50 protein-coding genes and 1 tRNA gene (2 of these 51 cut by a window edge) are annotated in these 56,775 nt (G+C 63.7%); 24 read left to right on the top strand and 27 right to left on the bottom strand.

The window, feature by feature from the left end:
• The 3 genes from cobT to CK222_RS07485 form a co-directional block, all read right to left on the bottom strand.
• A protein-coding gene (gene cobT, locus CK222_RS07495) for a cobaltochelatase subunit CobT (protein WP_095799880.1) crosses the window boundary here: on the bottom strand, positions 1–1,230 show its 5' portion. The gene continues 669 nt to the left of window position 1, outside the view; only the first 1,230 of its 1,899 coding nucleotides appear in the window; it begins with the start codon at positions 1,228–1,230; its stop codon lies off the left edge, out of view.
• 53 nt (positions 1,231–1,283) lie between these two features.
• Positions 1,284–2,270: a cobaltochelatase subunit CobS gene (gene cobS / locus CK222_RS07490; RefSeq protein WP_066990333.1), complete on the bottom strand. Its 987-nt coding sequence runs from the start codon at positions 2,268–2,270 to the stop codon at positions 1,284–1,286.
• Between the two features lie 123 nt (positions 2,271–2,393).
• On the bottom strand, positions 2,394–3,008 hold the full coding sequence (locus CK222_RS07485; RefSeq protein ID WP_066990335.1) for a J domain-containing protein: 615 nt from the start codon (positions 3,006–3,008) through the stop codon (positions 2,394–2,396).
• A gap of 145 nt (positions 3,009–3,153) precedes the next feature.
• Between CK222_RS07485 and CK222_RS07480 the strand changes: the two genes are divergently transcribed.
• Complete coding sequence (locus CK222_RS07480; protein WP_067319180.1) at positions 3,154–3,456, top strand: BolA family protein; 303 nt, start codon at positions 3,154–3,156, stop codon at positions 3,454–3,456.
• Between the two features lie 21 nt (positions 3,457–3,477).
• Here the strand turns inward: CK222_RS07480 and CK222_RS07475 are convergent, their stop codons facing one another.
• Positions 3,478–5,031 (bottom strand): acetolactate synthase large subunit, encoded by a 1,554-nt coding sequence (locus tag CK222_RS07475; protein WP_095799879.1) that lies wholly within the window; start codon positions 5,029–5,031, stop codon positions 3,478–3,480.
• Positions 5,032–6,055: 1,024 nt separating this feature from the next.
• Here CK222_RS07475 and CK222_RS07465 point away from each other — a divergent pair.
• Genes CK222_RS07465 through CK222_RS07455 form a run of 3 tightly spaced genes read left to right on the top strand, consistent with a single transcriptional unit; the run spans position 6,056 to position 10,908 of the window.
• Positions 6,056–8,005, top strand: a complete 1,950-nt coding sequence (locus CK222_RS07465) for a PrkA family serine protein kinase (protein WP_066990342.1) — start codon at positions 6,056–6,058, stop codon at positions 8,003–8,005.
• A gap of 20 nt (positions 8,006–8,025) precedes the next feature.
• Entirely contained in the window at positions 8,026–9,336 is a 1,311-nt protein-coding gene (locus tag CK222_RS07460; protein ID WP_095799878.1) for a YeaH/YhbH family protein, read from the top strand.
• Between the two features lie 27 nt (positions 9,337–9,363).
• The gene (locus CK222_RS07455) at positions 9,364–10,908 is read left to right on the top strand and encodes a SpoVR family protein (RefSeq protein WP_095799877.1); all 1,545 of its coding nucleotides are present in this window, start codon (positions 9,364–9,366) and stop codon (positions 10,906–10,908) included.
• Between the two features lie 60 nt (positions 10,909–10,968).
• Here CK222_RS07455 and CK222_RS07450 read toward each other — a convergent pair whose 3' ends face one another.
• From CK222_RS07450 to CK222_RS07440, 3 genes are read right to left on the bottom strand one after another with little or no spacing between them, the layout of a single operon-like run.
• A complete protein-coding gene (locus CK222_RS07450) occupies positions 10,969–11,859 on the bottom strand; it encodes a transporter associated domain-containing protein (protein WP_067319184.1) in 891 nt (296 codons plus the stop codon).
• Positions 11,856–12,977, bottom strand: coding sequence for a 3-dehydroquinate synthase (gene aroB, locus CK222_RS07445; RefSeq protein WP_095799876.1), 1,122 nt, complete (start codon positions 12,975–12,977; stop codon positions 11,856–11,858). Before aroB ends, CK222_RS07450 begins: the two co-directional genes overlap by 4 nt.
• Positions 12,974–13,588, bottom strand: a complete 615-nt coding sequence (locus tag CK222_RS07440) for a shikimate kinase (RefSeq protein WP_095799875.1) — start codon at positions 13,586–13,588, stop codon at positions 12,974–12,976. Before CK222_RS07440 ends, aroB begins: the two co-directional genes overlap by 4 nt.
• A 206-nt stretch (positions 13,589–13,794) precedes the next feature.
• Here CK222_RS07440 and CK222_RS07435 point away from each other — a divergent pair, with 206 nt between their 5' ends.
• The 5 genes from CK222_RS07435 to CK222_RS07415 all read left to right on the top strand — a co-directional run bounded on the left by CK222_RS07435 (position 13,795) and on the right by CK222_RS07415 (position 17,793).
• Entirely contained in the window at positions 13,795–13,947 is a 153-nt protein-coding gene (locus CK222_RS07435; protein ID WP_066990358.1) for a histidine kinase, read from the top strand.
• Between the two features lie 9 nt (positions 13,948–13,956).
• The gene (locus CK222_RS07430) at positions 13,957–14,871 is read left to right on the top strand and encodes a site-specific tyrosine recombinase XerD (protein ID WP_095799874.1); all 915 of its coding nucleotides are present in this window, start codon (positions 13,957–13,959) and stop codon (positions 14,869–14,871) included.
• 99 nt (positions 14,872–14,970) lie between these two features.
• Positions 14,971–15,921 (top strand): acetyl-CoA carboxylase carboxyltransferase subunit alpha, encoded by a 951-nt coding sequence (locus tag CK222_RS07425; protein ID WP_067319192.1) that lies wholly within the window; start codon positions 14,971–14,973, stop codon positions 15,919–15,921.
• Between the two features lie 300 nt (positions 15,922–16,221).
• Positions 16,222–17,541, top strand: coding sequence for a murein L,D-transpeptidase family protein (locus tag CK222_RS07420; protein ID WP_095799873.1), 1,320 nt, complete (start codon positions 16,222–16,224; stop codon positions 17,539–17,541).
• A 12-nt stretch (positions 17,542–17,553) separates the two neighbouring features.
• Positions 17,554–17,793 carry a sulfurtransferase TusA family protein gene (locus tag CK222_RS07415; protein ID WP_066990371.1) on the top strand — a complete coding sequence of 80 codons (240 nt, stop codon included), beginning with the start codon at positions 17,554–17,556 and terminating at the stop codon, positions 17,791–17,793.
• Positions 17,794–17,812: 19 nt separating this feature from the next.
• Here the strand turns inward: CK222_RS07415 and CK222_RS07410 are convergent, their stop codons facing one another.
• A complete protein-coding gene (locus tag CK222_RS07410; protein ID WP_095799872.1) occupies positions 17,813–18,925 on the bottom strand; it encodes a GTP-binding protein in 1,113 nt (370 codons plus the stop codon).
• Positions 18,922–20,094, bottom strand: a complete 1,173-nt coding sequence (locus CK222_RS07405; RefSeq protein ID WP_095799982.1) for a D-alanyl-D-alanine carboxypeptidase family protein — start codon at positions 20,092–20,094, stop codon at positions 18,922–18,924. Before CK222_RS07405 ends, CK222_RS07410 begins: the two co-directional genes overlap by 4 nt.
• A 215-nt stretch (positions 20,095–20,309) precedes the next feature.
• On the opposite strand from CK222_RS07405, the gene CK222_RS07400 reads away from it, so the two are divergent.
• A complete protein-coding gene (locus CK222_RS07400) occupies positions 20,310–21,473 on the top strand; it encodes a M20 aminoacylase family protein (RefSeq protein WP_095799871.1) in 1,164 nt (387 codons plus the stop codon).
• Positions 21,474–21,571: 98 nt separating this feature from the next.
• Positions 21,572–21,648, top strand: a tRNA-Arg gene (locus tag CK222_RS07395).
• A 134-nt stretch (positions 21,649–21,782) separates the two neighbouring features.
• Here the strand turns inward: CK222_RS07395 and ugpC are convergent.
• From ugpC to CK222_RS07345, 10 genes are all read right to left on the bottom strand, one after another.
• The gene (gene ugpC / locus CK222_RS07390) at positions 21,783–22,841 is read right to left on the bottom strand and encodes a sn-glycerol-3-phosphate ABC transporter ATP-binding protein UgpC (RefSeq protein WP_095799870.1); all 1,059 of its coding nucleotides are present in this window, start codon (positions 22,839–22,841) and stop codon (positions 21,783–21,785) included.
• 36 nt (positions 22,842–22,877) lie between these two features.
• Positions 22,878–23,699 carry a carbohydrate ABC transporter permease gene (locus tag CK222_RS07385; RefSeq protein WP_095799869.1) on the bottom strand — a complete coding sequence of 274 codons (822 nt, stop codon included), beginning with the start codon at positions 23,697–23,699 and terminating at the stop codon, positions 22,878–22,880.
• A complete protein-coding gene (locus CK222_RS07380; protein ID WP_095799868.1) occupies positions 23,700–24,638 on the bottom strand; it encodes a sugar ABC transporter permease in 939 nt (312 codons plus the stop codon).
• Positions 24,638–25,975: a sugar ABC transporter substrate-binding protein gene (locus tag CK222_RS07375; protein ID WP_095799981.1), complete on the bottom strand. Its 1,338-nt coding sequence runs from the start codon at positions 25,973–25,975 to the stop codon at positions 24,638–24,640. The genes CK222_RS07380 and CK222_RS07375 overlap by 1 nt, the downstream gene beginning before the upstream one ends.
• 61 nt (positions 25,976–26,036) lie before the next feature.
• Positions 26,037–26,696, bottom strand: a complete 660-nt coding sequence (locus tag CK222_RS07370; RefSeq protein ID WP_095799867.1) for a GntR family transcriptional regulator — start codon at positions 26,694–26,696, stop codon at positions 26,037–26,039.
• 22 nt (positions 26,697–26,718) lie between these two features.
• Positions 26,719–27,603 carry a dihydrodipicolinate synthase family protein gene (locus tag CK222_RS07365; RefSeq protein ID WP_095799866.1) on the bottom strand — a complete coding sequence of 295 codons (885 nt, stop codon included), beginning with the start codon at positions 27,601–27,603 and terminating at the stop codon, positions 26,719–26,721.
• A gap of 100 nt (positions 27,604–27,703) precedes the next feature.
• The gene (chrA, locus tag CK222_RS07360) at positions 27,704–29,092 is read right to left on the bottom strand and encodes a chromate efflux transporter (RefSeq protein ID WP_095799865.1); all 1,389 of its coding nucleotides are present in this window, start codon (positions 29,090–29,092) and stop codon (positions 27,704–27,706) included.
• Entirely contained in the window at positions 29,089–29,907 is an 819-nt protein-coding gene (locus CK222_RS07355; protein ID WP_095799864.1) for a sulfurtransferase/chromate resistance protein, read from the bottom strand. Before CK222_RS07355 ends, chrA begins: the two co-directional genes overlap by 4 nt.
• Before the next feature lie 165 nt (positions 29,908–30,072).
• The gene (locus tag CK222_RS07350; protein ID WP_095799863.1) at positions 30,073–30,861 is read right to left on the bottom strand and encodes a 3-hydroxybutyrate dehydrogenase; all 789 of its coding nucleotides are present in this window, start codon (positions 30,859–30,861) and stop codon (positions 30,073–30,075) included.
• A gap of 171 nt (positions 30,862–31,032) precedes the next feature.
• Positions 31,033–31,566 (bottom strand): TetR/AcrR family transcriptional regulator, encoded by a 534-nt coding sequence (locus tag CK222_RS07345; protein ID WP_066990416.1) that lies wholly within the window; start codon positions 31,564–31,566, stop codon positions 31,033–31,035.
• A 147-nt stretch (positions 31,567–31,713) separates the two neighbouring features.
• On the opposite strand from CK222_RS07345, the gene CK222_RS07340 reads away from it, so the two are divergent.
• Together CK222_RS07340 and CK222_RS07335 are read left to right on the top strand one after the other, a co-directional pair.
• Positions 31,714–33,015 (top strand): efflux RND transporter periplasmic adaptor subunit, encoded by a 1,302-nt coding sequence (locus CK222_RS07340; RefSeq protein ID WP_095799862.1) that lies wholly within the window; start codon positions 31,714–31,716, stop codon positions 33,013–33,015.
• Complete coding sequence (locus CK222_RS07335) at positions 33,012–36,095, top strand: efflux RND transporter permease subunit (protein ID WP_095799861.1); 3,084 nt, start codon at positions 33,012–33,014, stop codon at positions 36,093–36,095. Before CK222_RS07340 ends, CK222_RS07335 begins: the two co-directional genes overlap by 4 nt.
• A gap of 199 nt (positions 36,096–36,294) precedes the next feature.
• Here CK222_RS07335 and CK222_RS07330 read toward each other — a convergent pair whose 3' ends face one another.
• Positions 36,295–36,747 carry a L,D-transpeptidase gene (locus tag CK222_RS07330; RefSeq protein ID WP_066990426.1) on the bottom strand — a complete coding sequence of 151 codons (453 nt, stop codon included), beginning with the start codon at positions 36,745–36,747 and terminating at the stop codon, positions 36,295–36,297.
• Positions 36,748–37,091: 344 nt separating this feature from the next.
• Between CK222_RS07330 and CK222_RS07325 the strand changes: the two genes are divergently transcribed.
• Both CK222_RS07325 and CK222_RS07320 read left to right on the top strand, forming a co-directional pair.
• The gene (locus CK222_RS07325) at positions 37,092–37,424 is read left to right on the top strand and encodes a hypothetical protein (protein ID WP_095799860.1); all 333 of its coding nucleotides are present in this window, start codon (positions 37,092–37,094) and stop codon (positions 37,422–37,424) included.
• A gap of 33 nt (positions 37,425–37,457) precedes the next feature.
• The gene (locus tag CK222_RS07320) at positions 37,458–37,622 is read left to right on the top strand and encodes a hypothetical protein (protein ID WP_082953640.1); all 165 of its coding nucleotides are present in this window, start codon (positions 37,458–37,460) and stop codon (positions 37,620–37,622) included.
• 81 nt (positions 37,623–37,703) lie between these two features.
• On the opposite strand, the gene CK222_RS07315 is transcribed toward CK222_RS07320, so the two are convergent.
• Positions 37,704–38,405 carry a response regulator transcription factor gene (locus CK222_RS07315; protein ID WP_066990432.1) on the bottom strand — a complete coding sequence of 234 codons (702 nt, stop codon included), beginning with the start codon at positions 38,403–38,405 and terminating at the stop codon, positions 37,704–37,706.
• A gap of 93 nt (positions 38,406–38,498) precedes the next feature.
• On the opposite strand from CK222_RS07315, the gene CK222_RS07310 reads away from it, so the two are divergent.
• A complete protein-coding gene (locus CK222_RS07310) occupies positions 38,499–39,227 on the top strand; it encodes a response regulator transcription factor (RefSeq protein WP_067319230.1) in 729 nt (242 codons plus the stop codon).
• Between the two features lie 147 nt (positions 39,228–39,374).
• The gene (locus tag CK222_RS07305; RefSeq protein ID WP_176477581.1) at positions 39,375–41,474 is read left to right on the top strand and encodes a sensor histidine kinase; all 2,100 of its coding nucleotides are present in this window, start codon (positions 39,375–39,377) and stop codon (positions 41,472–41,474) included.
• Between the two features lie 112 nt (positions 41,475–41,586).
• Here the strand turns inward: CK222_RS07305 and CK222_RS07300 are convergent, their stop codons facing one another.
• Positions 41,587–41,997 carry a hypothetical protein gene (locus tag CK222_RS07300; RefSeq protein ID WP_095799859.1) on the bottom strand — a complete coding sequence of 137 codons (411 nt, stop codon included), beginning with the start codon at positions 41,995–41,997 and terminating at the stop codon, positions 41,587–41,589.
• Positions 41,998–42,418: 421 nt separating this feature from the next.
• On the opposite strand from CK222_RS07300, the gene CK222_RS07295 reads away from it, so the two are divergent.
• Positions 42,419–43,621 (top strand): aromatic ring-hydroxylating dioxygenase subunit alpha, encoded by a 1,203-nt coding sequence (locus CK222_RS07295; protein ID WP_066990508.1) that lies wholly within the window; start codon positions 42,419–42,421, stop codon positions 43,619–43,621.
• Positions 43,622–43,801: 180 nt separating this feature from the next.
• Here CK222_RS07295 and CK222_RS07290 read toward each other — a convergent pair whose 3' ends face one another.
• Entirely contained in the window at positions 43,802–45,220 is a 1,419-nt protein-coding gene (locus tag CK222_RS07290) for an aminotransferase (protein WP_095799858.1), read from the bottom strand.
• A 290-nt stretch (positions 45,221–45,510) separates the two neighbouring features.
• Here CK222_RS07290 and CK222_RS07285 point away from each other — a divergent pair, with 290 nt between their 5' ends.
• The 3 genes from CK222_RS07285 to CK222_RS07275 are packed head-to-tail and all read left to right on the top strand — an operon-like array spanning position 45,511 to position 48,357.
• Positions 45,511–46,428, top strand: coding sequence for an ABC transporter permease (locus CK222_RS07285; protein WP_067319241.1), 918 nt, complete (start codon positions 45,511–45,513; stop codon positions 46,426–46,428).
• Positions 46,425–47,246, top strand: coding sequence for an ABC transporter permease (locus CK222_RS07280; RefSeq protein ID WP_095799857.1), 822 nt, complete (start codon positions 46,425–46,427; stop codon positions 47,244–47,246). Before CK222_RS07285 ends, CK222_RS07280 begins: the two co-directional genes overlap by 4 nt.
• A 37-nt stretch (positions 47,247–47,283) precedes the next feature.
• The gene (locus CK222_RS07275; protein ID WP_095799979.1) at positions 47,284–48,357 is read left to right on the top strand and encodes an ABC transporter ATP-binding protein; all 1,074 of its coding nucleotides are present in this window, start codon (positions 47,284–47,286) and stop codon (positions 48,355–48,357) included.
• Here CK222_RS07275 and CK222_RS07270 read toward each other — a convergent pair.
• From CK222_RS07270 to CK222_RS07255, 4 genes are all read right to left on the bottom strand, one after another.
• Positions 48,321–49,631: a flavin monoamine oxidase family protein gene (locus CK222_RS07270; protein WP_067319245.1), complete on the bottom strand. Its 1,311-nt coding sequence runs from the start codon at positions 49,629–49,631 to the stop codon at positions 48,321–48,323. The two genes, CK222_RS07275 and CK222_RS07270, sit on opposite strands and share 37 nt — an antisense overlap.
• Positions 49,628–50,710 (bottom strand): ABC transporter substrate-binding protein, encoded by a 1,083-nt coding sequence (locus tag CK222_RS07265; protein WP_095799856.1) that lies wholly within the window; start codon positions 50,708–50,710, stop codon positions 49,628–49,630. Before CK222_RS07265 ends, CK222_RS07270 begins: the two co-directional genes overlap by 4 nt.
• A gap of 64 nt (positions 50,711–50,774) precedes the next feature.
• Complete coding sequence (gene betI, locus CK222_RS07260) at positions 50,775–51,461, bottom strand: transcriptional regulator BetI (RefSeq protein ID WP_095799855.1); 687 nt, start codon at positions 51,459–51,461, stop codon at positions 50,775–50,777.
• 6 nt (positions 51,462–51,467) lie between these two features.
• A complete protein-coding gene (locus tag CK222_RS07255; RefSeq protein ID WP_067319251.1) occupies positions 51,468–52,262 on the bottom strand; it encodes a class I SAM-dependent methyltransferase in 795 nt (264 codons plus the stop codon).
• Between the two features lie 212 nt (positions 52,263–52,474).
• On the opposite strand from CK222_RS07255, the gene CK222_RS07250 reads away from it, so the two are divergent.
• The 3 genes in view from CK222_RS07250 to CK222_RS07240 are tightly spaced (at most 43 nt apart) and all read left to right on the top strand, a layout consistent with a single transcriptional unit that may run on beyond the window.
• A complete protein-coding gene (locus CK222_RS07250) occupies positions 52,475–54,094 on the top strand; it encodes an NAD(P)/FAD-dependent oxidoreductase (RefSeq protein WP_095799854.1) in 1,620 nt (539 codons plus the stop codon).
• Positions 54,081–55,655 (top strand): NAD(P)/FAD-dependent oxidoreductase, encoded by a 1,575-nt coding sequence (locus CK222_RS07245; RefSeq protein WP_095799853.1) that lies wholly within the window; start codon positions 54,081–54,083, stop codon positions 55,653–55,655. The genes CK222_RS07250 and CK222_RS07245 overlap by 14 nt, the downstream gene beginning before the upstream one ends.
• A 43-nt stretch (positions 55,656–55,698) precedes the next feature.
• A protein-coding gene (locus CK222_RS07240) for an aminomethyltransferase family protein (RefSeq protein WP_095799978.1) crosses the window boundary here: on the top strand, positions 55,699–56,775 show its 5' portion. The gene runs 153 nt beyond the window's last position; the window shows 1,077 of its 1,230 coding nt (coding positions 1–1,077); its start codon is at positions 55,699–55,701; its stop codon lies off the right edge, out of view.

Here is a 56,775-nt window from a genome sequence, read left to right as displayed (position 1 = left end):
GTCGCGGAACTTGGTGTCGCGCTCCTGCTTGAAAGACAGCGGCTGCATCGGATCGATAACGACGCGCACCAGCCTGGATGGATCGAGATAACCCTCCTCCAGATCGAAATCCCAGGAGCGGTTCTGCTGCGCCATCAGCCGCCGCTGCAGCCGGTTTGCCAGGCGGCCGACGACGCCGGAGAGATTGGCGAGCTGCTTGTCGAGGAAGGCGCGCAGCCGGTCGAGCTCCTCTTCCTCGCAAAGGTCCTCGGCCCCGACCGTCTCGTCGAAGGCGGTGGTGAAGACCTTGTAGTCGATTTCCTTAGGCAGGTTGAGGAAGGGATTGTCGTTGCGGCGCGCCTCGCCTGGCGTCTCGGCGTCGGAATCATCCTCGTCCGAAAGGTCGTCCGATGTGGCGTCGGTCGCCTCCGTTTCGGCCGACTCTTCCTCGTCGGCGGAAGCCTCCGCGTCCTCGGACTGCGACTGTTCGGAGCCGGAATCGTCCTCGCCGCCTTCCTCGCTCTGCTCCTCGCCCTGCTGCTCGTTTTCCTCGTTGTCCTCCGAGTCTTCCGTCTCCTGGTCGTCGCCGAGTTCCTCGGCCATCTCCATGGAGACGAGCATGTCGCGCACGATGCGGGCGAAGGCTTGCTGGTCATCGAGCCTGGACGACAGGCCGTCGAGGTCGCTGCTGGCCTTTTCCTCGACCCAGGGCCGCCACAGATCGACCAGTCGCTCGCCGCTCTTCGGCACGGTGCGGCCGGTAAGCTTTTCGCGCACCATCAGCGCCACCGCCTCCTCGAGCGGGGCGTCGGCCTTGTCCTTGACGTCGACGAGGTTTGCCCTGGCGTATTTGTCCTCGAGCATCGAGCCGATATTGTCGGCCACGCCCTGCATGGCGCGGCTGCCGATCGCCTCGACGCGGGCCTGCTCGACGGCATCGAAAATGGCCCGCGCGAGCTTGCCTTCCGGCGCCAGCTTGCTGTGGATACGCTGATCGTGGCAGGCGCGCTTCAGCGCCATGGAATCGCCGATGCCGCGGGTTATCGCGATGTCGGTGCGGGAAGGCTTCTTCGGCAGCTCGGGCAGCCTGGCGCGGTTGCCGGCCAGCGCCGGCCGGTCCTTGGCGAAGCCGACCTCGAGATCCTTGTCGCCGGCGACGGCGCGCATGCAGACGGTGACGGCGCGCTTGAAGCTGTCCGCTTCAGACCCGTTCTTCGGCTTGTTGCGCGTGTTGTCGCCCGGACCCGCCATCGATCATTCCCTGCGCGTTGTGGTCCGAAAGGCCAAGCCTTCCGGCACGCGCCTTACCCCAGCACCACGTTGGCGGCGCTCTCCGGCAGATCCTCGCCGAAGGCGCGCTGGTAGAATTCGGCGACCACCGAACGCTCCAGCTCGTCGCATTTGTTGAGGAAGGTGAGCCGGAACGCCATGCCGATGTCGCCGAAGATCTCGGCGTTCTCGGCCCAGGTGATGACCGTGCGCGGGCTCATCACCGTCGACAGGTCGCCATTGATGAAGGCCGAGCGCGTCATGTCGGCGACGCGCACCATCTTGTTGACAATCTCTTTGCCCTTGCTGTCGCGATAGTGCTTGGCCTTGGCCAGCACGATCGACACCTCGTTGTCGTGCGGCAGGTAGTTGAGCGTGGTGACGATCGACCAGCGGTCCATCTGCGCCTGGTTGATCTGCTGCGTGCCGTGATAGAGGCCGGTGGTGTCGCCGAGACCCACCGTGTTGGCGGTGGCGAACAGCCGGAAGGCCGGATGCGGGCGTATGACGCGGCTCTGGTCGAGCAGCGTCAGCCGGCCCGACGATTCCAGCACGCGCTGGATGACGAACATCACGTCCGGGCGTCCGGCATCGTACTCGTCGAAGCAGAGCGCGACGTTGTGCTGATAGGCCCAGGGCAGGATGCCGTCGCGAAATTCCGTGACCTGCAGGCCTTCCTTGACGACGATGGCGTCCTTGCCGACGAGATCGATGCGGCTGACATGGCTGTCGAGATTGACGCGCACGCAGGGCCAGTTCAGGCGCGCGGCGACCTGCTCGATATGGGTGGACTTGCCGGTGCCGTGATAGCCCGACACCATGACGCGGCGGTTGTAGGCGAAGCCGGCGAGGATCGCCAAGGTCGTTGCCTTGTCGAACAGATAGTCCGGGTCGATGTCGGGCACGTGCTCGGTCGCCGCCGAATAGGCCGGAACCACCATCTTGGAGTCGAAGCCGAATTTCTCCTTCACCGGCACCGTCGTATCGGGCAGGTTGGCGATGTCGCGATCGACCTTGTTCATCTCTATCAACGTCTCCACGGGCGAAACGCCGCGTTTCGCCGGCAATCGATTTTGTTCGGGGGCGGTCTTAGAGCCTTTTCCAACCTTATGAAAGTTGGAAAACGACATGGACCGTAGGGTCGCTCAGCACAATCCTGCTTGCTTGAGCACGCGATAGGCCTGCAGCACATCGCGGAACCGGTCTTCCGAACCTCTGTCGCCGCCATTCGCATCCGGATGGTGGCGCTTCACGAGTTCCTTATAGCGCGCCTTGATATCCTTGCCAGTCGCCTTTGTATCAAGGCCAAGCGTTTCCAGCGCCTTGGCCTCAAGCGGCTTTGCCTTGCGCTCGCGCACTTCGCGCGTTCCGCCGCCGAACAGATTGAAGGGATCGCGCATGCGGTTGTAGTAGCCTGCACGCCCGGAGCGCTGCTGCGCGAAGTCGGGTGCCGAACGCATGCCGCCGCCATTGGCGCCCATGCGCCAGGTCGGCCGGTGTCCGGTCAGCGCCTCTTTCTGGAAGCGGGCGATCTCGCTGTCCGACACGCCCGAGAAGTAGTTGAAGCTCTTGTTGTATTCGCGCACATGCTCAAAGCAGAAGCGGAAATACTCGCCCTCCTTCAGGCGCCCGACCGGCGCGCGATGCGTACCGGCCTCGCTGCAACCGTCCCACTGGCAGATCGGCGCGCGCGACTTCAGCTCCGCGTCCTTTTCCGGCCGGATGCGAATCTTCTCGAAATATTTGGGATACGGTTTCATCCTCACCCATTTATGGGCTGTTCGCTACCGCGAAACAAGAATTGACATTTCGCCGATGATCGCCCTAACCGCTGAATCGCGGCCTAAAGCGGTCGAAAGCACAGATTTTGCGGCGGTACCGCAGATGTGGTGAAGGGAAGCCCCGATGTCCATACAGTCGACGATGGAAAACAAGCTGAAGGCGGCATTTTCGCCGGAAAGGCTCACCGTCATCAACGAAAGCCATCTTCACGCCGGCCATCACCACGTCGAGCACGGCCACGAGGCCGTCTTCGACGGCACCGGCGAGACCCATTTCCGCGTCCGTATCGTCTCGCAGAATTTTGCCGGGATGAACCGCATCGAGCGCCACCGCGCCGTCAATCGCCTCCTTGCCGACGAATTGAAGGCCGGCGTGCACGCGCTGGCGATTGAGCCTGCAGCACCTGGTGAGAAGACACGCTGGTAAGCTCGGCGGGCCGGGGGCCGCTCAGATCACCGCTTCGATGAGGAACGGCCCCGGACGCGACAGCGCGCTGTCGAGCAGCGCGTCGAAGCGCTCGCATGTGTCAGCGCGGGCTGCTTCCACCCCCATGCCGGCTGCCAGCGAAACCCAGTCCAGAGCCGGCTGATCAAGGTCGAGCATTCGCCTGGCATTCTCGCCGATCGCGTTCACCCCGACATTGCGCATCTCGCCGTGCAGGATGGCGTAGGTCCGGTTGGAAAAGACGATCGTCACCACGTCGAGCTTTTCCCGCGACTGGGTCCATAATCCCTGCACCGTGTACATGCCGCTGCCGTCCGCCTCCAGATTCAGCACCTTGCGGCCAGGACAGGCGATGGCCGCGCCAGTCGCCATTGGAATGCCGCCGCCGATCGATCCGCCTGTGCCCATCATGTAATCGTGCGGGGCGGCAAAGGCCGAGAGCGCAAAATAGCGCCGCGCCGAGGTGACGGCCTCGTCGCAGACGATCGCATTCTCCGGCAGCTTCCGGGCTACCGAAAGTGCAACCGCGTCGTCCGTCAGCTTGCCGCGCGGGGCCGGCTCATTGGGAAAGGCCGTGGCGACGGGCACCGGCTGCGACGGTTTGATGCCCAGTTCGTCGCGAAGCGCAGCGAGTGCCGCCTTCAAATTCTCGCCATGCTCGGCCAACGACATCACTTCACAGCCTTCGCTCACAAGCCGGCCCGGCTTTCCGGGATAGGCAAAGAACGCCACCGGTTCACTGGCTCCGACGAGGATCAGGAGATCGATGTCGGCAAGGAGGGTGCGCGCGGAGTCGATCGGATATGGAACGCGGGTAGGCGCAACGCGGCCCCGGCCGCGCTGCATCCGGGCGATCAGAACGTCGCTGAACAGCCGGACATCCGAAACCGCCGATATCTGTCCGGCGATTTCCAAGGCATCCTCACGCGCGGCCGGCCCACGCAGGATCATGCCGACGCGACCGGGCGCGACGCGAATGGCTCCGGCAATCTTGCGCACGATAGCTGCATCGACCGAAGGCGGCGCCGCAAGCTCTACCTTGGCCGACAGGAGCGGACTGGCCTCTCCCCACGCCGCATCCGCCGGCAGGATCAGCGTAGCGATGCCGGGAGGCGTCAGCGAAGCGCGAAAAGCCGCCTGCGCGGCCGGCGCGACGTCGGCCGGACCGGCGATGCGGCGGACCCAGTTCGACATCGGCGCGGCGAGACCTTCAATGTCGCTGGTGAGCGGCGCGTCGCGCGGCAGGTGATAGGAGGCATGGTCGCCGACGATGTTGATCATCGGCACGCGGGCGCGCCGGGCATTGTGGATGTTGGCCAGGCCATTGGCCAATCCGGGGCCGGTGTGGAGCAGCGTCGCGGCCGGGCGGTCGGTCATCCTGGCGTAGCCGTCGGCGGCACCCGTCACCACACCCTCGGCAAGACCGAGCACGCAGCGCATCTCCGGCTTGCGGTCGAGCGCGGCGACGAAGTGCATTTCCGAGGTACCGGGATTGGCAAAGCAGACATTCACGCCATTCGCCAGCAGCACATCGCAAAGCACATCGGCGCCATTCATCGCGTTCCCTCTCGTCCGATTGTCCCCGGACAATTGAGCCGACAAGTGTTCATGCCGCAATGTCCGGTCAACGACTTTGAAGTGATCCAGTTTCAGGAGTGCCGGCGCGTTCAGGCGACCCTCGCCTTCAGGAAAGCCATGACGGCGGCAGTCAGCGCATCGCCGTCCCCCCGAAAGCGGTGGTTGATCGCCATATGCCAATAGGCGCCGCCGTCGAATGGAGTTACCTCGGATTCCCTGGTCGCGGCCGGTTCGCGAGATCGTGGGCCGCGGCTGCATGGGCCGGCGCGCTCCGCCGCCCCGGGGGGGGGGGCACCATGGAACATTTGCCTGATCTGGCGGTTTGATGCAGGCCCGGCCCTTGCCTCGTCCATGCTGGGCGGATTGATAGTCGGACCGGAGAACCGATGCCCTCGGCCGGCGCTTCCGAACGGTGACCATCAATGAGGAAGACGTATCGACCTCCATCCGCGCCGCCCAATCGGCGCACAAGCCGTTCGGAACCTCTGCGCCTGTTTCCGGCAATTGCGCTGGCGCTATTCCTTTCGGCTCCGGCGGCTGCTCATCAGGCGCCCACGGGCTGGCAGTATGACAGCTCATGCTGCTCGGGAATGGACTGCTACCAAGCACCCGCGGCCGACGTGAAGGAAACGAAATATGGGTACCAGCTCTCCACCGGAGAGCTCATTCCCTACTCCGATCGTCGGATCAGGCGTTCGCGTGACGAGTTCTTTCACGAGTGTAAGCCCGGAGGCGACGCGAATTCTCAGCATTCCTTCTGCCTCTACGTTCCCGACCACGACATGTGAGTGGAAAACCTAAGATTTTCCTTGAAGCTCTCCCGGCCATCACCACCTAATCATCATGGGTGAGCATTCCGTCCGCATCGGGTGCTGTGAGTCGTCAATGCCCGATTGCAGGCGCTCTCTCTCATATGAGGGAACCACAATGCTTTCCGGCAGTTGAATACGAGACGAGCCGACTGGCCGACTGGCAACCAGAGCGGCTCTGAGGGCAGAATATCATGCGAGAGAACCAATCCGACGTCTTCGATCTGTTTTCGGAGATATATTCCAACGCGGCCCAGGAAGAGATGAGCCTCCAGCAGTATCTGCTTGGCTGCCGCGAAGACAAATCCATGTATGCCTCGGCGCCCGAACGAATGGTCGAGGCCATCGGCGAGCCCAATCTGGTCGACACCAGCAAGGATGAGCGGCTCGGGCGCATCTTCTCGAACCGGACCATCAAGGTGTACCCCTCCTTCTCCGATTTCTACGGAATGGAGGATACGATCGAGCGCATCGCCGGATATTTCCGTTATGCCTCGCAGGGTCTCGAGGAGCGCAAGCAGATCCTTTACCTGCTCGGGCCGGTCGGCGGCGGCAAGTCCTCGCTTGCCGAACGGCTGAAGAAGCTTATGGAACAGCGCCCGATCTACACGCTGAAGGTCGGCAACCAGATCAGCCCTATATTCGAATCGCCGCTTGGCCTTTTCCATCCCGATCGGATGGGCGATCTGCTGGAAGACAAATACGGGATAGCCCGCCGCCGCCTGAATGGGCTCATCTCGCCTTGGGCGGCCAAACGGCTCGACGAACTGTCCGGCGACATTTCCAAATTCAGCGTGGTCAAGCTGTCGCCATCGCGTCTGCGTCAGATCGCCATCGCCAAGACTGAGCCCGGCGACGAGAACAACCAGGATGTCTCGGCTCTGGTCGGCAAGGTCGACATCAGGCAGTTGGAACATTTCAGCCAATCCGATCCGGATGCCTACTCCTACAGCGGCGGCTTGAACCGGACGACGCAGGGCCTGCTCGAGTTCGTCGAGATGTTCAAGGCGCCCATCAAGGTCCTGCACCCGTTGCTGACGGCAACCCAGGAAGGCAGCTACAACGGCACCGAGAATTTCGGCTCCTTCCCCTATCAGGGCATCGTCGTTGCCCATTCCAACGAATCGGAATGGCAGCAATTCAAGAACAACAAGAACAATGAGGCCTTCCTCGACCGCATCCTTGTGGTCAAGGTTCCGTATTGCCTTCGCATCACCGAAGAGAGACAGATTTACGAGAAACTTTTGCGCGAGAGCGATCTGGCGAACAGTCCCTGCGCGCCCGAAGTGCTGGACATCCTCAGCCGTTTCACCGTCTCGACCCGGCTTGCCGAGCACGAGAACTCGCCGCTCTACACCAAGATGCGCGCCTATGACGGCGAGAACCTCAAGGAGATCGACCCGAAGGCGAAGTCGGTCCAGGAATATCGCGATGCCGCCGGCGTCGACGAAGGCATGACCGGGGTCAGCACGCGCTTCGCCTTCAAGATTCTGTCGCAGACTTTCAACTACGACACCAAGGAGGTCGCAGCCGATCCCGTGCACTTGATGTACATCCTCGAGGAGGCGATCAAACGCGAGCAATTCCCGAAGGAAACCGAAGCCGCGTACCTTGAGTTCATCAAATCGGAACTTGCAGCGCGCTACGCCGAGTTCATCGGCCACGAGATCCAGAAGGCTTACCTGGAATCGTATAGCGAGTACGGCCAGAACCTTTTCGATCGCTACATCGCCTATGCCGATGCCTGGATCGAGGATCAGGACTACAAGGATCCCGATACCGGCCAGATCCTCAATCGCGAGGTCCTGGACAAGGAATTGTCGCAGGTCGAAAAGCCGGCCGGCATCGCCAATCCCAAGGACTTCCGCAACGAGGTGGTCAAGTTCACCTTGCGCGCCCGGGCGCGCAACCATGGCCGCAATCCGTCCTGGACGAGCTATGAAAAGCTTCGCGAAGTGATCGAGAAGCGCATGTTCGGTCAGGTCGAGGATTTGTTGCCGGTGATCAGCTTCGGCTCCAAGCAGGACAGCGTCACCGAGAAGCGGCACAACGAATTCGTGCAGCGGATGGTGGAGCGCGGCTACACTCAGCGGCAGGTGCGCCGGCTGGTCGACTGGTACATGCGCGTGAACAAGGCTGGCTGACCAAAGCCCGAAGGGTTCGCATGCCGATCTTCATCGACCGCCGCCTGAATCCGAAGGACAAGAGCCTGAGCAATCGCCAGCGCTTCCTCAAGCGCGCTCGGGAAGAGCTCAAGCGCAGCATCCGCGACCATGTCCGGACAGGCCGTATCGCCGAGGTCGACCGCGAGCATGCCGTGCCGATGCCCCGCAAAGGCACCAGCGAACCGACCTTCAGCGACGCCAGGGACAGTGGGCAGCGCCAGCACATACTGCCCGGCAACAAATCGTTCAGTCCCGGTGATCTGATACCCAAGCCTGGCGGCGGCGGCACCGGCTCTTCGGCGCCGGGAACCAAGCAATCCGAGGATGACTTTCGCTTCGTGCTGTCGCGCGAGGAAGTGCTCGACCTCTTCTTCGAAGATCTCGAACTGCCCGATCTGGTCAAGCTCAATCTCAAGCAGATACTGAGCTTCAAGCCAAGACGGGCGGGCTTCACGGCAAGCGGGGCGCCGACCAACGTCAATGTCGGACGCACCATGCGAAACAGCCACGGCCGCCGCATCGCGCTCAGGCGTCCCAAGCAGGCGGAGCTGGACGCCATCTCAAGGCAGATCGCCGAGTTGGAAGCGAAGCCGCCAACCGAGGCAACGCGCGAACGCATCGCTGCTCTGCGCGAGGAAGTTGATCGGCTTGAACGCCGGCGCAGGCGGATCGCCTATGTCGATCCGGTCGACATTCGGTTCAACCGCTTCGACCCCCAGCCGGTGCCGAATGCCAGCGCCGTCATGTTTTGCCTGATGGACGTGTCGGGATCGATGGGAGAGCGCGAGAAGGATCTGGCCAAACGGTTTTTCGTGCTGCTGCATCTGTTCCTGACGCGGCGCTACGAAAGGACGGACATCGTTTTCATCCGCCACACCCATGAGGCCAAGGAGGTGGATGAGCACACCTTCTTCTACCACACCGAGAGCGGCGGTACCGTCGTCTCGACGGCGCTCGAGGAAATGCATCGCATCATAGAGCAGCGCTATCCGGTCGCGGAATGGAATATCTATGCCGCTCAGGCTTCCGACGGTGACAACTTCGCCACCGATTCCGAGCGCTGCATAGAACTCCTCGACCGCAAGCTCATGCGCCTCTGCCAGTATTTCGCCTATGTGGAAATCATCGACGAACGCGAAAGCCACATTTTCGGCTCCACCGAGAACGGAACGTCGCTCTGGCGCGCCTACAACGCGGTCGACGGAAAGTGGCCGAATTTCCAGATGAGGCGCATCGCGGCTCCCGCCGATATCTATCCGGTCTTTCGCGAGCTCTTCGCAAGGCAGCCTAGTCTGCGCAAGAGTGCGTGAGAACGCGAGCGGATGGGACATAGGCCGATGGTCAATCAGGCGCGCAAATCCGAACTGTTATTTTCCGGGTCGGACTGGGATTTTGCGAAACTGTCTCGGGTCTACGACGAGATCGAGGCGATCGGGATCGAAGAGCTTCACCTGGACATCTATCCGGTGCAGATGGAAGTCATTTCCTCCGAGCAGATGCTCGACGCTTATTCCTCGGTCGGCATGCCGCTGATGTATCGGCATTGGTCGTTCGGCAAGCATTTCCTTTACAACGAGCTTCTCTACCGCAAGGGCGCGCGCGGTCTGGCCTATGAACTGGTCATCAACTCCAACCCTTGCATCGTCTACCTCATGGAAGAAAACACCATGGCCTTGCAGGCCCTGGTGACCGCCCATGCCGCGCTTGGCCACAACCATTTCTTCAAAAACAATCATCTCTTCCGGCAATGGACGGACGCCGGAGGCATCCTTAGCTATCTGGACTTCGCCAAGGGCTACATCGCCCGATGCGAGGAACGGCACGGACTGCAGGCCGTGGAGGCGGTGCTCGATGCCGCCCACGCGCTGATGGAGCAAGGGGTGTTCCGATATCACCGGCCGCCGAAGCTGTCGTCGGAACAGCAGCGCGAAGGCCTTCGCGAGCGCCTCGAATATGAGGAGCGTTCCTACAATGATCTGTGGCGCACACTGCCGACCGCGCAGGACAAGAACAAGCCGGTGGCAGGGGATGAAAGCTTGGCCGAGCGGAAGAAATCGCTCAATCTGCCCGAGGAGAACCTGCTCTACTTCCTCGAGAAGAACAGCCTGGTGCTTGAGCCCTGGCAGCGCGAGATCATCAGGATCGTACGGGTGATTGCGCAATATTTTTACCCGCAGCGGCAAACCCAGGTGATGAACGAAGGCTGCGCCACCTTTGTGCACTACACGCTGATGAACATGCTTTTCGATCGCGGCCGCATCAGCGAAGGCGCCATGCTCGAGATCTTGCGAAACCATTCGAACGTGGTTTTTCAGCCGGCCTATGACGACCCGCGTTATTCCGGCATCAATCCCTATGCGCTGGGCCTCGGCATGATGCAGGACATCCAGCGCATCTCGACCGAGCCGACCGCAGAGGACCGCGATTGGTTTCCGGACATCGCCGGCCGTGGCGACTGGCGCGACACCTTGCTCGATGCCTGGGCCAACCACCGTGACGAATCCTTCATCCGCCAGTATCTGAGCCCCGCTCTGATCCGGAAATGGCGGCTCTTCGTGCTGGCCGACGGCGCCGACGAGCCGCATTACGAGGTCGCCTCGATCCATAATGAGCGCGGCTACAGCAAGATACGGTCCGCGCTAGCCCGAAGCTACGATGTGGGGGCGAGCCGGCCCGACATCCAGGTGGTCGACGTGGATCTTCTGGGAGACCGGCATTTGCGGCTGCAGCACAAGGTCAAGGACGGCATCCAGCTAGAGGACGAAGGCCGCGACGCGACCTTGCGCCACATCCGGAGCCTTTGGGGTTATGACGTCAGCCTGGCGGCAATGGATGCCGAAACCGGCGCCGTGCTCAGCGAGCGCTCGACCAAGGAACTTTGAGCACCGGAGACGCAGGAAGCCGCCCTTTGCAGGCCGGTCTCACCTGAAGATCGGCACACCCTAACCTTCGCCGGCGGGCCGGATCCTCAACCTTGCTATGCGGTTCTTGTCGCGCTTCATCACCACGAAACGCTTGCCGTGGAAGGTGAAGGCCTGCTTCTCATCTGGGATCGTCTGCGTCTCGTGGATGACTAGGCCGGCGATCGTCGTCGCCTCCTCGTCCGGCAGATCCCAGTCGAGCGCCCGATTGAGGTCGCGAATCGCCACCGTGCCGTCGACGACGACCGAGCCGTCGGCCTCCTGCTTGACGCCTTGCATGTCGACATCGTGCTCGTCCGCGATCTCGCCGACGATCTCCTCGATGATGTCTTCCAGCGTCACCAGCCCTTCCATCTCGCCATACTCGTCGACGACGATGGCGAAATGCGCCTTGCGCCGCAGGAAGGCGTTGAGCTGATCCTGCAAGGTGGTGGTGTCGGGCACGAACCATGGCTTCGACGCGATCTTTGTTACGTCGATCTTGGAAAAGTCGTTGCCGACCTCGTTGAGCGCCCGCAGCAGATCCTTGGCATGCAGCACGCCGACGATGTTGTCGAGCGAGCCTTTCCAGAGCGGCATGCGGGTATGCGGGCTCTGCAGAATCTCGCGCACCACCATTTCCGGCGGATCGTCGGCGTTGACCGAGCGCATGTTGGTGCGGTGGACCATCACGTCCGAAACCTCGAGCTCCTCGAGTTCGAAAAGCGCGCCCAGCCGGTTGCGATCCTCGCGCGCCTGCCCGCTGCGGCGGGTCTCGTCGCCGTTCTCGTCCGGCTCATCCTGCTCGGGCTCCGTCGGTTCGATCGGCCGCAGACTGTAGCCGAGCGCCGCGAAGAGCCGCGTGCGCAAGAGAAACGCCAGCACGATCACGGCGGCAAGGACGGCTGCGGCGATCCAGCCGAAGTCGATCATCCGGGATGGCTCGCCTTGAGGAAGGACAGCACTTCGGAGGGCGGCACGTCCTTGGCGATAAAGGCCTGGCCGACGCCGCGCGTCAGGATGAAGGTAAGCGCGCCGCGAGACACCTTCTTGTCCTGGGTGATGAAGCCAAGCAGCGCCTCGGCATCCGGCAGTTGGCCCGCTATGTCGGCCATCCGCCAGGGCAGGCCGACGGCGCGAAGGTGCGCCTCGACGCGCTCCGCGTCGTCCGGGCTCGCTAGATTGAGGCGCGCCGAGAAGCGGTGCGCCAGCGCCATGCCGATGGCGACCCCCTCCCCATGGACGAGACGGGCACCGTCATAATTCGTGGCGGCTTCGAGCGCATGGCCGAATGTGTGGCCGAGATTGAGCAGCGCGCGGTCGCCGGTCTCGAACTCGTCGCGGGCGACCACATCGGCCTTGGCGCGGCAAGCCTCGGCGATGGCTTCGGTCCGCTCCGGGCCGCCGGCGAACACCTTTTGCCAGTTCTCCTCCAGCCAGGCGAAGAAGCCGGGACGGTCGATCAGCCCGTATTTGGCGAGCTCGGCATAGCCGGCGCGGAATTCGCGGATCGGCAAAGTGTCGAGCACACCGGTGTCGGCAAGCACCAGTTTTGGCTGGTTGAAGACCCCGACCAGGTTCTTGCCGCGCGCGCTGTTGATGCCGGTCTTGCCGCCGACGGAAGAATCGACCTGCGCCAGCAGCGATGTCGGCACCTGTACGAAGTTCATCCCGCGCCGCACGATGCCGGCGGCGAAGCCGGCAAGATCGCCGATGACGCCGCCGCCAAGTGCCACGACGACATCGCGCCGTTCGAGCTTGGCGGCGAGCACGCCGTCGACGACCTCCTCGAGGTGGGCGAAGCTCTTGGTCTTTTCACCGGCCGGCAGGGTGATGACGGCGGCCTCGATGCCGCCTTTTTCAAGGCCGGCCTGCAGCGTTTCGAGATGCGCTGCGGCGACGTTCTCGTCGGTGACGATGGCCGCGCGCGTGCCGGGAAGGCGGCCTGCGATTTCGGTTCCTGAGCCGGAAAGCAGGCCGGGCCCGATAAGTATGTCATAGGCACGGTCGCCGAGCCCGACCTCGACCTTCACCGGTTCGGTATGGCTCACGGCTCCACCTCGTCGTCGCTGGTGGCGATTGGCGCGATCCCAAGGTAAGCGCAAAGCGCGCATACCACCTCGCTGGCGATGACTTCCTTGCGGTCGTCGCGGGTCGAAACCGTGAGGTCGGCGGTGGCATAGACCGGGTAGCGCTCGCCCATCAGCTTCTCCAGAACGCCGCGCGGATCCGGATTCTTCAACAGCGGCCGGTTCTGCTTCTTCGAAACCCGCTCCATCAGGAGATCGAGATCGGCCTTCAGCCAGACCGAGACGCCATGCGCCTCGATCGCCTCGCGCGTCTGCGCGTTCATGAAGGCGCCGCCGCCGGTGGAAAGCACCTGCGGGCCGTTTTCGAGCAGACGCAAGATGACCCGCTGCTCCAGCGCCCGGAACTCGGGTTCGCCATAACGCTCGAACAGCTCCGGCACGGTCATGCGCGATACGCTCTCGATCTCCTGGTCGCTATCGATGAAGGGCAGCGAAAGCATGGTCGCCACCTTGCGGCCGATTGCGGTCTTGCCGGCGCCCATCAGGCCGACGAAGACGATCGAGCGGCTGCCGAGCCGCTCGAGCAGCGCGACACGGCCTTCGTCCGGCGGATTTGCTGGCAGCGCGTTCATGCGGAACCCTCTTTGCGCCGTATCGACATCAAAAGCCTGTTTGCGTCAAGCAGGCCACCGCAGGCAGGCCCGATCGCCCCTCTTCCGTCGAGAAGCTTCCTCGACAAATCTTCTGCCCCAGCCCTTCGTCCTTGAATTGGCCGGAATGGCGTCCCATAAGGGCACAGGGTTTGGAATCGCAGAACAAGAAGACGGGCGAAGACTGAATGCCGACATTGTTTCGCTTTGTCGTGACGCTGGCGGTTCTTGCAGGCGTCGCTTATGGCGCGATGTTCGCGCTGGCGATGTTCGTGGAGCCGAAAAAGGCCGAAATGAGCGTGCGCATTCCCGCGGAAAAGCTCAATCCGAAGAAGAACTGACCCGGCCAAATGAACAGCGCGGCCCGCATCGAAGCATTTCTGGAGATGATGAGCGCCGAGCGGGGTGCGGCCGAGAACACGCTTTCCTCCTACCGACGCGACCTCGAAGACGCCTCCGAAGCTATCGGTGGCGGCCTGGCCGGAGCGGCAGCCGCCGACATCCGCACCTATCTGGACGACATCGCGGCGCGTGGCTTCGCGCCGACCTCGCAGGCGCGCAAATTGTCGGCGATCCGCCAATTCTTCAAATTCCTCTATGCCGAGGGCCTGCGCGGCGACGACCCGACCGGCACGCTGGACAGCCCGAAGAAGGGCCGGCCGCTGCCGAAGACCATGACCGAGGCCGAGACGGGCCGCCTGGTCGACCGCGCGGCCGAGGAGGCGGGCGGGGCCGCGCCCGACGGCGACCGGTTGGCGACGCTGCGCCTGCACGCGCTGGTCGAGGTGCTCTATGCCACGGGCCTGCGCGTTTCCGAGCTTGTCGGTCTGCCGGTGACGGTGGCGCTGCGCGACGACCGTTTCTTCATGGTGCGCGGCAAGGGCGACAAGGAGCGCATGGTGCCGCTGTCGGCCAAGGCGCGCGCCGCGATGCGGGCGTGGCTTGCCGCCAGGGCGGAGGTGCCGGCCTACGCCGACAGCCCGTTCCTGTTCCCAGCCTCTTCCGACAGCGGTCATCTCTCCCGGCAGGTTTTCGCACGCGATCTCAAAGGCTTGGCGGCGCGAGCCGGCATCGCCGCGACCAAGATCTCGCCGCATGTCCTGCGCCACGCCTTCGCCAGCCATCTCCTGCAGAACGGTGCGGATCTCAGGGCCGTGCAGCAACTGCTTGGCCACGCCGATATCTCCACCACGCAGATCTACACTCATGTGCTGGAGGAGCGGCTGGTGCGGCTGGTCAACGATCATCATCCGCTTGCCGACTAGGCTTCATATCGCTATGTGAGGGCGACGTTCCACCGCCCGGAGCCAGTATTTCCAGGGTTCCGCCAGCCATTGCCTTCCGACGGATCGGTCCGCCCCAGCATGTATAATTACCTCGATTTCGAAAAGCCGGTGCAGGATCTGGAGCTCAAGATCCTTGAGCTGAAGAAGCTCGCGGAGAACGGCGAGGCGGTCGATGTCGCCGACGAGATCGGCAGGCTGGAGAAGCGTTCGCGCGATGCGCTGCGCGATCTCTACAAGGCGCTCACCCCTTGGCAGAAGGTCCAGGTGGCCCGCCATCCGGACCGGCCGCACTGCCTAGACTACATCAAGGGCTTGTTCAGCGATTTCACGCCGTTGGCCGGTGACCGCAATTTCGGCGACGACCAGGCGATCGTCGGCGGTTTTGCCCGTTTCCGCGGCGAGCCGGTGGCGGTGATCGGCCAGGAGAAGGGCTCCGACACGGCAAGCCGCATCAAGCACAATTTCGGTTCGGTACGGCCCGAGGGGTACCGCAAGGCGGTTCGGCTGATGGAGCTTGCCGACCGCTTCAAGATCCCGCTTTTGACGCTGGTCGACACCGCCGGCGCCTATCCCGGCGTCGGCGCCGAGGAACGCGGTCAGGCCGAGGCCATTGCGCGCTCGACCTCAGCCTGCCTAGCGCTCAAAGTACCGTCGATCTCGGTGGTCATCGGCGAAGGCGGCTCCGGCGGCGCCATCGCGATCGCCACCGCCAACCGCGTCTACATGCTTGAGCATGCCATCTATTCGGTGATCTCGCCCGAGGGCGCGGCCTCTATTCTTTGGCGCGACACCACCCGTTCCAAGGACGCGGCGACCAACATGAAGATCACCGCCCAGGATCTTCTCGAAATGAAGATCATCGATGCCATCGTTCCCGAGCCGATGGGCGGCGCCCAGCGTGCGCCGGAAACGGTGATTGCCGCCACCGGCGACCTGATCGCCAAGACGATGAAGGACTTTGCCGGCGCCAACACCGATTTCCGCGAGCAGCGCCGCGAGAAATATTTAGCGATGGGCCGCAGCCTTTAATGCATGTCGCGCAAAATTGTGCAGTGGTTTTGCGAAAACGACATGCATGAAAACAAAGCACGTGAGTCTGCCCCAGCGCCACCCTTTTAATTCGGCCGTTCGCCGCAACTATGGCGGCGATTAACAATTTCGCCACAAAAATGCCGCCGCATTCGGCTCAATGAAAATATCCGCGAGGGGTTGGCTATTGCTTGCGGTAAGGAATTTTCAAGGTTAACGGGCTTACGGTCCATTGGTGTTGAGCCTGCGGGCCGGCCATGCCGAGGCCGTTGGCCTGAGAGAAAAGACAAAGCCGTATCGATGTTTGCCAAGCTTGCCCGCACCGGAGTCCTTGTCGCCGCGATAGGCATCGCCGGCTGCAATGATTCGTCGATGAAGGATTTTGCGCCGGAGGCCAACAAGCCCCTGCCGGATAAGATCCTCGCCGACATGAAGGCCAAGGGCATGGTGCGCACCTCCTCGGTGATGGCGCGCATCTTCAAGGAAGAAGGCAAGCTGGAGATCTGGAAGGCCAAGACCAACGGCCGCTACGATCTCGTCGCCAGCTACGACATCTGCAAATGGTCGGGCAAGCTCGGCCCCAAATACACCGAGGGCGACCGCCAGGCGCCGGAAGGCTTCTACACGGTGCGTCCGTCGCAGATGAATCCGCGCTCGAACTACCATCTGTCCTTCAACATCGGCTATCCCAACGCCTATGACAGGGCCAACGGCCGCACCGGCTCCAATTTGATGGTGCACGGCGCCTGCTCCTCGTCCGGCTGCTATTCGATGACCGATGCCCAGATCGAGCAGATCTATGCTTTCGGCCGCGATGCCTTCCAGGGCGGCCAGACCGAGTTCCAGATCCAGGCCTTCCCGTTCCGCATGACCGCCGCCAACATGGCGCGCTACCGCAACGACCCGAACTACGAGTTCTGGAAGATGCTGAAGGTCGGCTACGACAATTTCGAGATCACCAAGGTGCCACCGAAAGTCGACGTCTGCGAGAAGCGCTACGTTTTCAATCAGGCAGCGCCCGAAGGCACCACCTTCGACCCGACAGGCGCCTGCCCGGCAATGACACAGCCTGATTCGTTGAAAACGGCCTACGCCGACTACGAAAAGCGCTACGACGCCGCCTTCAACTCCGCGGTCAAGGGAACCATACTGCCGCCTAAGCCGGCCATCGCCGGCATCAAGGAAGCCAGCATCGTTTCCGACTGGTCCAAGCGCCGCGCCCGCGGCGAGCGCGTGCCGATCGACCCGCCGTCGATGAATGCCGACGGCTCGGTAACCGAGACGACGCGGATGGGCCGCATCGATTCCCCGCTCGGCCGCAAGATGGCCGCGCTCGACGCGGAGAAGGAGGCCAAGCGCAAGGCCGAGGAGCAGCGGCTTGCGGCGATCGAGGCGGCCAAGGCCGCCAAGGCGCAAGCGCAGGCTGAAAAGGCGGCCGCCAAGGCGCAGGCCCTGGCCGAAAAGGAAGCCGCCAAGCAGGCGGCCCAGCAGCCGGTGGTCACCGCGGGCGTCGAGGCGGCTTCCGCGCAACCGGCGCCGGAAACGCAGCAGGCGGCAAGTGCCGACGAAGGCACGGTCTCGAAGCTGAAGAAGAAACTGCTCGGCATGTTCGGCGGCTGAGATTTCCCGATCTTGGCCGGATCCGCCGCTACCTACGATCTGAAGGGGCTGAACTGCCCGCTGCCGGTGCTGAAGGCGCGCAAGCGCCTGGCCGCGATGCGGCCTGGCAGCCGTCTGTGGCTGGAAACCACCGACCCGTTGGCCGTGATCGACATTCCAGCGTTCTGCGCCGATGCCGGCCACCAATTGATCGAGACCGCGGCGGTCGACGGCGGCCATCGCTTCCTGGTCGAGCGCGGCGGCGCGGCATAGGTCAATCGGATCTCTGCAGCTACAGCCCGGCGATCACCAGCGGATTTGCCTCGAGCGCCGCCCGGTCGGGCGTGTCGATCGACGGCTTGTTGGTGAAGGCGGAAAACAGCCGCTGGACATAATCTTCCGGCATGTCGAGCGTGATCAGCACCAGCCGCGTGCCGCGCCGTCCGTCCGGCCACGACGGCAGCCTGGCCGGCGGATGCAGGATCTTCTGCACGCCGTGAATCACCAGCGGGCGTGACGGATCCTCCTGAACTTCGATGACGCCCTTCATGCGCAGCAGTTTCTCGCCATGCGTCGAGCGCAACAAATCGAGGAACATCTCGATCGCCGAGAACGGCACCGGCCCGTCATGGACGAGCGAGTGGGAGCGCACACGGCCGTCGTGGCGGTGATCATGATGATGGGGGGCGTGATCATGACCATCGTCGTGGTGATGATGATCATGCGCCGCCTCCTCTCCGAGCCAGCGCCGCACGTCGGCGCTCTTGGTCTCGGGATTGTAGAGGCCGCAATCGAAAAGCGACGCTGCCCCGGTAGCGGGACCATTGAGGTCGAGCAGGACCGCGCTCGGATTTATCTGATGAAGTCGCGCCCGCAGGGCCTCGACGTCGCTTGCCTCGGCGAGATCGGTCTTGGTCAGCACGATGCGGTCGGCGACGGCCGCCTGCTTCACCGCCTCGACATGGCCATCGAGCGTGGCCGCCCCGTTGACGCCGTCGACCAGCGTGATGACGCCGTCGAGCCGGAAAGCCTGCACCAGCGCCGGATGCGCCATGATCGACTGCAGCACCGGTGCAGGATCGGCAAGGCCGGTGGTTTCGACCACGACGCGCGCCAGCCTGGCGATGCGTCCGGTCTGCAGCCGGTCGACGAGGTCGGCCAGCGTATCGACGAGTTCGCCGCGCACCGTGCAGCAAAGGCAGCCGTCGGAAAGCTGGATGATGCCGTCTGAGGCTTGCTCGACGAGCAGATGGTCGATCGCCACCTCGCCGAACTCGTTGATGATGACGGCTGTGTCGGCAAGCGCCGGATCCTTGAGCAACCGGTTGAGCAGCGTCGTCTTGCCGGCCCCGAGAAAGCCGGTGAGCACCGAGACGGGTATGGGAAAGCCGCTGCGCCCGGTCATGGCGAGTTTGCCGCCTTGGCCGGCTGATCCCCCTGCGCTGCAGCGGCAGCGGTTGCGGCGGGTGTGGCGCCGGCCGGCAGAGGCTTGTCGGGCCGCCAACTGGGCAGCGGCACATCGGCATAGTTCTGATCGGTCTGGTCGACGAAAGCCTTGGGCGCCGGCCCGGTGGCCCCGCCAAGGCCGACCGCGATCAGCGTCGGGTGATCGAGTTTCACCTGATAGGGCGATTTGGCCTTGTCCTTGGCGGCGACGGCAGGCGCTGCCTCCGACTGCTGTTCCTTCGGCTTCTTCTTGCAGATCTCGTCCTGCAGGTCGTTGGGCGACAGCGTGTCGCCATAGGGCTTGAGCGCCGCGAGCGTCGTCGACCCGGCCGCCGGAGCGTCAAAACCCTGGTCGAGCAGCTTCGCCGCCGCTTCGGCGCGGCTGATGGCGGATTTTTCGCCGAGCACCACGGCAACCAGTGTGCGGCCATCGCGCGTCGCCGAGCCGATCATGTTGAAGCCCGAGGAGCAGACGAAGCCGGTTTTCATCCCGTCGGCGCCGGGATAGCGCCCGATCAGCAGATTGTAGTTCGGGATCGCCTTCTTACCGACGGCAAGGCCCTCGATGGAGAACCACGGCGCATATTGCGGGAAGTCGTTGCGAAGCACCGTCACCAGGACGGCAAGGTCGCGCGCGGTCGTGTACTGGTCCGGCGAGAACAGCCCATTCGGGTTGACGAAATGCGTTCCGACCATGCCGAGCCTGGCGGCCTCGGCATTCATGCGGTCGGCGAAGGCGGCCTGCGATCCGCCGATGTTCTCGCCGACGGCCATGGCGATGTCGTTGGCCGACTTGACCAGCATCATCTTCAGCGCATTGTCGAGCCGCATGACCGATCCGGGCTTGAAGCCCATCTTGCTCGGCGGCTCGCCGGCCGAATGTTTCGTCACCTTGATCGGCGAATCGAGCGCCACCTCGCCGGCGGCGATCGCTCGGAACGCCACATAGGCCGTCATCAGCTTGCTCAGCGAGGCCGGATACCAGCGCTTGAAGGCGTCCTGATGCTCCAGCACCTTGCCGCTCTTCAGGTCGAACAGCACCACCGGATTGGCGCGCGCAGTGCCGGAAAGCATCGGCAGCGCCAGCGCCCCCGCAAGCAATAGGTTGAGGAAATGCCTTTGCCGCATGATCAATTCCGAAATCGCCTCTTGCCGTAGTTGCCGCTGGCTCCGTAAGATTTCGCTGCGCGATGGCCAGCATAGTGCGGACCGACCCTCGACTCCGGACCGCATTATGCGGTGCTATTTACCCTATGTGACGTCAAAATGGCAAAGCGCCAGACGATCACACTTGCCGGGCAGCGGCCCTGAATTGCCTGCCCCAACAAAGAAATGGAACGATTATGCCAATTCTCAACCGTGCCGCGGAAATGCAGGAAGAAGTCGCGGGCTGGCGGCGCCATCTGCACCAGACGCCGGAACTGAACTTCGACGTTTTCCAGACCGCCGCCTTCGTCACCGACAAGCTGCAGGCTTTCGGTTGCGACGAGGTTGTGACCGGCCTCGGCAAAACCGGCGTCGTCGGCATCATCCGCGGCCGTAAGGGCGAGGGTCCGGCCATCGGCCTGCGCGCCGACATGGACGCTTTGCCGATCAACGAGATCACCGGCAAGCCTTACGCGTCGAGCGTTCCCGGCAAAATGCATGCCTGCGGCCATGACGGCCACACCGCCATGCTGCTCGGCGCAGCCAAATACCTCGCCGAAACGCGCAATTTCGTCGGCTCCGTGGCGGTGATCTTCCAGCCCGCCGAGGAAGGCGGCGGCGGCGGCAACGAAATGGTCAAGGACGGCATGATGGACCGCTTCGGCATCTCGAAGGTGTTCGGCATGCATAACATGCCCGGCCTGCCCGTCGGCGAGTTCGCCATCAAGCCCGGCCCGATCATGGCGGCGACCGCCGAATTCACCATCACCGTCAAGGGGCATGGCGGCCATGCGGCGATGCCGCATGCCACGATCGACCCGATCGTAATTACCAGCCACTTGGTGAGCGCTTTGCAAACCATTGCTTCACGCAGCACCGATCCGGTCGAGGCCGTCGTCGTGTCGGTGACCAAATTCCATGCCGGCGATGCCTACAACGTCATACCGGAAAAAGCCGAGATCGCCGGCACGGTGCGCACGCTGAAAAAGGAAGTGGCCAGGAAAGCGGAAGAGAAAATCCGCGCCATTTGCGCTGGCCTGGCATCAGCCTTCGGCGCGACGATCGAGGTCGACTACGACCCCAACTATCCCGTCACTTTCAACCATCCGGAAGAGACGGCCTTCGCCAGCGATATTGCCGCCGGCGTCGCCGGCGACGCGAATGTCCACCGCGCCATCCAGCCGGTGATGGGCGGTGAGGATTTTTCCTACATGCTGGAAGCGCGCCCCGGCGCCTTCATCTTCATCGGCAACGGCGACACCGCCGGCCTTCACCATCCGGCCTATGACTTCAACGACGAGGTCATACCGCACGGCATGAGCTATTGGGTGAGGCTGGCGGAGACGGCGCTGGCCGCCTGACCGCTTTGCACTGAGGCGACTTCCCGGCCGATTCCCGCCGATCGGCCGGTAACGCCTCTTGGCGAACCGGCCCGAAGCGTTTATGTGTCGGGCCGCGTGGTCCCGTAGCTCAGTAGGATAGAGCGGCAGATTCCTAATCTGTAGGTCACAGGTTCGATTCCTGTCGGGATCACCAACTAAATCAAAGGGTTGGCTGAGTTTTGCAATGCTCCCATGTTGCATTTTCTTGCAACTGGGCTCCCGTTGCTTTCCGTTCGCTCGAATCTCAAGCACTCCCTGGCCGCCGCGGTGAGAGCGCGGGCAGGGCAATCAGATGCGCCGGCCGGTTTTGGCGTCGAACAGATGCGCCGAGGCGCGGTCGATCTCGATCCGCACGCTCTCGCCTTGCTTCAGCGCTAGCCGCTCGCGGAAAAGGCAGGAGATCACCTCTCCGCCGCAGTCGACCGTGGCGAAGATTTCCGAGCCGGTCGCCTCCATGAGCGTGACTGTGCCGGAGAGACCCTGGCCGGTCGCCCGGATATGCTCGGGACGAATGCCGTAGACCAGTTCCCTTCCCGCGGCTTCGCTCGGCCGGATGCCTTGCGGTAGCGGCAACGTCAGCCCACCGGCACTGCGGAAGATGCCCTCCTCGATGTGGCCGTGGATGAAGTTCATGGCCGGCGAGCCGATGAAGCCGGCAACGAACAGATTGGCCGGCCGGTCGTAGAGATCGAGGGGCGCGCCGATTTGCTCGACCAGACCGTCGTGCAGCACGACGATCTTGTCGGCCATGGTCATCGCCTCGATCTGGTCGTGCGTGACATAGACGGTGGTGGTGCCGAGCCGCTGATGCAGCGCCTTGATCTCGCCGCGCATCTGCACGCGCAATTTGGCGTCGAGATTGGAGAGCGGCTCGTCGAACAGAAACACCTGCGGGTCGCGCACGATGGCGCGGCCCATGGCGACGCGCTGGCGCTGGCCGCCGGAAAGCTGGCGCGGATAGCGGTCGAGCAGCTTTTCCAGGCCGAGAATGCCGGCTGCCCGCTTCACCCGGCTCGCGGTATCGGCCGGATCGGCTTTCTTGATCTTGAGCGCGAAGCCCATATTGTCCGCCACCGTCATGTGCGGGTAGAGCGCGTAGTTCTGGAACACCATCGCGATGTTGCGGTCCCGTGCCCTGAGGTTGTTCACGGTGCGCTCGCCGATTGCGATCTTTCCGGCCGAGATCGTTTCCAGCCCCGCGATCATGCGCAGCAGCGTCGACTTTCCGCAGCCCGACGGTCCGACCAGGATGACGAACTCGCCATCGGCGATATCGACGCTGACATCGTGGATGATCCGAGTGGCTCCGAAAGCCTTCTGCACGTTGTTGATGCTTACCGATGCCATTGCGTATCTCCGAAAGAATGAGGGCGGATCAGGCGCTCAGCCACCCTTGACCGCGCCGGCGGTCAGCCCGGCGACGATCTGCCGTTGCGCGAACATGGTCAGCACCAGCACCGGCAGCGTCACCACCAGCGCGGCGGCGGCGAGCGGCCCCCAGCTCACCTGCTCGTAGGACAACATGTTGTAGACCGCGACCGGCATTGTCCGCGTCTCGCGGCTGGCGAGCACGACGCCGAAGACGAAGTTGTTCCACGAGAAGATGATCGACAGGATGAAGGCGACGACGATGCCGGGCTTGGCGATCGGCAGCGCGACCAGGCGAAACACCTGCCACGAACTGGCACCGTCGATGTTGGCGGCCTCCTCCAATTCCATCGGCGTCGTCTCGAAATAGCCGATCATCACCCAGACCACGATCGGCACCGTCACCACCAGATGGATGATGATCTGCGGCCAGAGCGTGCCGAGGATGCCCAGCCACTGAAACAGGAGGAACAGCGGGATGAGATAGGAAAGCCCGGGCGTCATGCGGGCGATCATGATGACGATCGCCGAGCGTTCCGCCTTGAGCCTGGCGATGCCATAGCCGGCCGGCACGCCGATCAGCAGCGCCAGCAGCGTCGCCGTGCCGGTCACCAGCACCGAGTTCCACAGATAGAGCAGGAAATTGTTCTCCTCGAACACCTTTGCGTAGTTCGACCAGGCGAAGCGCTCCGGGATCAGGATCGGCGGATAGGCGCCGTTGTCGATCTCGAACTTCAGCGACAGCGAGATCATCCAGAGGAAGAACAGGATCGCCGGCGAGACCAGCACCAGCGCCGCGAAGAACAGGCCTATCTTGTTGAGCAGCCGCGAGCTCACCTATTTGCCCTCCGTGTCGACCCATTGCGAGCGCTGGCGCAGCATCAGGAGGATGAAGGACAGGGCCACGATGACGATGAAGAACACCACCGCCATGGCCGAGCCGTAGCCCATGTCGTAATAGGAGAAGGCGGTGTTGTAGAGATAGATGTTGATTGTTTCCGATGCCGTGCCCGGCCCACCTTGGGTCATCGCGTAGATGATATCGAAGCTCTTGAGCGCATCGATCGTGCGGATGATGACCGCGATCATCAGAAACGGCGCGATCATCGGCAAGGTGAGGTAGCGGAACTGCTGCCAGGCATTGGCGCCGTCGATCTCGGCGCTTTCGAACGGCTCGCGCGGCACTGACGCCAGCCCACCCAGCACGATCAGCATCACCAGCGGCGTCCACTGCCAGGTCTCCACCGCGACCAGCGAAGGAATTACGGTGTTGGCGTTGAATATCCACTCCTGCGCCGGAATGCCGACCAGCGACAAGAGATAATTGAGCACGCCGAGCTGCGGATGGAACATCATGGTCCAGACCAATGCGACGGCGACGGGTGTGGCCATCATCGGCATCACGAAGACGCCGCGCAGCAGGCCGCGCAAGGCAAACCTGGCGTCGAAAATGAGCGCGGCGACGGTACCGAAAAACATCGGCGCGACCACCGACAGGAAAGTATAGATCAAGGTATGCCAGAGCGATTCCCAGAACCGCGGATCGCTCGCCAGGCGCAGATAATTTTCCATCCCGGCAAAGCTTCGCGACTGGCCGAGCGTCCAGCTGTTGACGCTCATCCACAACGTGAAGGCCCAGGGAAAGACGATCACGGCGCCGACGACGACGAGCGCAGGAATGACGAAAGGCCAGTAGTTTGGAGCCAGCCGGATCGGCTGGCTCTCTTCGACGGCTTGCGTCGTCACCCCTGCGCGTTCCGGGGCGATGGCGGACATCAGCCTTGCTCGCTCCTGTCGAGAACCGGCTGGAACTGATCGGTGGCCTTCTTCAGTTCGTCGGCGGGATCGGCGCCGGCAATCATGTTGGTCAGCGCCACGCCATAGATGTCCCGGAACTCGGTCACCGGGATGATGACCGGCAGCGCCAGCCGGCTGATGTTGCCTGAGCCGACCACGGCATCCAGCCAGCTCGGCGGCATGGTGACGCCTTCGCGCACCTTGGGATCTTCCAGCACCGACTTGCGGAACGGCACGCCGGCGCCGGCCTGCAGCAGGCGCGCGCCCATGGCCGGAGAGACCGCCCACTGGCAGAACAGATAGGCCGCTTCCTTCTTCGCGCTGGCGGAGGTGACACCGATGCCGTCGCCGAACGTGCCTGCGGCATGCGCCTTGGGTCCCTTCGGCATGACGCCATAGCCGACCTTGCCGACCACCCGCGACTTCTCCGGATTTTCCATCGGCGGTGCGAAGCCCACGCCATCGAACCACATGCCGATCTTGCCCTGCAGGAAGGCGGATTGCGCCTCGGCCCAGTTGAAGCCGGTGACGCCGGGAGGCGCGGCCTTGGTCATCAGCCGCTGGTAGAGGGCGGCAGCCTCGATCGCCTCCGGCGAGGTCGTGCGCAGCTTGCCGTCGCTGCCGAGCGGCGTCATGTCGTAGCCGAGCATCAGAGACGTCCACACCGGCGTGTTGGCGTTCTTGAGACCGCGTGCGACGAAACCGAAGGTGTTGCTTGAGGGATCCGTCAGCGCTTCAGCGGCGGCCACCAGCTGCTCGAAGCTCTCGGGATATTTTATACCTTTGGCGTCGAACAGCTCCTTGTTCCAGTAGAGGATCCAGTAGTCGACCGAGAACGGCAGCGAGCGCAGCACGCCCTGGCCGTCCTTGGCGAACTGGATGCCCGCCTCGGCGAAGTCGCTTTCGGTCAGCCCGGGATCGGTGAGGCCCGGATCGGCAACGAAGCCGGAAATGTCGGCCAGCCAGCCGCCCTTCTCGAACTGGCGCTTCTGCACATGGTAGCTCAGATGCACGACGTCGAAGCTCGGCTTGCCGGAGCTGAGCTCGATCACCGTCTTCTGGCGCTGCTGCTGTTCGGGTGTCGCCTCGGCATTGACCTTGATGCCGGTCAGCTCCTCGAACTCCGCGAGATTCTTCAGGATGGTGTCGCTGCGCGGGCTCTTGACCAGGTTGACGTCGAGCGTCGTGCCGGCAAAGCGCTTCCAGTCGACGCCCGCGGCGAAGCTCGGACGAAGACCGACGAGGCCGGTGGCGGCGAGAGCCGCGGTTCCCTGGAGCAGCTGCCTTCTGGTTGGACTGAATGGATTGGACGACATTTCTTCCTCCCGGTTGTCGTTGTCGATTACGCCACGACGATTGCGGCGCGGTTTTGCTTCCTCAAACCTGCAGCGCCAGCCGGCGCGCATTGTCGATGTGCTGGCTGATCGCCTCGACCGCCATCTGCGGATCGCGTTTCTCCAGGGCCTCGATCACCGCAAGATGCTCGCGCATGACCGGCACGACCCGACCGTCGATGCGGAACCGCTCCTGATGGATGAGCCGGATCTTCACCGAATTTACCAGATAGGCCTTGGCGATGATCTCGTTGCCCAGCGCGCTGATGAAGGTGTCATGCATAGCCCAGTCGATGTTCTGGGCCTTGGCTTCCATTTCGGGGGTCGGGGTCTGCGCCAGCGCTTGGGCGAGCATGTCCTCGTGCTCGCGCCTCAGACCCGCAATCTCGGCGTCGGACGCGTTGACGGCAAACAGCGCGACCGCCTCGCGCTCTATGAACAGGCGGAACTGGAAAGCCTCGCGGATCAGGCTGATGTCGATATGCGCGATCTGCATGCCGCGTTGCGGTATGGTGGTCAGCAGTCCCTCGGCCTCGAGCCGCGGCACGATCTCGCGGATGGCTCCGAGCGGCAGGCCGGTGAAGGCGACCAGCTCGCGCTGCGAAACGAACTGGCCGGGCCTGAGGTCGCGGGCCAGCAGATGCCGCGTGAAGCTGGCATAGGCCTTCTCCCTGAGGGTTGCCGGTTCGCTCGTGTCGTCCATGCCGATCAGCGCCCTCCCCGGTTCAGGCTGCCTGTGTCGCAAACAGCCTGTCGTAAGCGGCGCCAAGCTGTTGCCGTTCCTGCAAGGCTACCGGCACGAGCGGCGGCCGAACCGTCAGCCAGCGTTCGTCGCCGGTCTGGCGCGCCACCATGGCCTTCACCGCCGGGATGACCGGATGCCGGAGCAGTTCGAGGACGAAGCTTTCCACGCGGGAGTCGTCGCGTCCGCTCTCGATCATGGCGCGCAGTTCGCCGGCGGCGAAATTGGCCATGCCGGAAATCGCGCCCTGGCCGCCGATCCGCACCGCCGGAGCCAGATGCCGTTCGTCGCCGATGAGGATGATCAGGTCGCCATGCGCCTTGAGCAGCGCTTCGCTGTAGCCCCAGTCTCCACCGGAATCCTTGACCCCGGCGACCACGCCCGGATACGCCTTGCGAAGCCGGCCGATCAGGTCGAGCGACAGCTGCACCGTCGTGACCGAGGGGATGTTGTAGAGCAGCATGCCGCGGGCCAGCGGACCGAGCGCGGCGAACACGGCGCCGAACCAGCCGAACAGCCCATCGTCACCGACATTCTTGAAATAGCTCGGCGGCGCCAGAAGGATGTTGCGGGCGCCGCGCTGCAACGCCTGGCGGCACTGCTCGGCAGCGTCCTCCGCCGCATCGACCAGCACGCCTGCAACGAGTTGGTCCGCGGGTATTCCCGCCGCAAGCATGGCATCGATGACCGCCTGCCGCTCCGCCGTACCGACGGAAGCGCCTTCGCCGGTGGTGCCGAACAGCGTTACGCTGCTGCAGCCAGCATCGAGACAGGCCTTAGCATGCTCGGTCATCAGCGGAACGGCGATCCGCCCTGCTGCATCAAAGGGCGTTGTGAGCGCAACCGACAGACCAAAGCGCGAACCCACCTGCAATTCTCCATTCATCAATCCGCGAGCAGGCGTAGCATACTGACATGTTAGTTGTAAACATAGCTCTCGGTCACGCTTGGCTGCGGCTGGAAACAATTCACAATGCCTGTAGAGCCAGTCCCGCCAGCGCGGATGCCGCGAGCGTCGGCAGCATGCCGGCCTTCAGCCTGAGCATGGCGACCATCGCCGCCGCCGACAGCAGCGCTGCGCGCCAGTCGAGCGAGGAAACGACCGGAACCTCGACGCCCCAGCCGACGCTCTCGACTTTGCCGAAGACGACATGCAGCGCGAACCACAGCGCAAGGTTCATCACCACGCCGACGACCGCTGCCGTTATCGCACCGAGCGCCGCCGACAACGCCTTGTTCTGCCGCAGCTGCTCGATGTAGGGCGCGCCGAGGAATATCCAGAAGAAGCAGGGCGCAAAGGTAGCCCAGAGCGTCAGCGCCGCCCCCAGCGACCCTGCAAGCAGAGGGCTGAGCGTACCCGCATGGCGATAGGCGGCGGCGTAGCCGACGAATTGCAGCACCAGGATCAGCGGTCCGGGCGTCGTCTCGGCAAGTCCGAGCCCGTCGACCATTTCTCCGGGCGAAAGCCAGCCGAACGAGGTCACCGCGGCTTGCGCGACATAGGCAAGAACCGCATAGGCGCCGCCGAAGGTGACGACCGCCATCAGGCTGAAGAAGCCGCCGATCTGCGCCCATACGCTCCCTGGCCCTGCCAGCACGGCGATCAGCGCCACCGGTCCGAGCCAGATCGGCAGCCAGATGGCGATGGTCCGGGCTGCGTGCCATTTGGTCGGCACGGTGTGGCCGAGCTCGCCGCGCTCGAACATCAGGTCGACCACGCCGCCTCTGTCGGCGGCGGCGTTGCCCTCGCCATGCGCCGAACCCGAAAACAGCCTGGGTGCAAAGCGATTGCCGACCCAGCCAATAAGTACCGCCGCAAGCACGATCAGTGGAAACGGCAGCTTGAGGACATAGATGGCAAGAAAGGCCGCCACCGCGATGCCCACCATGACCCGGTTCTTCAGCGCCCTCTTGCCGATGCGGATCACCGCTTCGACGACGACCGCCAGCACCGCCGCCTTGATGCCGAAGAACAGCGCCTCGATGACCGGCGCGTCGTTGTAGAGCATGTAGAAACTGCTCAGGGCGAGCATGACCAGTGCGCCTGGGAGCACGAACAATGTTCCGGCGACGAGGCCGCCGGCCGTCCTGTGCAGCAGCCAGCCGATATAGACGGCAAGCTGCTGCGCCTCGGGACCCGGAAGAAGCATGCAGTAGTTCAGAGCATGCAGGAATCGCTCCTCGCCGATCCAGCGGCGCTCCTCGACCAGTTCCTTGTGCATCAGGGCGATCTGCCCGGCCGGCCCGCCGAAAGAGAGCAGGCCGATCTTGGCCCACAGCCGCGTCGCATCACTGAAGGTCGGCACAGCCGGGACATCGGCCGGCTGCTCGGCGCTGTCCTTGGCAAGCACGGTCATTGTTGCTTACCCCCGGCCGGCCAGTTATGCGTCTCGTCCGTGGCGTCGCGGCACCAGCGGAAGAAAGCGTCATAGAGCAGCATGCCGGCTTCGAGCTGTTCCAGGTCGTCGCGGAACATGCGCGACAGGCCGAGCGACGCGGCGAGGAACCCGGCAGCCTGCGGCACCAGGTCGAGACGCGCTGTATCCGCGCCGCGCACGATCAGCGCCAGACGATCGAGCGCCTCGGTGCGCAGGCCGAACTCCTCAATCATCGTGTCGAAGGTGCAATGATCGCCGCGATGGCTCCAGAACACGCCTTCGATGTCGAAGGGCACCGCGGCGAAGCGATCCGCCACCAGGGGCACCTCGGCCGGGTCGACGAACAGGAACACGGCGCCAGGATCGACAAATCGTCGGATCAGCCAGGGGCAGGCGATGCGATCGACCTTCGGCCGGGAACGCGTGACCCATACGGTGCGACCCTTCCCATCGCGAGGCGGAATTGCGTCGGCCGCGACTAACGGCGCCTTGACGGCGGCCCAGGCCGCGAAACCGCCTTCCAACGATTCCGCCGGAATGCCCTCGTGGCGCAGCCACGCGGCAACGCCTTGCGAGAGCTTCTCTCCGCGCTGGCAGATGACCACGACCTTGGATCCGGAGAAGTCGGCCGCCCAGGTCGAGACGGTTCTGAAGTCGCGTCGGTAAGAAGCCGGCAGCAGCCGCGGATCGGCTTGAAAGTCGTCGTCGATGCGTACGTCGACGAGACGAGGTGCATCCGGCAGGCCGACCAGTCGGGCAAGCTGTGGCACTGTGATCTGAGTTGTTGACGGCATGGCGTCCACCTCCTGAACGAAGAGAGTTTGGACGCGATCGTTGGGCTGACGCCTCACGGGGTCGTCGCGGGGAACCCCTTAGCCAGGATGCTGGAACGCTCCCCTACGATTGTCAAGAATTCTTGTCGAGGAAGGCGCGGCCCGCACCTTCTTTGGAAGCTGCACTTACTGCGCCGTCCAACCGCCATCCATCGGCAGGGTCGTGCCGGTCATCTGCTTGGCCGCATCCGAGCACAGGAACAGCGCCAGTGCCGCCAATTCCTCAACGCTGACGAACTCTTTGGTCGGCTGCGCGGCAAGCAGCACATCGTGCTTGACCTGTTCCTCGGTCATGCCGCGCGCCTTCATCGTGTCGGGGATCTGCTTCTCGACCAGCGGCGTCCAGACATAACCGGGCGCGATCGCATTGACGGTGATGCCATCCTGCGCGACTTCCAGCGCCACCGTCTTGGTCAGACCTGCAATCCCGTGCTTGGCAGAGACATAGGCCGACTTGAACGGCGAGGCGACCAACGCATGGGCCGAAGCCGTGTTGATGATGCGGCCCCATTTGCGGCTCTTCATGCCCGGCAGCGCCGCCTTGATGGCATAGAAGGCGGCAAGCAGGTTGATGCGGATGATTGCTTCCCACTTGTCGTCGGGGAATTCGTCGATCGGCGCGACATGCTGGATGCCGGCATTGTTGACCAGGATGTCGAGGCTGCCGAACGCCTCCTCGGCCTCGCGGATCATGGCGGTGACCGCCCCGCCGTCCATCATGTTGGCGCCGGAATAGCGGCACTTGACGCCGAAATCCCTCTCGATGCCGGCGCGCTCCTTTTCGATCGCCGCGGCATCGCCCAGGCCGTTGATGGTTACGTTGGCGCCCTCGGCGGCAAAGGCGCGGGCGATTGCAAGGCCGATGCCGCTGGTCGAGCCAGTGACGAGCGCATTCTTGGAAGACAGGGAACCCATGGCAGATCTCGCACGTGGAGGGAGGGACTGTTGAAGCACATAGTTTGTGCGTCGCAACATAACAATGCCATGCCCGTATTTCGGTGCGATACAATGTTGTGATGCAGTTCGAGCGACAGGAAGCTGGCGGTCCTAGGGCGGTCTTTGCCGCCGCTGATGTGAGCCTGCGACCTATCCGGCTATCTTGAGCAGCGAGGAAACCAGGAGCTTGTGCTCCTGCTGCGACAGCACGTCTGAATCGAAAAGATTCATACTGCGCAGCCCCTCGATGGCGAGGAAACAAACCAGCAGCGAGCCGAGGTCGTCCGTTTCCCCCTTCAGCCGTTCGAACAGCTGCCGCTTGAAGGCTTTGATCGGCGTCAGGAATTCCGGATCCTCGGCGATCGCGGAGAACATCCAGGAGGCCGAAGGTTTCGGCTTCTCGCAATCATCGGCCGAGAGCCGTATGTAGGCCGCGAGCGCGCTTTCATCGCTTGCCTCGGCCGTGCGTTCTTCGAGCGCCTGCTCGAAAGCATTGAGGTAATTCTCGACCAGCCCCTGCATCAGCTTGGCCTTGGTCGGGAAATTGTAGAGCAGACCGCCCTTCGACACGCCGGCGCGATTGGCGATGGCGTCGAGTGACAGGCTTCCCGGGCCCGCCTCGCGCGCCACGTCGGCTGCCGCTGCAAGTATCCTGTCGCGCGAGTTTGCCCTGCGAGCTTTCATCACGCCTTCCCTTACATTAGGCCTTGTGGAATTGACAAGACCGTCCAGACGGTACAGTAAGGCGCCCGCAATTTGAAATCGGGATTTATCGTCGATATGTGTCCCGGCAATTGACGTTGCCGGTTGCCGGCTCGAGGGGAACTATCCGTGAAGCGCTTCTTCATCATCACCGGAATTCTACTGCTGCTCGCCGTGGTGTGCGCCGGAATCGTCGGCTTCAACCTGTTTCGTGACAATGCGATCAAGCAGTTTTTCGCCACCATGAAACCGCCGGCGGCGACAGTGTCGACCATCGTGGCGAAGCCTTCGAACTGGACGCCCGGCGTCGAGGCGATCGGCACCGTCAACGCCGTGCGCGGCGTCGACCTGACCGTCGAGACGGCCGGCATCGTCAAGGACATCCTCTTCCACGCCAACCAGAAGGTCGCGGCCGACGCTGTGCTTCTGCAGCTCGACGATGCCGTCGAGAAGGCCGATCTGGTGGCACAGAAGGCTCAGGCAGCATCCGACCAGGCGGCGCTGACCCGCGCGCTGGAATTGCAGCGGCGTGGCGTCGGCACCGACGCTACGCTTGATGCCGCGCGCGCGGCGGCGACCGCATCGGCCGCGCAAGTGAACAAGCTGCAAGCCGTGCTCGACCAAAAGCAACTCGCAGCTCCCTTTACCGGCACGGTCGGCATTCCGAAGATCGACATTGGCCAGTATCTGGCGCCCGGCAACTCAGTCGTCACGATCCAGGATCTGGACACGATGCAGGTCGACTTCACCGTGCCCGAACAGCAGCTGCCGCTGCTGAAGATCGGCCAGACGGTGCGGATCGGCAGCAATGCTGCCGACATGTCCTTTGCCGGCTCGATCCGCGGCATCGATCCCAAGATCGACCCGGCAAGCCGGCTGGTGTCGATCCGCGGCGAGGTCGCCAACCCGGAGGGCAAGCTGACCCCGGGCCAGTTCGTGCAAATCCGCGTCGAGTTGCCGGAGGAAAGCAACGTCATCTCGGTGCCGCAGACGGCGGTGACCTCAAGCCTGTACGGCGACTATGTCTTCGTGGTGGTGCCGCCCAAGCCCCCTGAGGCCGGCGCTGCCGCGCCAGCAAAATCGGAAGACCAGAAGTCCGGCGCGGAGAAGCCTGCCGGCGATGCAGCCAAGCCGCAAGCCGATGCCTCGAAGCCGGCCTCCGATACGGCAAACGCCGCCGACAGCGCCGCGAAGCCGGCTGAGAACGCTCAAAAGCCGGCCGAAACCGGGCAGCAACCGGCGCTCGTTCTATCGCAGGTCTTCGTCAAGCTCGGCCGCCGCAACAACGGCATGGTCGAGATCGTCGAAGGCCTGAAGGCCGGCGACCAGGTCGTGACCGCCGGTCAGAACCGGCTCTTCAACGGCATGTCCGTTGCGGTCGACAACACCGTTGATCTCAGCAAATCGGCAAACAAGCAGGTTCAGCAATGAGCTTTTCCGATATCTTCATTCGCCGCCCCGTCCTCTCGACGGTGCTGGCCTGCATGATCCTGCTCCTGGGTTTCCAGGCCATCTTCAACCTGTCGATCCGGCAGTATCCGAAGGTTGACGAGACGGCGATCACCATCACCACGGCCTATCCCGGAGCCAGCGCCGACCTGATTCAGGGCTTCATCTCTGCGCCGATCGCGCGCGCCGTCGCCTCGACGGAAAACATCGACTACGTCACCTCGTCGAGCCGCCCGTCTTCGAGCACGGTGACCGTGCAGATGAAGCTCGGCTCCAACCCCGATGTTGCGTTGACCGAGGTGCTGTCCAAGGTTCAAGGCGTGCGCGGCACCTTGCCGGATGCCGCCAAGGATCCGGTGATCGTCAAGGGCACCGGCCAGCAGTTCGCGATGATGTATATCTCGATGCAGAATCCGAACATGTCGAAGGAGCAGTTGACCGAGTACATCGAGCGCGTCGTGCGGCCGCGCATCTCGACCGTGGAAGGCGTCGCCGACGTCCAGATCTTCGGCGCCGAGGAATATTCGATGCGGGTCTGGATCGACCCGGTCAGGCTCGCCGCCCGCGGCGCCACGGCCGCCGACGTGCTGACTGCGATCAACAATTCCAATTTCCTGTCCGCGCCCGGCAACACACAGAACGAGTATGTGGTTTCCTCGATCGCGGTTCACTCGACCCTGCAGACGCCGGAAGCCTTCGCGCAGCTCCCCATCCGCTCGACCGACGGCCAGGTGGTGCGGCTGCGCGATGTGGCGCGGGTCGAGCTTGGCGCCGCCAGCACCGACACGAGGGTGAGCTTCAACGGCAAGCCGGGCACCTTCCTGGCCATCTTCCCGACGCCTGCCGCCAATCCGCTGACGACTGCCGAGGCGATCCACAAGATCGTGCCGGTGATCCAGGATACGTTGCCGAAGGGCATGACGATCGAGATCGTCTACGATTCCACCGAGCAGATCAGCGCCTCGATCGAGGAGGTGTTCAAGACCATCGGTGAGGCTGTCGCCATCGTCATTCTCGTCATCCTGCTCTTCCTCGGATCCTTCCGCTCGGTGATGATGCCGATCGTGACCATCCCTCTGTCGCTGATCGGCGTCTGTTTCATTCTGTTTGCGGTAGGCTATTCGATCAACCTTCTGTCGCTGCTTGCCATGGTGCTGGCGATCGGCCTTGTCGTCGACGACGCCATTGTCGTGGTGGAGAACATCCACCGCCATATGGAGGAAGACGGCATGTCGCCGATGCAGGCGGCTTTCAACGGCATGCGCGAGATCTTCTCGGCAATCGTCGCCATGACCATTACGCTGGCCGCCGTGTTTGCGCCGCTTGCCTTCACCGGCGGTCTGACCGGCGCGCTGTTCCGCGAGTTCGCGGTCACGTTGGCCGGCTCCGTGGTGCTGTCCGGCCTGATTGCGGTGACCATCACGCCGATGATGTCGGCTCGCCTCTTGAAGGCCGGCGCGCACGGCCGCTTCCAGCGCATCGTCGACGGCACCTTCAGCCGTGTCGAGCGCGTCTACGAGCGGGCGGTGACCGCTTCGCTCAGAAACAGGCCGGTTACCTTTATCATCGTCGTCGCGCTGGTTGCGCTCACCGGCTTCATGTTCACCAAGACCTCGACCGAACTAGCGCCGGAAGAAGACCAGGGCTTCCTGCTTTCGATCGTAACCGCCCCGCGCTACGCTACCTCGGACTACACCGAGACCTACGTCAACCAGATCCTCGGTCTTGTTAAGGACATTCCGGAAACGCGGGCGCAGTTCTCGGCGGTCGCCTTCGGCGGCGCCACCAACGGCGCTTTTGTCGGCTTTGCCTTCAAGGATTGGGCCGAACGGCAGCGCAGTTCGAAGGAGATCCAGACCGACATCACCGGTCGCTTGGCCAAGGTCGCCGGCGTCGAGGCTTTCGTCTTCGCGCCGCCGACGCTGCCCGGCTCGGGCGGCGGCCTGCCGATCTCGATGGTGGTTCGCTCGACCGGCGATCCCTCGGAAGTCTTCGACCAGGCCGAGAAGATCAAGAACAAGGCGCAGGCTTCCGGCCGCTTCATCGTCGTGCAGAACTCGATGTCCTATGACGCCCCGCAGGTGACCGTCACCATCGACCGCGAGCGCGCGGCGGCACTGAACCTGCCCATCGCCGACATCGGCAACACGCTGACGCTGCTGGTCGGCGGCGCCGAAGTGGCGCAGTTCGATCGCGACTCCAACAGCTATGACATCATCCCACAGGTGCCGCAGGAGTTCCGCGACAATCCGGCGAAGCTCGGCGAGTATTTCGTGCGCAGCGTCGACGGCAAGATGGTGCCGCTGTCGGCGGTGGTGCATATCTCGACCAACGCCTCGCCGGCAGCGATCGAGCAGTTCAACCAGCTGAACTCGGCCACGATCTCCGCCCTGCCCTTGCCCGGCGTGACCACCGGCGACGGATTGAAAGTGCTGGAGGATCTCGCCAGGGAAACGCTGCCCGACACGTTCTTCATCGACTATTCCGGCCAATCGCGGCAGGAAAAGGAGCAGGGCAACACCATCCTGATCGCCTTCGCGGCCGCCGTGATCGTGATCTACTTGGTTCTGGCCGCTCAGTTCGAGAGCTTCCGCGATCCGCTGATCATCATGATGGCGGTGCCGCTTTCGATCTTCGGTGCCATCGTGCCGCTCAATATCGGCCTCGGAACGCTCAACATCTACACGCAGGTCGGACTGATCACCCTGATCGGCCTCATCACCAAGCACGGCATCCTTTTGGTGGAATTCGCCAACCAGCAGCGCGAAATCCATGGCATGCGGCGCCGCGATGCCATCATCGCCTCGGCCAAGGTGCGCCTGCGGCCGATCCTGATGACGACGGCCGCGATGGCGCTCGGCGTCGTGCCGCTGATCATCTCCAGCGGCGCCGGCGCCGCGGCGCGCTACTCGATGGGCCTCGTCATCTTCACCGGCATTCTGGTCGGCACGATGTTCACGCTGTTCGTCGTGCCGATGTTCTACACCTTCATCGCCAGCAAGGATCTGCCGCATCTCGCCGAGAAGCCCGATCCGAAGCTGATGCCGGCGCTGCCCACCTGAAGCAATCCAGGACTGCTCCAAAACAAAAAAGAGGCCGGAAAATCCCGGCCTCTTTTTTAGGCGGTCACCCCACGGCTTCGGCGCCAGAGCAATTCCAAGAAAAGTGTGGAACGGTTGCTCGGCGACTTCGCCGTGGCCTTCCGTCCGGAATTGCGTCGAACCTGGCTTGAAGGCGGCAATCCGCCCGCTACTTGACCCGTTACTTTACGATGAGGATGCTGGTGTTGCCCGGGCCGAAGGCCTCGACGAGCTGATAGAAGTCGGCCGCGGCATCGGGATGCAAACGCACGCAGCCATGCGAAGCTGGCCGGCCAAGATGCTTGATGGCATAGGTCGCATGCACCGCATAGCCGCCGCTGAAGAAGACCGAATGCGGCATCGGCGCATTGTCGTATTTCTTCGAATACCACATCTCATGCATGCGGGTCGGCTTGAATGACCCTGTCGGCGTGATGTGCCCCCTGTCGCCCGTCGACACTTTCCAGGTGAACGTCGGCCGGCCGTCGACCGTGACTTCCATGATCTGCTGCGACAGCGAAACCCGGGCGACGAGCTGGTTGGCATGAGCGGCGTTGCTGCCGAAGAGCAGAGCCGCGCCGGTGAGCGCGGCGGCGGTGACGTGGATGAGCTTGGCTGAAATGGCGGTATGCATGACGATCCCTCTCTCTCTCTTATGCCGGTCGGGCCGGCTGCAATTTCGATGGATCGTCTTATCGGGATCACCTGTTTCAGGTCTATTTCGCTTAATATGCGTTAATGTTTCGAATTCGTTTCTCTAAGTTGACGGCCTAATTCCAGAGAACACGCTCCCCCTAGACCGGCTGCCGGCAATATCAAGCAGGCCGAAACCGGCGGGCAAAGCGTATATGGCTTTGATATGAAAGCCTTTCTCCGAATCTCGAAACCGAATTGCAACAAAGCGCGACTTGCGCGGCATGATGCGGATACAGGCCCGCAGCAATGTCGAGTCACGGGAACAGACATCAGCAAACGAAAATGGGCAGGAAATCGAAAGTTCGCACCTGGTTTCTCAGGATCGGCGTCTCGGCAGTCATCCTCGGTGCTGTCGGCTCTGTCGCCGGCAACCCTGTGACGGCGCTTGGCGCCATGAATTCCGGCGAGGTTTCGACACTGCACACTGCAATGTTCATCGCCACGGTCTGGATCATCTCCAGCCTGCGCGTCAACCGGCTGAGGGCCCTCTGGCGGGTCGGTCTTCGGCTGATAGGGATGCGCGGCCCCTCCGGCTACTTGCTGCCGAGAGGACCGAAGGCCCGCGCCGCAGCGGGGGGCTCCGTAGGCGGCGCGGGCGCTTCGGGAGTTTCCTGAAGCATCGACGACTATCGAATTGGGGATTGAGTTATGAAGACGAAATTTGCCGCTTCGGTGCTGTCCGCACTGCTTTATGCCCAGGGGCTGCTTGGCTTTGCCGCGCTTGCAACGGTGCTGCTCAAGGAGCGCGCCCACGCCGAGATCGCCGCCAGCGCCGAATTGCCGTCCGGCCCCTCGATCCTCGTGGTGCGCTAGGCGCCGGCGTCGGATCCAAAAGTGCGAAGCGGTTTTGGAAATCCGATGCAAGATCGAGGAAAAGACCTGGTGGCCCTCGCCTCAGTCGGTGCGCGGCGTCGGCGGATCGAACCGGTAACCGGCACCCCTGATCGTGGTGATGGTCTCCGTATCGAGCTTACGGCGCAGCCTCACGATGCGCGAATCGATCGAGCGGTCGAAAGCGTCGGCATTCTCGGCGGGCGCGGCGGCAATGATGTCGTCGCGCGTCAGCACCTTTCGCGGGCTCGCCAGAAACAATCTCAACAGCGCCACCTGCCCCGGCGACAGCTGATCCTCGGCGCCGGAACGATGCATGACCATGGCCGACCTCAAGTCGACGGTCGCATTCTCGAGCACGATCAGTTCCTGGGGGTTGCGGCCGCGCCGCGTCAGCAGGCGGCCGATGCGCGCCGCCAGCTCGCGCACATTGAGCGGGCTTTCGATCACGTCGGCAGCGCCGAGCTCCAGCGCCAGCACCTTGTCGACGAGATCGGCGGGCCGGCAGATCAGGATGAAGTCGCAGCCACCCTCGCCGCCCCCGCCTTGGCTACTATAGCGCTTGAGCAGTTCGCGCCCCTCCGCCTGGGTCACGTCGTCACCGACGACCACGACGTCGATGCCGCCTGCCGAAAGCAGCGACTCCGCCTCCCAGGGCTGGCGCGCCTGACGCACGTCGTGCCCCCGACGCTCGAGATGGTCGGCCAGGTCGCCGGCCACCACTTCGGCAACGGACACAAGCGCGACGACGGATCGTGCTGCCATTTTCTCCACTCCGCCACAGACAACTCGAGATGAGCGCTGGACATCATGTTTATACCCAATCTACTTTCCGCTGAAAGCGGGAGCGAGACCATTGTGAAGGCGCGCATCATTGTCGTCGAGGACGAGCCGGATCTGAGGGAAGCGGTTGCCGAGTATCTCGGCGCCAGCGGCTATGACGTTGCCACGGCCGAGAATGCCGCGGCGGCGCGCAGCCTGCTCGAGGCGCAACCCTTCCACCTCGCCATCCTCGACATCGCCATGCCCGGCGAGGACGGCCTGTCGCTCGGCCGCTGGCTGCGTTCCAAGACGCAGATCGGCATCATCTACGCCACCGCCGCCGGCACCGCGCTCGACCGCATCGTCGGCCTGGAGCTCGGCGCCGACGACTACATCGTCAAGCCCTATGAGTTGCGCGAAGTGCTGGCGAGGGTCCGCAGTGTGCTGCGCCGCGTGCCGCAGCCGGTTGCCCCCCAGGCCGCGAAGACCGAGGCCGGCACGCGCCGCTTCATGAATTTCGGCAGCTTCCAGGCCGATTTCGACGGCAGGCTGGTGACCGGCGCCAATGGCGCGGTCATCGAGATGGCCAAGAGCGAGTTCGACGTGCTGGAAGTTTTCCTCACCCGCGCCAACCGGCTTCTGACGCGGGCGGCGATCTCGGAGGCGATCGGCTTCGTGGAAGACCCGGAATCGTCGCGCGCTGTCGACATCCGCATCATGCGTCTGAGAAAGAAGATCGAGGCGGACCCCGCCAATCCGAAATTCCTGCGCACGGTGCGCGGCGAAGGCTACATCTTCTCGCTGCCGGCTGGCGACGGCAACTGACTCCGGCGCCGCGCACCTTCCGGATACGCAATCGACGCTGTAGCATTCCGGTCCGGCGGCATGCCCCCAGAAAACCGTTGTCGATTTTCGGGCTTGTGTGCTGGATTTCATGGTTTACCGATATGGCCCCGGAGATGACGTTCGACGATGACAGCTGAGGCCGCACGGACAGAAATGCACGGCTCCCGCCAGGGCGCCGCGATGGCGGCCGTCCATGTCGTTCGCCGCTTGCGCGAAGCAGGCGACTGGCAGCGCGAGATGGACAGCATACTGGAGGCACTGTGCCGTTCGTTGGACTGCCAGCGCGGCATTCTCTTCCGTTTGCGCGAGTTGCCGGGCGAGGGCTTCGCCCAGTCCGTGGCCTCCTATTGGATCGACCCTGCTTTTGGCGGCGAGCTCGCATCGCCTACCGTGATCATGCAGTCGATCATCAACTCCGATCCGCTCCTGGAGCAGTTGCAGGAGGATGAGCGCCAGGGCAAGGTCTTCGCCGGCCACACGCGCGACCTCGATGGTTTCCTGCGGGCCGACTTCGAGAAGCAGAACATAAAATCCTTCATTTCGGTGTCGGTCTTCGCCCACGGCCATCTCTGGGGCACTCTGGCGGTCAATGACTGCGCGGCCGAACGCGAATGGACGGATGAAGAGGAGGCGACGCTTCACATCATCGCGCTCGCCATCGGCGACGCCATCGAGCGCTCGCCCTCAGAGGCGCATGCCAGCGAGGTTATCCGCCGCACCATGCTGCAGGCTTCGCTCGACGCCATCATCGTCATCGACGAGGCCGGCTCCATCATCGAATTCAATCCGGCCGCCGAGAAGATGTTCGGCTTCAAGCGTAGCGACATCCTCGGCAAGGATCTGATCGACACGATCGTGCCGCATTATTACCGCAAGGGTTATTCGTCGGGCGCCGAGTACATGGCCGGACGGGGCGCGCCGATGGTTGGCCAGCGGCTTGAGACAGTGACCCAGAACGCGGCCGGCGAGATCTTTCCGATCGAGCTGACCGCGACGGAGATGAGGGTTGCCGACCGCCGGCTCATCTTCGGCTCGATCCGCGACCTGCGCGAGAAGCTGCACGCCGAAGAAGAGATCAACCGCCAGCGCGAGAAGCTGCACCAGAATGAAAAGATGGCGGCAATGGGCTCGCTGCTCGCCGGCGTCTCGCATGAGCTCAACAACCCGCTGGCGGTTGTGGTCGCGCAATCGACCCTGCTGCATGAATTCGCGGCCGACCCGCAGACCAAGGTGCGCGCCGAAAAGGTGCGCGCGGCCGCCGAACGCTGCGGGCGCATCGTCAAGAGCTTCCTGTCGATGGTGCGCCTGCATCCGACCGAGCAGGCCGAAACCGACCTCAACCAGGTGATGCGCTCGGCGCTCGAAGTGACCGCCTATGGTGCGCGCTCCAGCGGCATCATCATCGACACCGACTTCGCCAACGGCCCGCTGCTCGCCATGGCCGACGCCGACCATGTCACGCAGGTCGCGGCCAACTTCCTCATCAACAGCCAGCATGCGCTTGCCGGCTTCACCGGCGAGCGGCGCATCAAGGTGCGGACCTTTCGCAGCGAGCGCGGCAATCCGGGCTTCTCGGTCGAAGACAACGGACCCGGCATTCCCGATGCGATCCGCTCACGCATCTTCGAATCCTACTTCACCACCAAGCCGGTCGGCGTCGGTACCGGCATCGGCCTGTCGATCTCGAAATCGATCGTCGAGCGCCACAACGGCAACATCTGGTTGGAAGAGGTGCAGCCGCACGGCGCGCGCTTCGTCGTCCAGTTGCCGGCGATTGCCGGCAATGCGGCAAAGGACGGCGAGGGTCCGGCGCGGTCGAGCGGGTTGCGCCATGCGCTGATCATCGACGACGAGCCCGACGTCGCCGCTTCGCTGTCCGACATATTGGAGCTCATGGGGCTCAAGTCGCGTCTCGTGCCAAGCTGGACGTCCGCCGGCGAGGTTCTGAGCGGGCACATGCCGCCGGACATCGTGTTTTCCGACCTGCGCATGCCGGGCACCAGCGGCATCTCGATCTACCGTGAATTGCTGGCCGAACGGCCGGGGCTGGCGCAGCGTTTCGTGCTGGTCACCGGCGACCTCATCGGCGCCAAGGCCGAGATTGAGGCACTGCCGCCGCAGCAGCGGCCGCAGATCCTGGAGAAGCCCTTCTCGACGCTCGACGTCCGCGGCATCCTTGCGACCGTTGCCGATGTCGCGGCGGCCGACAACGGCGCCGACATCTGAAATTGCTCCCTCTGCGGCTTCACCTGGATATCGTCGGATTCGAAAAAAGAGGCTCCCGACCGACTTTGCGGCGGGAGCCTGACTGGAGCGCGGAGGGTGCGCTCAGGGGAGCCTAAAACACGTTCGGGGTGTCGGTCAGCGGCGCGGCATTGGCGATCATACGCACAGCTCGGGCCCGGTGCTGACCGGACTGCTCGGCAATGGCACGCAGGCATTCGGCGTTCTCGGCGCCCCAGCTCTGCCCTTTGCAGGCGAATTCGACTTGCGACTGCGGCAGGCGCGCGGTTTTGAGCGTCGTCGGCGCGCCCTCCACGACATTGGCCGGAGGATTGATCGAGGCGAAAGCGGGACCCGCGGCTGGCGCAAGCACCATGCTGGCGAAGGCGGCAACGCCCAGCAGCATGAACATCGTCATCGGATGGTCGCTGGCGCGTTGGCGCAACGCCAGCTTCGGACGGCGATCATTGCGCTCGGGACCATAAGAGCGGCGGCTGGCATCGGCGATCCGGACTTTGGCAAACATCGGCTGTTCCCTTCGTTATCTTTCTTTTTTCCTTGAAACGAACTTAACCGCACCACGTAACAGCCGGATGATAGGGCGGGATGGCCCATGTAACAGGACTGAAACGGGGATCGCTTCTGTTCCTTTTGCTCCTGTCGGATGCGGCGGACTGTAAGCGACCTCACACAGGCGCAGAATTGGCATGGCTGTCGCGATCGTCCGATACGCGAAGCGCGTCGAAACGGTGCCCTCACAAACTGCGGATCCGAAGCTGGAACCGCCGTTTTGCACTCCTGGTTAAGGCTCGGATTTTCCGGGATTTTCTCGGCTCGGATGGCTGCAAGCCGGTCGGCATGAAATTTCCATACTTTCACAAGCCATTGCATTTTAACGCAAAATGTGTTTTTATTGAACGAGCATTCAACAAAACGAGAGCATTTTCATGAACCCGCACCTGCGTGACGTGGCGATCCCCAACGATTGGGACCGGCGGGGTTTGCCGGGGTGGAGTTACCACTCCAACGCCCTTCTCGAGCTTGAGAAGGAATACGTCTTCCGCAATCACTGGCAGATCGCCGGCCATGTCTCCGACGTGCCAAATCCGGGCGACTATCTGACGATGGACGTCATCGGCGAGCGGGCGCTGATCGTGCGCGGCAAGGACGGCGTCGTGCGTGCCTTCAACAACATGTGCCGTCATCGGGGCAGCCGCGTCGTCGCCGACAGCCAGGGCACCTGCAAGAACGCGCTGATCTGCCCGTTCCACGGCTGGGTCTACAATCTCGACGGCACGCTGCGGGGGGCTGCCCGTCCGCGCTCCTTCCCGGAACTCGACAAGACCGAGTTCGGGCTGATGCCGCTCGATCTCGAAGTCTGGATGGGCTTCATCTTCATCCGCTTCCGTAACGGTGGCCCGCAGCCTTCCGTGGCTGAACTCTTGAAGCCGATCGAGGCGGAGATCGCCCATTACAATGTTGCCGACATGGTGCCGTGCCTGGGCATTTGGACCCAGAAATCACCGGTCAACTGGAAATCGGTGCGCGACGTCGACAATGAGGGCTATCACGTCGCCATGGCGCATCCGGCGCTGCAGGACCTCTACGGCGCGACCTATTTCGACGAACCCTTCGTCAACGGCGTGTCGCGGTCCTTCGCCACCTACAACCCGCATGCCGGGCGGCGCTGGAGCGTCAACCAGTACATCAAAATAGCGCCCGAGCCGACGCACCTGCCGGAGCATCTGCGCAAAGCCTGGATCTATTACGGCATCTTCCCCAACAACGCGCTGTCGATCATGCCGGAATCGGTGCAGTTCTATCAGGAGTTCCCGCTGTCCACCGGCGAGACGCTGCTGCGCGGCGCGATCTATCGCTACAAGGACGAGACGCGGGAGCAGGCGGCGGCGCGCTACCTTGCCTACCGCATCGACCGCGACACCATGAACGAGGATGTCCAGCTCTCCGTCTGGTCGAACGAATCCATGCTCTCCGAGGCGTTCGGGGGCTTCTACCTCTCCGACCTCGAATATGGCGTGCGCACCCACCACGACCATCTGCGCAGGCAGGTGCCGGTGCTGAACTTGGAGACCGCACCGGAGGAAAAGGACATGTGGGGATTGAACGACGCGCTGCGGTCGAAGGGGTGAGCGTCTTCCCTTCTCCCTGTTACACGGGGAGAAGGTGCCCGAAGGGCGGGGCAGTGCAAGCGCCTCACAATTGGCTCTGGCTCCCGAACCTCAGGGAGCGTCTGAACTAAATCTCGCAAGCTGGCGCTGCCCCTCACCCGCCGGCTACACTCCCCGTAGAACGGGGAGAGGGGCGCTCTCTCACCCCCGCCAGACGCCTTCCTTCCTCAGATCATCCATCGTGCGCGAGATGCCTTCGCGCAGGATCGCGACCATGTCGTCGATCTGCTCGCGGCTGATGATGAGCGGCGGCGACATCACGCACATGTTGATCAGCGGCCGCACCAAGAGACCGAGCTCATGGCAATGCGCGTCGATACGCTTTCCCACATCCTTGTCGAGCTGCAGCGGATCCTTGCTCTCGCGGTCGGCGACGCATTCGACGCAAGCCATCAGGCCGGCGCCGCGTACCTCGCCGACCAGCGGCAGTTCCTCGAGCGTTTTCAGGCGCGCCTGGAAATAGCGCGCGATCTCGCGCGCATGCTGAAGCACGCCCTCTTCCAAAAGATCGAGGTTCTTCAGCGCGACGGCGCAGCCGATCGGATGGCTGGTGTAGGTGAGGCCATGGCCAAACAGCGCATCGGGATGGTTGGAGCGGCGCAGTTCCTCCAGCAGCCGCTCCGAGATGATCACGCCGCCAAGCGGGAAATACCCCGAGGTAACCCCCTTGGCGAAGGTGATCATGTCCGGGTCGAGGCCGAACACCTCGCCCGAGGCAAAGACATGGCCGAGCCGTCCGAAGCCGGTCACCACCTCGTCCGAGACATAGAGGATGTCGTTCTCGCGGCAGATCTCACGGATGCGCTTCAGGTATCCGTCCGGCGGCACGACGACGCCGCCCGAAGCTTGCACCGGTTCGCCGACAAAGGCGCCGATGCGACCGGCGCCGACGCGCGCGACCGTGTCGCGGAATTGGTCGACGAGGAAATCGGTGAAGGCGTCGATGCTCATCTCCTTCGGCCGTCGGAACGGATCGGGCGAGGAGAGCTTGATCACCAGCTCGTCGGCACCATCCATCCAGTGCCGGTCGCGCGGGCGGCCGTTGAGCGAAGCCGACAGGTAGGTCGAGCCGTGATAGGCGCCGCCGCGGCTGAGGATCAGCTTCTTCTCCGGCCTGCCGCGCACATTGTTGTAGAACTGCATGAAGCGCAGCGCCGTCTCCACCGCCGACGAGCCACCGGTGGTGAAGAAGGTGTGACTGAGATCGCCGGGAGCGGCATCGGCGATGCGTCTCGCAAGCTCGGCTGAGGGCGCATTCATCGTATACCAAGGCGTGTTGTAGGACAGCGCCATCGCCTGGTCGTACATCACCCTTGCCAGTTCCTCGCGGCGATGCCCGACATTGATGCACCACATGCCGGCCGGACCGTCGATCAGCCGCTTGCCGGATGCGTCGGTGATGTAGATGCCCTCGCCCTCGCCGATCAGCGCCCGTGCCTCGGCGCCGACCGAACCGGCATAGGGCCAGGGCTGGACCAGATGGCGCTTGGCCAGCTCGACCGCATCGTCGTCCCCGGGCTCGACAACTTCCCTCGCCTTGATCTCTCGTGCAGCCGCCATCTTAGCCTCGCATGGTCCGTTGCGGTGATTTCCAGAGACATGAAACGAAGCGGGAAGCCATGGAAATTCGGCTTTTCGTCACTTCATTTTGAATGTCCATTCAATCAATATTGCAGAAATAGCGCTTGATTTCAATCGGCGGATGCGCTCATGATGAAAGAAAGCCGGCAAGTCTGGAGTGATCGCTCCGGGCACATAAATTGGGACCAGGCAGTCGGCGCTGATCAATGGGAAGGCCGTATGGCGGGACAGTCCGAGCCGGCAACTGCAATCACGCCCGGAGCGCTGCAATGACGGCCGCCGCGGAAGGGTCGCCCCCGCTGCGCATGGCGAGAGCCAGACGAAGTCCCCTTCTGCAGTCGGAAGCCGTCCAGGGCATTGCGCTGATCAGCCCGACCTTCCTTTACGCGCTCATCCTTCTCGTCCTGCCGATCCTGGTTGTTATAGCCCATTCCTTCTGGACGCAGGACTACCTGACCATCGACCACACATTCACGCTGGAGAATTATCGGATCGCGCTGACCGAGCCGATCTACCGCGACCTGCTCTGGCGCTCGCTCTACATCTCGCTGACGGTCAGCCTGCTCACCGTGCTGCTCGCCTATCCGATCGCCTATTTCATTTCCTTCCATGGCGGCCGCCAGAAGAGCCTCTGGCTGTTCCTCATCACCATCCCGTTCTGGACCAGCTACCTGCTGCGCGTGATGTCGTGGAAGGTGATCCTCGGCTACAACGGCGTGCTCAATTCCGGCCTGATGGGCCTCGGTCTCATCGACGAGCCGTCGACTGCGCTGCTCTACAATTCCAACGCGGTCATCATCACGCTGACCCACGCCTGGGCGACCTTCGCCATCCTGCCCATCTTCGTTTCGCTGGAGAAGGTCGACCGCACCCTGGTCGAAGCGGCGACCGATCTCGGCGACGGGCCGCTGCGCTCCTTTCTGCGCGTGACCTTGCCGCTGTCGACGCCAGGCGTCATCTCAGCGGCGCTGATCGTCATGATCCCGACCGTCGGCGACTACGTCACGCCGAAGCTAGTCGGCGGCAAAGACGGCGTCATGATCGCCAACGCGATCCAGGCGCAATTCGGCAAGGCGTCGAACTGGCCGCTCGGCGCAGCACTCTCCGTCACCACCATGGTCATCGTCTCGCTGATGGCCGGCGCCGCGGTGCTGGTCATCCGCGCGCTGCAGAGGCTGGCGCGATGACGGCGATCAGACGTTACCTGCCAAGCTGGCTGTCGAGCTACGCCGCGCTCTACATCCTCTTCCTCTATCTGCCGGTGATCTTCCTGCCGATCTTCTCGATCAACACCGCGGCGACGCCGAAATTCCCGCTCTCAGGCGTCACGCTGCATTGGTACCAGGACCTGCCGCGCACGCCGGCACTGATCGACGCCACCTGGAACAGCTTGGTTGTCGGCGCCTCGGCCGCTATCCTGTCGACCGTGTTCGGCATTCTCGCTGCCCGTTCGATCACCCGCTACCGCTATCCCGGCCGCCGCACCGTCAACGGGCTGATCATGGCCCCGCTGGTGCTGCCCGAGGTCATCGTTGCCATCTCGATGCTCCTGGTGATGCTGCAACTGGGCTTGAGCCTGTCGCTGTTCACGGTCGTGCTTGGGCATGTGCTGGTCTGCATTCCCTATTCGATGACGGTGCTGACCTCCGGCTTCGAAGGCTTCGACCGCAGCCTCGAGGAAGCCTCCGCCGATCTCGGCGAAAGCGCCTTCGGCACCTTCCGGCGCGTGACGCTGCCGATGGTGGCGCCGGCGATCATCTCCAGCCTGCTGGTCTGCTTCACCATCTCGCTCGACGAGTTCATCATCGCCTTCTTCCTCACCGGCACCGAGGCGACGCTGCCGATCTACATCTGGGGACAGCTGCGCTTCGCGGCCAAGCTCCCCGGCGTGCTGGCGCTCGGCACCTTGCTGTTGGCGGCGTCCTTCGTGCTGATGACCGTTGCCGAGATCCTGCGCCGCCGCGCGGCGAGACGCACCCAGAACGAGGGAGGCCTCTATGCTTGAGCGGGTCCAGTCCGAGCGAACGATGTCCGATCGCACCATGATCGAGATCCGCGACGTCACGCGCAGCTACGGCGCGTTCAAGGCGTTGGATAATGCATCGCTCGCGATCAGGGAGGGCGAGTTCTTCTCGCTGCTCGGGCCGTCCGGCTGCGGCAAGACCACGCTTTTGCGCATGATCGCCGGCTTCGACACGCCGACCAGCGGCTCGATCGCGGTCGACGGCCAGCCGATGGACGGCATTCCCGCCAACCGGCGTCCGACCAACATGGTCTTCCAGAGCTACGCGATCTTCCCGCATCTCAATGTCGAGCAGAACGTCGCCTACGGGCTGAAGCGGCTGAAACTGCAGGGCGGCGAAGAAAAGCGCCGCGTCGAGGAGGCGCTGGCGCAGGTGTCGCTGACCGGCCTTGGCAAGCGCCGCGCCACCGAACTCTCCGGCGGCCAGCGTCAGCGCGTGGCGCTGGCCCGCGCGCTGGTCATGCGTCCCAAGGTGCTGCTGCTCGACGAGCCGCTATCGGCTCTCGACAAGAAGCTGCGCGAGCAGATGCAGGTCGAGTTGCGCCGGCTGCAGCAGGCGGTAGGCATCACCTTCGTGCTGGTCACGCACGATCAGTATGAGGCTTTGGCCATGTCGGACCGCATCGCCGTCATGTTCGGCGGCCGTATCGCGCAGGTCGCCTCGCCCAAGGAAATCTACCAGCGCCCGGTCAACCGCCAGGTCGCCGACTTCCTCGGCGGCATGAATTTCGTCAAGGCCGAGATCGTCGAGGAGAACGGCGTGTCCTTGGTTGTCGACACGCTTGGCTTCGGGCGTGTGAGGACCGAAAAGCCGAAGGCCTTCGTGCGCAACGGCGGCGCGGCGACGCTCGGCATCCGGCCGGAGCGGCTGCGCGTGCTCTGGGACAATGCGACGGCCAAGTTCGAGGTCGCCGGCACGGTGGTCGAGCGCCACTATTTCGGCGAGATCACGCATCTGATCGTCGAAATCCAGGGGCTGGAAAAGCCGCTCTCAGTGACCGAGACCAATGATTTCGGCGCCGACGACATTCCGGTCGGCGCGCCGATCCGTCTCGCCTACGACCCAGAGGCCCTGGTGGCGATGGCGGACTGAAGCCGCGCCAAAATCTTCCCGGCGGCGATGCGTCCGGCCACGATCGCGCCCTCGACATAGGCGGGGAAGGACGGCGACACTTCCGACGACGCAAAATGGATCGGCGGCGCGCCGGCAAGGATCGTGCGCTCGGCATCTCTTGCCGTCACGTCGACGATGAGATCGCTATAGGCGCCGCCGCTCCAGCGGTCATGCGTCCAGTCGCGCTGGCTGAAATCGAGAATATCGGCCGCGTCCGGACCGAGCGCATCCGCGAGCTTCGCAATGACCTCGGCGCGCAACGCCGCAGCACCCAGCTTGCGGCAGCGCAGCGCCAGCGGTCCACCGATGAAGACGACGAGCGCTGCATGCTCGGCGTCCCTGCTGGCATCGCAGGCAAACAGGCCCGGCATGTCGCGCCACATAACCATTCCGCTCAGATCGCGCTCGCGCCAGAACGGCCTGGCATAGCGGACGAGGATCTTGACCACCGCGCCGCTTTCCCAGACGCCAAGCGCCTTCTTCAAGGCCGTTGACAAGGCAGGCCGAAAGTCGAGCCTGTTGGCCGTCGCAGGCGGCAGGGCGAGCAGGACCTCGCGCGCCTCGACGGCGCCGCTGCCGACGACGACACGAACGCCGGACGGCCCGCGCTCGACGCGAATGACCGGCTCGTTCAGCCGCAGCCGGTCACCGAGATCGCCCGCCAGGTCCGCGGCCAGCGACTGCATGGTCTCGCGCAGAGAATATTGCAGTTCCGGGACGTCGTTGGTGATGCGGCGATCATTGTCGATCAGGTACCAGAGCGGCACCTTTTCCAGCGCCAGGCACCACAGTCCTTCGATCATCGAGCGGAAGGCGGCTTTGGCATCTACCGGATCGGTCTGGCGTTCGAGCCAGGAGGCGACGGTCAGCCCGGCGATCGCGGGATCGTCAGGCTCGGTCCAGTTCATGCGGTCGCGGATCGCCATCGCGGTCACATAGGTCTGTCCGGCCTGGTCGACCGACATCGGTGGATGGGTGATGAAATCGCCATCGACAAAGGTTTTGACGAAGGTCTTGCCGCGCGCCCTGGCCAGCGCCATCAGCTCCGGCATGTCTTCGCACAGGAACTGGCCGCCGCTGTCGATCAGCTCGCCGAGCCCGTTTCGCACACCTTCCACACGACCGCCGACGCGGCCGCGCGCTTCCAGGACAAGGAAATCGATGCCGGCGCGCTTCAATTCGAGCGCGGCCGACAGGCCAGTGAAGCCGGCGCCGACGATTGCAACGTCGGTGCTTTCGGTCTTGCTGTTCAATAGCCGGCCTTGATCTTCTCGAACTCGGCGATCATCTTCAGCTTGAGCTCGGAAGGCAGCGGCTGCTGGAACAGCGTCTTGTCGACCCATTTTTCCACGTTGTCGTAGCCCTTTTCCTTGAGCACCGCCTGGTCGACACCGGCCATGCCCTTGGCGTTGGCTTGGCCGTAGCCCCAGTCCTTGACCAGCACCTTGGCGACTTCCGGATCGTTGACGGCATTGAGATAGTCATAGGCCTTGTCAATGTTGCCGGGCGCGTCCTTGAACAGCACATAGCCGCACACCCAGGTCGAGATGCCCTCCTCGGTATCCTTCTTGGACTTGATCGGCACGCCGGCGGCCTGTGATTGCACCGCCGCGTCGTTCCAGGCCCAGGCGAGATCGACCTCGCCGCCTGAGAGCAGCTGCACGATGTCGGTGGTGTCGGTCCAGTAGGAGCGCACGTTCTTGTGCACTTGGCGCAGGAAATCGGACGCCTGCTTGAACTGCTCGTCCGTCATCTTTGTCCAGTCCTTCAGCCCGATGGCGAGGCTGGCCAGCGCATAGGCGTCGTCGACATTGTCGCCGATCGAGACGCGTCCCTTATACTTGGGATCGGCGAAGGCCTTCAGCGACTGCACGTCCTTCTCGGCGATCTTGTCGGAGTTGAAGGTGAGCTGCGTGTCACCCCAGTCCCAAGGCATGAACCAGGCTTTGCCGTCGGGGGTGGTGGCAAGGTCCTTCATCGCCATGATGCCGGGGTTGAGATCCTTCCAGCCGGCGATCTTGGAAGTGTCGAGCGGCTGCAACAGCCCCGCCTCGCGCCACTTCACCACGCTTTGCGAACACGGATGGCCGAGGTCGGCCTTGAAGCCGGAGCGGATCTTCTCAAATGCCTCGTCCTCATCGCCGAAGAAGGCGAAGGTCGGCGAGTCGCCGTCCTTCTCGACATATTTGCCGTGGAAGCTGGGGTCCTCATTGCCGGACCAGTCGAACACGATGAGGTCCTTGTCGGCGGCAACGGCGAACGCTGCCGCCGAAGACGCCAGCGCGCCGGCGAGCGCCAAAGTAAGTGTCAGGCGTCGGCTGAGTTTCTTCATGCTGTTCCATCCTCTTTGGTCTTGCCGGTCTTGCTGGCCGGCTGTTGCTAACCCCGGGCTGACGTTAATCGTAGTGTTTCGGAAAGGCGGCGGCCAGGAACGCGTTGGCCGCCTGCAGCGCGGTCTCGCGCGTGGTGTCCTGGGTGCCCATCATCAACCGCAGCCACAGGCCCTCGAGCATGGCCGATAGCGCCAGCGCCATGACCTGCGGCTCATAGGCATAGCCGCCGCTTTGCTTGAGCGTCGCGCAGAGATCGATGAACACCTGCTGGTAGTAAGCGTCGCGCGAGCTGCTCAGCGCCTGGTAGGTCGGCCGCGATTTGGCCTCGCCCCAGAAGGCGCACCAGGCGGCGAGCTTGCGCTTGTTGCAGATCGAGCGATCGAAGTCGGCCCACACCAGCGCCTGCAGCTGCCGCGCCGGATCGTCGCCTGCCTTCTGCAAGGCCGCGCGCCAATGCGCCGAATACTCGTCATACATATATTGCAGCGTGGCGACGAGCAGCTTCTCCTTGCTTTCGAAATGGAAGTTGACGATGCCGCGGGACAGGCCCGCGCCGTCGGCCACATCGGCCATCGTCGTTTCCGCATAGCCGCGCTTGGCCAGTGAATCGATCGTCGCCTCGATCAACTGGAGTTGCCTGACTTCTTTCGAAGCCTTGCGGCCGCGCTTCTCGGCCTCTCCTTTTCGTGCCGGTTCGGGCAAGGCATCCCTGGCCTCTGCATTCTTCATGAGCGTGACGGTCTCCAGCATTGCCGGCTATCCGACCGGCTTCCAACCGCGCAGATGAGTGGGGCGGTGCTCACCACTGTCAAGCACCTTCTGCATCGCCTCCCAGGTCCGGATGTTCTTGTCGACATAGCCCCCGCCGACCGCGGCGGCGAGCGCTTGATAGAGTGGCCCCTTCAGGCGCGCCAGTTCCTCCCGCGCCACCTCCCGGTACCATGCGTTGCGGTCGCGGACGCTGATGTCGCGGAAGCCAGCACGACGCATCGCTTCGGCGTAGCGCGCCGGCGAAGCCATGGCAAAGGACAAGCCTTCCGCCGCGAGATAGGCCTTCATGTCCGCAGACGGCTCGCCGTCATGCGAGATCATCCAGTTCGACGCGGCGAAGACGCCGCCGGGCTTCAGCACGCGGAAGATCTCGGCGAACAGGGCATCCTTGTCCCGGACATGCAACAGTGCGTCCTTGGAGAAGACGACGTCGAAGGAAGCATCGGTGAAAGGCAGCGGTCCCGGCGGCGCCTGGACGAAGCTCACGCGGTCCTGAAGACCCTGCGCAGCCGCCTTTCGCTTTGCCGTCTCGATCACCGGCCTCTCGACATCGAAACCGGTCGCATGCGCCGCACCATGGCGCGCGACCAGATCCAGCGTGACGCCGCCGGCGCCGCAGCCGAGATCGAGGATCGTCTTGACCTTGAGCGAGAGGCCTTCGACCACGCGGTCCACTTCGTCCGGGCCGCCCGGGGAGAGGTAGCCATCGCCCCAGAGCGCCTCGAGGAAGCGAATGGCCGCGTCGTCATATTCCGGCTCGGCGTTAGCCGTTTCGATCATCGGACTGAGCCTCAAATGCCGAAGTCACCTTCGCGCTAGCGGAACACCAGAAATGCGGGGCAAAGCCTAGCGCATCAACGCAGAAACGCAACACCATTTGTTGAACATTCATTCAAAATGGCTGGACAAAAAACCGTGACCCGTGCCAAATTCGGCTGATCAGGGAACAAATCGCACCCAACAACGGACGGCCGGGGGGAGGTTGAGCGCACATGAAGGCATGGGACGCGATCGTCATCGGCGGCGGCCACAACGGGCTGGTCAACGCCGGCTATCTGCAACGCGCCGGGCTCGACGTGCTGGTGGTCGAGAAGAACGACTGGGTCGGCGGTGCGGCCACCAGCCGCGAGCTGACGCCGGGCTTTCTCTACTCCAACTGCTCCTATGTCTGCTCGCTGTTCCGGCCCGAGATCATGCGCGATCTGGAGCTGCCGCGCTTCGGCCTGCAGGTGATCTCCTATGAAGGCGGCGCGGTGTTCACGCGCGACGGCGACTATCTCGCCAACTACCGCGACCACGATGCGCATCGCCGCGAATTCGCCCGCTTCTCCAAGCGCGACGCCGAGGCCTACGACCGCTATTCGCGCGACGTCACAAGGCAGTGCCGCTTCATCCAGCCGCTGTTGATGCGCACCGCGCCCGATCCCACCAGCTTCAAGCCGCGCGATCTTGGCGAGCTGCTCTATCTCGGCAAGAAATTCGCCGGTCTCACCGCTGAGGAAATGGCGCTGACCTTGCGCTTCTGGACGATGTCGATCTCCGACTTCCTCGACGAGTATTTCGAGACCGACGTCATCAAGGCGAACTTTGCGCTCTCCGGCATCATAGGCACGGCGCTTGGGCCCATGTCGCCGGGCACGGCCTATGTCCTGCTCCACCACTATATGGGTGAGGTCGATGGCTCGGTGGGCGCCTGGGGCTATGCGCGTGGCGGTATGGGTGCCGTGACCAAGGCGCTCGCCGCCTCGTTCAAGGCCTCCGGCGGCACGATCCGCACCGGCGCCGAGGTCGAGCGCGTGCTGATTAGGAACGGCAGGGCCAAGGGCGTCGTACTGGCCGGCGGCGAAGAGGTCTATGGCAAGCTCGTCGTCTCAAACGCCGACGTGAAGCGCACCTTCCTGAAGCTGGTCGAGGAGAAGGAGCTGCCCGACATCTTCCTTCGGCGGGTCAGGAACTTCAAGATCCGCGGCTCGTCCGGCAAGGTCAACATCGCGCTGGATTCACTTCCCCAATTCCCGGCTCTGCCGAAGGATTCGCCGGTCTATCGCGCCGACATGCACTTCACCGATTCAATCGAGCGCATGGAGCGCGCCTATGACGACTGGAAGGCCGGGCGCTGGTCGGCCGATCCCTTCCTCGACATGGTGATCCCGACCACACTCGACCCGACCATGGCGCCGCCGGGAAAACATTTCATGAGCTGCTTCGTGCAATACGCGCCGCCCAAAATTGGCGGCCGAGACTGGACGGACGCCGACCGCGACGGCTTCGCCGAGAGCGTGGTTGCGCAGATCGCCGAATATTCGCCCGGCTTCCGCGACCGCATCGTCCATATGGAGGTGCGCACGCCGCGCGAGATCGAGGCCGAGGTCGGCCTCACCGAAGGCAACATCTTCCAAGGCGAACTGACCTTCGACCAGCTGCTGTTCAATCGCCCGGTGCCGGGCTACGCGCAATACCGTTCGCCGGTCGGCGGGCTCTATATGTGCGGTTCCTCCACGCATCCGGGCGGCGGCGTCATGGGCGCGCCCGGACGCAACGCCGCCGCCGAGATCCTGCGCGATCTCGCCAAACCAACCCTGCATATGAGCCCGGCCCATGACGTCATCTGAAACGAATTGGGACGCGATCGTCATCGGCGGCGGGCACAACGGCCTGGTCGCCGCCGCCACGCTGGCGAAATCGGGACGCAAGGTGCTGCTGCTCGAGGCCGGCAAGGAGGTCGGCGGCGCGGCGCGCACCGAGGAATTCGCGCCGGGGTTTCGCGTCTCCTCGGTCGCTCATCTGCTCAACCGCCTGCATCCCGATGTGGTGAAGACGCTGGAGCTCGAGCGCCACGGGCTGAAGATCGAGCGCGGCGATTTGGTGCCGTCGATCGCGTTGTCGAAAGACGGCCCGCTGGTGCTGCACGGCGCCTATGGCGAGGCGCTGACGGGCGCCAGCCCGTCGGAGCAGTCGGCTTGGCGCGACCTGCGCGCGCAGCTGTTGCGCTACGCCGGCGTGCTGAAACCCTTCCTGTCGCGCCGTCCGCCGGACCTTGCCGGCATGTCGCTCGCCGAAATGACCGGGCTCGGCCAGACGGCGCTGGCGCTGAAGAAGCTCGGCAAGGAGGACATGCGCGACTTCCTGCGCGTGCTCTTGATGAACGTCTACGACTTGCTCGACGAGCAGCTTTCCGACGACAGGCTGAAAGGCCTGCTCGCTTTCGACGCGACACTGGGCAGCCATCTCGGTCCGCGCTCGCCGACATCGCTGCTCGGCCTCTACTATCGGCTCGCTGGCGAGATCGGCGGGCTCGCCGGCGCGCAGATACAGCCCAAGGGTGGCATGGGCGCGGTCGTTGCCGCCATCCGCTCGGCGGCCGAGCAAGCGGGGGTTTCGATCCGTCTGGCTTCGCCGGTCGCCAAGGTCGTCGTCGAGAAGGGCCGCGCCGTCGGTGTCGTCACGCAGGGCGGCGAAGCGCTGTGCGCAAAAGCCGTCGTCTCGGCAATCAATCCCGCAACCACGATCCTCGATCTGGCCGGGCCGCGCGAGGTCGACACCGGTTTCGTGCGCAAGATGAAGAACATCCGCATGAAGGGCGATGCGGCGAAGCTTCATCTCGCGCTCGACCGGCCGCCGCAATTTGCCGGCGTCGACGCCGCTGGCCACAAGGGCCGACTCGTCATCGCGCCTTCGCCGGACCATGTCGAGGGCGCCTTCAACCCGTCGAAATATGGCGAGTTCTCGCCCGAGCCGGTGATGGAGATCACGCTGCCCAGCCTGATAGATCCTTCGCTGGCACCCTGCGGCGCCTGCGTGCTCTCGGCCGTGGTGCAGTACGCGCCCTATGCATTGAAACAGGGCTGGACCGCCGGCAAGCCGCAATTCCTCAAGGCGATCATGGCGCAGCTCGAAGCCTATGCGCCTGGCATCGGCGCCACGGTGCGTCATCCCGAGTTGCTGACTCCGGCCGACATCGAGGGACGCTACCGCATGCCCGGCGGTCACTGGCACCACGCCGAGTTGCAGGCCGACCAGATGCTGATGTCGCGGCCGGTCTCCGGTTGGTCGGGCTACGACACGCCGCTCGAAGGGCTGTTCCTTGCCGGCGCCGGTTCGCATCCCGGCGGCGGCATCTCCGGCGCCCCCGGCCTCAACGCCGCACGCCGCATCATCGCGATAAGGGCATGAGATGATTTCGCCATTCACAAACGCAGCGCTCTACGCCGCCGACATGAATCGTCATGTGAAAATCAATTCCGCCCGCACCCTTGCGCAATCCCACTTCCGCACGCTTCGGCTCGGCACACCTTTCCAGCCGCGCATCGACGCGCTGGCGCTGACAAACGACTGGTACAATTGGGCCGGCTACCGCGCGCCGCATTCGCTCTGGGACGAGGAGCTGGAATATTTTGCCATTCGCAGCCAGGCGGCACTCCTCGACATCTCGCCGATGACGAAATACCGGATCGAGGGTCCGGACGCTGAAGCCTATCTCGACCGTGTCACGCTGCGCGACGTGACTAGGTTGAAGCCGGGCCGCGTCCACTACACCGCTTGGTGCGACGACGAAGGTTTCGTCCTCGATGACGGCACGCTGTTCCGGCTGTCGCCGACGCGCTTTCGGCTGTGCTCGCAGGAGCGGCATCTGCCCTGGCTGCTTGACAGCGCCATCGGCTACGAGGTCAGCGTCGAGGAAGAAACCGAAGCGATCGCCGGGCTCGCGCTGCAAGGCCCAACCTCCTTCGCCATCCTGCGCGACGCCGGCTTTGCCGGCATCGAGCGGCTGAAGGTTTTCGACCTCGCCGACTTCGCGCATGACGGCGCTGCCATCACCATCTCGCGCACCGGCTTCACCGGCGATCTCGGCTACGAGCTGTTCGTGCCGGCGGACAAGGCGTTGAGCCTATGGGACCGGCTGATGGCGGCGGGCGGGCTGCGCGGCATCCGCGCCATCGGCTACACGGCGCTCAATCGCGCCCGGCTAGAAGCCGGGCTGATCGTCGCCAATGCCGACTTCACCACTGCCGAGCACGCCATCCGTGCCGACCGCCTGCGCATGCCGGACGAGATCGGCCTCGGCTTCATGGTCGATCCGGACAAAGGCCACTTCAACGGCCGCCGCCCCATCTTCGAGGCGCGGGCGAAGAAGCAGCTGCGCCATGTGCTGGTCGGGCTGGAGATCGAAGGCAACCTCCCGGCCGAGCACGCCATCGTCTACTGGAAGAAGAGCCGGGAGGTTGGGCTCGTCAGCGCGGCGATGTGGTCGCCCATGGCCAAGCGCAACATCGCCATCGCCTCCTTGCAACGG

This window comes from Mesorhizobium sp. WSM3866 (genome assembly GCF_002294795.1).
Lineage (GTDB): Bacteria > Pseudomonadota > Alphaproteobacteria > Rhizobiales > Rhizobiaceae > Mesorhizobium.
The sequence above is the reverse complement of the archived record's forward strand: the minus strand, read 5'-3'. Positions and strand labels throughout refer to the sequence as shown.

What these genes read in the sequence shown, in the direction of transcription:
- CK222_RS07350 (WP_095799863.1), bottom strand. Translation starts at nt 30,861, where the DNA reads ATGGGTTCCCTGTCTTCCAAGAATGCGCTCGTCACTGGCTCGACCAGC.
- CK222_RS07325 (WP_095799860.1), top strand. Translation starts at nt 37,092, where the DNA reads ATGGGCAGGAAATCGAAAGTTCGCACCTGGTTTCTCAGGATCGGCGTC.
- CK222_RS07255 (WP_067319251.1), bottom strand. Translation starts at nt 52,262, where the DNA reads ATGATCGAAACGGCTAACGCCGAGCCGGAATATGACGACGCGGCCATT.
- betI (WP_095799855.1), bottom strand. Translation starts at nt 51,461, where the DNA reads ATGCTGGAGACCGTCACGCTCATGAAGAATGCAGAGGCCAGGGATGCC.
- CK222_RS07335 (WP_095799861.1), top strand. Translation starts at nt 33,012, where the DNA reads ATGAGCTTTTCCGATATCTTCATTCGCCGCCCCGTCCTCTCGACGGTG.
- cobS (WP_066990333.1), bottom strand. Translation starts at nt 2,270, where the DNA reads ATGAACAAGGTCGATCGCGACATCGCCAACCTGCCCGATACGACGGTG.
- CK222_RS07400 (WP_095799871.1), top strand. Translation starts at nt 20,310, where the DNA reads ATGCCAATTCTCAACCGTGCCGCGGAAATGCAGGAAGAAGTCGCGGGC.
- CK222_RS07290 (WP_095799858.1), bottom strand. Translation starts at nt 45,220, where the DNA reads ATGGCGGCTGCACGAGAGATCAAGGCGAGGGAAGTTGTCGAGCCCGGG.
- CK222_RS07330 (WP_066990426.1), bottom strand. Translation starts at nt 36,747, where the DNA reads ATGCATACCGCCATTTCAGCCAAGCTCATCCACGTCACCGCCGCCGCG.
- CK222_RS07355 (WP_095799864.1), bottom strand. Translation starts at nt 29,907, where the DNA reads ATGCCGTCAACAACTCAGATCACAGTGCCACAGCTTGCCCGACTGGTC.
- CK222_RS07465 (WP_066990342.1), top strand. Translation starts at nt 6,056, where the DNA reads ATGCGAGAGAACCAATCCGACGTCTTCGATCTGTTTTCGGAGATATAT.
- CK222_RS07285 (WP_067319241.1), top strand. Translation starts at nt 45,511, where the DNA reads ATGACGGCCGCCGCGGAAGGGTCGCCCCCGCTGCGCATGGCGAGAGCC.
- CK222_RS07300 (WP_095799859.1), bottom strand. Translation starts at nt 41,997, where the DNA reads ATGTTTGCCAAAGTCCGGATCGCCGATGCCAGCCGCCGCTCTTATGGT.
- CK222_RS07280 (WP_095799857.1), top strand. Translation starts at nt 46,425, where the DNA reads ATGACGGCGATCAGACGTTACCTGCCAAGCTGGCTGTCGAGCTACGCC.
- CK222_RS07405 (WP_095799982.1), bottom strand. Translation starts at nt 20,094, where the DNA reads ATGCGGCAAAGGCATTTCCTCAACCTATTGCTTGCGGGGGCGCTGGCG.
- CK222_RS07455 (WP_095799877.1), top strand. Translation starts at nt 9,364, where the DNA reads ATGGTCAATCAGGCGCGCAAATCCGAACTGTTATTTTCCGGGTCGGAC.
- CK222_RS07435 (WP_066990358.1), top strand. Translation starts at nt 13,795, where the DNA reads ATGCCGACATTGTTTCGCTTTGTCGTGACGCTGGCGGTTCTTGCAGGC.
- CK222_RS07460 (WP_095799878.1), top strand. Translation starts at nt 8,026, where the DNA reads ATGCCGATCTTCATCGACCGCCGCCTGAATCCGAAGGACAAGAGCCTG.
- CK222_RS07430 (WP_095799874.1), top strand. Translation starts at nt 13,957, where the DNA reads ATGAACAGCGCGGCCCGCATCGAAGCATTTCTGGAGATGATGAGCGCC.
- CK222_RS07305 (WP_176477581.1), top strand. Translation starts at nt 39,375, where the DNA reads ATGACAGCTGAGGCCGCACGGACAGAAATGCACGGCTCCCGCCAGGGC.
- CK222_RS07425 (WP_067319192.1), top strand. Translation starts at nt 14,971, where the DNA reads ATGTATAATTACCTCGATTTCGAAAAGCCGGTGCAGGATCTGGAGCTC.
- CK222_RS07475 (WP_095799879.1), bottom strand. Translation starts at nt 5,031, where the DNA reads ATGAATGGCGCCGATGTGCTTTGCGATGTGCTGCTGGCGAATGGCGTG.
- CK222_RS07265 (WP_095799856.1), bottom strand. Translation starts at nt 50,710, where the DNA reads ATGAAGAAACTCAGCCGACGCCTGACACTTACTTTGGCGCTCGCCGGC.
- CK222_RS07420 (WP_095799873.1), top strand. Translation starts at nt 16,222, where the DNA reads ATGTTTGCCAAGCTTGCCCGCACCGGAGTCCTTGTCGCCGCGATAGGC.
- CK222_RS07410 (WP_095799872.1), bottom strand. Translation starts at nt 18,925, where the DNA reads ATGACCGGGCGCAGCGGCTTTCCCATACCCGTCTCGGTGCTCACCGGC.
- CK222_RS07485 (WP_066990335.1), bottom strand. Translation starts at nt 3,008, where the DNA reads ATGAAACCGTATCCCAAATATTTCGAGAAGATTCGCATCCGGCCGGAA.
- CK222_RS07450 (WP_067319184.1), bottom strand. Translation starts at nt 11,859, where the DNA reads ATGATCGACTTCGGCTGGATCGCCGCAGCCGTCCTTGCCGCCGTGATC.
- CK222_RS07480 (WP_067319180.1), top strand. Translation starts at nt 3,154, where the DNA reads ATGTCCATACAGTCGACGATGGAAAACAAGCTGAAGGCGGCATTTTCG.
- chrA (WP_095799865.1), bottom strand. Translation starts at nt 29,092, where the DNA reads ATGACCGTGCTTGCCAAGGACAGCGCCGAGCAGCCGGCCGATGTCCCG.
- CK222_RS07345 (WP_066990416.1), bottom strand. Translation starts at nt 31,566, where the DNA reads ATGAAAGCTCGCAGGGCAAACTCGCGCGACAGGATACTTGCAGCGGCA.
- CK222_RS07245 (WP_095799853.1), top strand. Translation starts at nt 54,081, where the DNA reads ATGACGTCATCTGAAACGAATTGGGACGCGATCGTCATCGGCGGCGGG.
- CK222_RS07370 (WP_095799867.1), bottom strand. Translation starts at nt 26,696, where the DNA reads ATGGACGACACGAGCGAACCGGCAACCCTCAGGGAGAAGGCCTATGCC.
- CK222_RS07440 (WP_095799875.1), bottom strand. Translation starts at nt 13,588, where the DNA reads ATGAACGCGCTGCCAGCAAATCCGCCGGACGAAGGCCGTGTCGCGCTG.
- ugpC (WP_095799870.1), bottom strand. Translation starts at nt 22,841, where the DNA reads ATGGCATCGGTAAGCATCAACAACGTGCAGAAGGCTTTCGGAGCCACT.
- CK222_RS07380 (WP_095799868.1), bottom strand. Translation starts at nt 24,638, where the DNA reads ATGTCCGCCATCGCCCCGGAACGCGCAGGGGTGACGACGCAAGCCGTC.
- CK222_RS07320 (WP_082953640.1), top strand. Translation starts at nt 37,458, where the DNA reads ATGAAGACGAAATTTGCCGCTTCGGTGCTGTCCGCACTGCTTTATGCC.
- CK222_RS07250 (WP_095799854.1), top strand. Translation starts at nt 52,475, where the DNA reads ATGAAGGCATGGGACGCGATCGTCATCGGCGGCGGCCACAACGGGCTG.
- CK222_RS07295 (WP_066990508.1), top strand. Translation starts at nt 42,419, where the DNA reads ATGAACCCGCACCTGCGTGACGTGGCGATCCCCAACGATTGGGACCGG.
- CK222_RS07375 (WP_095799981.1), bottom strand. Translation starts at nt 25,975, where the DNA reads ATGTCGTCCAATCCATTCAGTCCAACCAGAAGGCAGCTGCTCCAGGGA.
- CK222_RS07315 (WP_066990432.1), bottom strand. Translation starts at nt 38,405, where the DNA reads ATGGCAGCACGATCCGTCGTCGCGCTTGTGTCCGTTGCCGAAGTGGTG.
- CK222_RS07275 (WP_095799979.1), top strand. Translation starts at nt 47,284, where the DNA reads ATGATCGAGATCCGCGACGTCACGCGCAGCTACGGCGCGTTCAAGGCG.